Below are 56709 nucleotides of genomic sequence, written 5' to 3'. Positions count from 1 at the left end.
CGTCGCCACGCGTCGCGCGGATACATGAACTGGCCGAGTATCTCCCAGTCGTTCAGCATCACCTCGGTATAGGGCAACGGCAGGTCCACGCGCATGCTGCCCATCAGCACCAGTCTTCCGCCGCGCCGCAAGCTGCGCAACGCCGACAGCGTCAGGTTCGGATCGCTTGCGTTTCCGACCATATCGAACGCGATATCGGCGCGGCCTGCGCAGGCGGAACGGATCGCATCGGTGTCGGCTGCTGCATCGCCTGTTGCGACGACGGGCACAACGCGGCCACCGCCCGCCGCAACGAGTTCGTCCAGCGCGCGGGCATTGCGGCCCACGGCAACGACGCGTGCCGCGCCCAGTGCCAACGCCAGCAACGCAGCAGCCGACCCATAGGCGCCCGTTGCGCCCGACACCACGATCGTCTCGCCCGCTGCAAGCCGGCCGCGCAACAGGCCACCGAACGGCACGACATAGCGCATCGCCACTGCAAGCTGCGCCGCGGGCAGGTCCGCAACGGCATCGGCAGGCGTCAACGTCGCTGCGGGCAGCAGCGCATAGTCGGCGAGCGTGCCGTTGGGCCAGTCCGCCTGCATCGCATAACTGTCGGCCTGGGTGGCCGTGATGCCGACGAGTATTTGCGCGGGATCGGCGACATTCTCGTTCGCAACGAAATGCGATGAAACGACCACGCGCTGTCCCGGCTTCAGGTGCCACACATCGCCGCCGACCGCGTGCACGATGCCCACGCCATTGCCGCCCGGAATGAACGGATGGTCGGGCGCGTGATAGACGGGCAGCTTGCCCGCCACGTAGTCGCGCATGTACGACATCATCGCGGACGCCTGCATCCGTACCACGACGCCGCCGGGCCTCGGTGCGGGCACGGGCGCATCGATCATGCTCAAGGTCCCGCCCAATCGGTCGAGCTGCCATGCTTTCATCGGATCGCTCCTCGTTTCAACGCGCGCCACGCGGCGCAACACGGCCATCATCGCGTGGGAAAGCCGTTCTTCATATAATCAACTGACCGGTTTTTCTTATCGAGCGTACATTTATGGACGCATTGTCCGAAGTGCTGTCGATGCTCAGAGTGCGAAGCGGTGTGTCAGACCGCTTCGAGGGATGCGGCGAATGGGCGTTCAGTTTCCCGGCGTACCAGCATCTGAAGTTTGGCACGGTGCTGCGCGGGCGGCTCTATCTGCGGATGACGGGGCAGGACAGTGTGCACGTCATCGAGCAAGGCGATTTCTATCTGCTGACCAACGGCCAGCCGTTTTGCTCCGCGAGCGTTCCCGATTGCCCGCCGCTGGACGGCCCCGCCACCTACCAGTCGATTCGCGGCGCGGATGGCGTCGTGCGCTTTCGCGGCAAAGGCGCCACCGGTCCGGTCGAGCTTGCGAGCGGCCGGTTCGTGTTCGACAACGACGTGACGGGACTCTTGCTGCAGCACTTGCCGCCCATCGTGCATCTGAAAGCGGCCGATGTGTCGTCCCACGCGTTGTGGCATGTGCTCGCGCTGCTCGGCGCCGAAACAGCCTTTGCAAAGCCGGGGGCGGACGTCGCCAGGACGAGTCTCGCCACGCTCGTGCTGGTGCAGGCGTTGCGCGCCTTCATCGAGCGCGGCGACGTGCCGGACGGATGGCTCAAGGCGCTATCCGACAACAAGGTCGGCGCGGCGCTCACGCTGATGCACGGCTCGCCGCAACAGCGCTGGACCGTCGAGTCGCTCGCTGCAAATGTGGGTATGTCGAGAACGGCGTTCGCATCGCGGTTCCGGCAGCTCGTCGGGAGCGCGCCGCTCGACTATCTGCATCAGTGGCGCATGACGATTGCAATGAGTGCGCTGAAACAGTCGGAAGAACCGTTGTTGCAGATCGCCGAGAAGATCGGCTATCTGTCCGATACCGCGTTCAGCATCGCGTTTAAACGCACGACAGGGGTCAGTCCTGGCCGCTATCGCATCCGGCATCGGCAGGAGGCGGAGGTCCGCTAGCGGCGGCGAGACATCACGCGGACAGATTCCAGTGCCACGCATCCAGCGCCATCTTCGCGCCGAGCGCGAAAAGCATCGCGCCCATCACGCAACGTTGAACGCCGAACCAGTTCGGCCGTGTCGAAAGGAACCTGGCGAGATTGCCCGAGAAAGTCGCCACGGCCGTATTGACGGAAGCGAACGCGAAGATCAGCGAAAAGCCCAGCGTCAGCGACTGCCTGAACACGCCGCCCGCGCGATAGTCGATGAATTGCGGCAGTAACGACAGGAAGATCAGTGCGAGCTTCGGGTTCAGCAGGCTCGTGGTCGCGCCCATCGCGAACAGCCGGCGCGGCCTCTCGATCGACGCCGCCTCGATCTGCAGCGGCGAACGGCCGCCCGGCCTGAGCATTTGCCAGGCCAGATAAAGCAGGTAGAGCGCGCCAAATACGGCCAGAACGCGGCCTGCGCCGGGTATCGCAAGAAACAGCGTGGTGATCCCGAACGCCGCGCCGAACATATACGTCAGATAACCGAGCATCACACCCGCCAGCGAGATCAGCCCCGCTTTCGTCCCCTGCGCGACCGAACGCATCATCACGTAGACCATGTTGGGGCCGGGCGTCACGGCCAGCATGCCGCCCACCGTAATGAATTCGACCATCGTTCTCATGCGCTACCTCGTCACGTCCGTAATGCCCATCGCGATTGCAGTATCGGAGCGCACGACAGCTAAGTAAAACGATTTAAACTGAATGAATTATTCAATTTTTCTGACTGATGAAAAAACTCGATCTCGACGTTCTGGAAATGGTCGTCGCCGTGGCCGACACCGGCTCGTTCGCGCGTGCCGCGACGTCCCTGCATCGCACGCCTTCCGCTGTCAGCATGCAGATAAAGACCATCGAAGAAGCGCTCGGCAAGCCCCTATTCGTGCGCACGACGCGCAACGTCGCGTTGACCGAGGAAGGCAGGACGCTGATCGACTACGGCCGGCGCATGCTGGCGATGCGCGAAGAAGCGTGGTCGTCGGTGGTGCGTCCGGAGATACGCGGCCGCGTCACGATCGGCGTACCCGACGACTACGCGTCGTCGCTGCTGCCGACCGTGTTGCGAAAATTCGCGGTCGCGCATCCGCGCGTGCAGGTTCGCGTGATCGGCATGCCGAGCAGCGCGCTCGTTCCCTTGCTCAAGGACAACACGCTCGATCTCGCGTGCATCACGAAGACGCGGGGCATCACAGGAGAACCGATCCGTTCCGAGCCGATGGTGTGGGCGGCCGCGCGCGGCAACCAGCAGATATGGAAAGAACGCCCACTGCCCATCGCCGTGTTTGCGCCCGGCAGCACGGCGCGCGCGCATGCGATCGGCGCACTGCAGCAGGCCAACATCAAATATCGGATGTCGTATGAAAGCCCTAGTCTTCTGGGACTGATCTGCATGGTCGAGGCAGGCCTCGCAGTCGCACCGCTCGCGCGATGCAGCGTCCCGGCGCATCTTGCGCAACTCGGCGAAGCAGAAGACTTGCCGCCGCTGGCAGCGGTCGAAGTCGTTCTTGTGCGTAGCGCGCGTTCGGCTCGACCGCCGTGCGATTTTCTCGCCGAGCAGATGTTGGCCGATCTGAGATCGTAAGTCTTTCCGTCGCGCTTTAACCGAAAGGCTTCACGCCAATCAGCCAGCCGTGCAGAAAGAACGCGAACGCTACCCAGATGACAACACCGGCAACGACGGGCATCACATCGCGCGACAAGGTCCCCTTCGGATACACCACACCTTCCACGCGATCCCGCCGAAGCGCAGCAGCCAAATCGAAGACCGCCCAAACGAGAAACGCGCCGAACAACACCAGCGCGTTCAACGTCCCGTTCGCCAGCAGATGCGCCAACGCCCATAGCACGACGGCCAGAGTCATCGGATGCCTGAAGATGGCCTTGAAGTGGTTGCCCGGCGCATGCGCAGCGGGAAACAGAATGAAGGCGGCAAGCGTCAACAGGCCCGCTAGATGCGGCGCCCATGCGGGCGGCGACCAAAGCACGACCGGCTCCCGCCGCGCGATGCCGTAGCCCCAGATTATCAGCACGAAGCCGATCAGCGACACCACCGAATACGCCGTTTTCCAGTTCTTCTCGCCCATCCGCGCGATGCGCGCCTTGCGCCAATCTTCCGCGAAGATGCGGACGGAATGCCCGCCCAGGAATAGCAGCAACCCCAAGATCAGTATCGACATGACGGCTCCTCATGACAGACATCGACGGATGGCGACGATTGTCACGCATGATGGCATGCTATGCCAATATCGTGGTGCGGCGAGCGCCTCATAACCGCTCATGCGACAATGACGCGCTTTCTCGCGCTACCGCCTTACTCCTGAAAGAAAGCAACGGCATGCTCAATAGTCCTTCGAGACATGCCGGCGTGTCATCGTAGAATTAACAATCAAAAGCGATGTTGAATCTTTCTGTCATCAGGCGGCTCATCGGCGTCGCCCTATTCGTCGCATCCGGGGTAGCTGCCGCGCATCCGCACGTATGGATACGGTTTTCGGCGCGCGTGCAAATGCAAGGCACCTCCGTGATCTCGATAGCGCAAACGTGGCGCTTTTCAGAAGGCTTTCCGGTTCAACTCGTAGGCATCGATACCTTGCCCGACAACGGGCCGCTCGACGCGAAGCAGACTGCGATCTTCCGCGAACAGGCATTTTCATCGCTCGCGGGCGCTCAATACTTCAGTCATCTTTTCGTCGATGGCGAGGCGCAGCGTCTGGGGGACCCCGCAGGTTTTCGCGTATCGGTCGATCATGGCAAGCTCGTTTACACCTTCACGTTGGCGCTGAAAAAGCCGGTCGACGTGAGTGCCCACAAGGTTTCACTTGGAATCTGGGACGATTCGTTCTTCGTCGATTACGAACCGGACGGCGCAAACGCCGTGACGATAGAGGGACATGCCGTGTCCAGTTGCACGGTGAAGCCGTTTCAGGATCGCGCGCATCCTATCTTCAACGGCATCGTCGTGCCGCAAGCGACGGCGATATCATGCTGACTCTTGAACGCAGGCTACTGCATATCCTGATTGCGGTATGCGTGACAGTCGCGGGTTTCATTCTCGCTGCGCCGTCACACGCTGCGTCACCCGCCGTCGATGTCTTCGGCCAGCCCATTCAATCGGCTTCGTCACCGGCGGAAAGCGCGAGCCCGTCGAGCGCGCCATCTGCCAGCGAGACCCACCACACGTTCGTGCTACCCGAGTTCGCGCGCACGGCGCTGGCGACATCGATCATCTGGCAGGGCAGACTCAACGCGCGCATCGCCGACGCCGCACAACAGTTGCATCGCGCATCGACGCCCTGGACATGGCTCGCGTTGATCGGCCTCGCGTTCGCCTACGGCGTGCTGCATGCGCTCGGGCCGGGCCACGGCAAGCTTGTCGCCGGCACCTGGCTCGGCTCGCGCGACACGCGCATCGCGCAGGCCGTCGCGCTGGCAAGCTGGAGCTCAGCCGTACAGGCGATGAGCGCGATCGTGCTCGTGTTCGGCGCGCTATGGTTCGCGAAGGCGGGCGTCTCAAGCGTGCTGTCGAACGCGGCGTCGCTCGATATCGTCAGCTATGTTCTGCTTTGTGTCGCAGGTGGCTGGACGATCTACAGCACGCTCGCGCGTCGCGACTGCTGCGTCGATCCCCGCGCGCTGAAGCTCGTGCCCGTTGAGCGCAATGCGGCATCGTCGCAGACGTCGGAGCACGAACCCGCTTACCTCGGCACGAAACTGCAACTGCACATGCGGCAATCCGGCAGCACAACGCGCTTCGGGAGATCGAAAATTTCAGTGACGTCGCAGATCCTCGCGACCGGGTTTGCATCGGGTGTGCGGCCATGCGTCGGGTCGATCTTCGTACTGATCGCGTCGGTTGCCGCGCACGCGCCGTGGATAGGCATTGCCGCGACGTTTGCCATCGGCGCGGGCGTGGCAGTGACCGTTACGCTGTTCGGCCTGGGCGCCGTGGGCGCGAACCGTTTCGTCATGGCGCGCAGTTTTCGCCTTCGCTCGCGGATCGAAGCAACGAAACGTGTTGTTGCCGTCACGGGCGCACTCGTTATTGTGCTGTTTGGCGCCGTGCAGACTGCGCTGATTCTGACCGGCTACCTGCAACCTGCATTAACGTAGTAGAAGCGCTCGCCTTCGCTTTACGGGTTCGCGAATTCCACCCGATTCCGCCCGCCGCGCTTGGCGCGATAGAGCGCCGCGTCCGCGAGGCCATACGCGGTGTCGAAACTGGTGCCCGCAGGGTTCGCACTGACGCCAAAGCTCGCCGTGATATGACGGTCCACAGGCGACGCAAAAACGTGCTTGCCGATCGCCTCGCGCATGTTCTCGGCTTGCCGCAATGCATCGTCCACTTCATACCCCGGAAGCAGCACGGTGAATTCTTCGCCGCCCACCCGTCCGATAAAGCCCCGCTCGCCCACAATTCGCCGCAGGCACGCGACGATACCCATGATGACGGCATCGCCTGCCGGATGGCCGAAATCGTCGTTGACCTGCTTGAACTCGTCGATGTCGAGAATGATCATGACCGCGCTGCCATGACGCAAAGCCTTCGACGCCCGCTCGATCACCGCGCTGCGGTTGAATACGCCCGTCAGCGCGTCGTGAGTCGCGCGATGCGCCAATTGCTGCGCAAGCGCCTGCATCTCGCGTTCGGCGCGATCGCTGCGGCCGATCAGGCGCCGCGTCTCGCGCATCAGGCGCTCGAAATGCCCGATGAGTTCGCCGAGCGACTGGCGATAATCGCCCGCATCCGCAGCAGCCGTCGCATGGATCCCGCGCGCCTTCTCGAGCGCCTCGTTCTCATTCTGGAACAGATCCGGCGCATCGCTCGCGAGCGTATCCAACGAAGAAATCCGCGGCACCTTATTGTCCCTGGTGAGCGACGGGGCGATCGGTGAACTCGATCGCGTGAAAATCGGCCTTCAGTTCTTCGCCGAATTCGGCAATCGTTTCGTCCTCTTCGTCGCGATACCAGTTCATCAGCACGCGACTGCCGGACTGCGCGGCTTCGTCCAGTGCGTCGAACACGCTGAACAGCATCTTCGTGCTGGAGCTATTGAAGTAGGTCAGAACGACGTCGACGGTAATCACCGCGCCCACCGATTCCGCGAGGTACTGGCGCAATTGTTCGATGATCGGCGCGTAGAACGCCGCTGCATTCTCGGGGTACGACTCGCCCCTGAGCAGCAGCGAATGCTGGTCGAATCGAAAGTCGACTTCCGGAGAGGTCGCCGTTGCGGCAATGTAGAGATTGTCCATAGCTCGTGCGCCTTTTACTCAGATGATGGCTTTGAGGCAAAACAGCGTGGTTCCGGGTTCGTCGGCACGCGGATGAAAAGCGAATTCAAGGGGCGCGCTTGCGTCGCGCGCCATCGTCAGGAAACCCAGACCCGCGCCCTTGCTTTCCTCGGGTGTGTCGGCTCTCAACGTGACCTTGTAGGCCTGCTTGATTTCTTCAACCGACATGCTGCGCAACGGTTCCAGCTTGTTGCGCAAACCCTCGACATCTTCCGCTGCAATGGGATTGACACACATCATCAGATGGCTTTCGCCGTCGGTGGTGATGCACACCGCGCCTTCGCGAATGGACCCGCCGCCGTCGCTGCCGGGCTGCAGGGAATCGGACGAATAGTGGACGATGTTCTGCGACAACTCGACGAACGATGAGAACAGCTTGCGGCGCGTCGGCCCGCTTACGCCCGCGATTTCCAGTTGCAGCTTCACGACCTCGCCCATGGCGGCCACGATGTTATGAGAGAAATAACCCTTGTGATAGAAGAGGACGTTTCGCCGCTGCGCCAGATCGAAAAAGGCGCTGTCTTGATCGAGTAGTTGAGACATGCTTATTGGTCGGTAATACGGGCACAAAACAGGGTGAGGTCATCGCGGCGTGGTTGCGCGCCTTGCCAATCGGCGAGCGCATGCCGCAGTTTTTCGCAGATTGCCGACGGTGCTTCGGCACGGTTCGAGAGAATCAGGTCCAACGCGCGGCGGCGTCCGAAGGCGATATTTTTCGGGCCGCCAATCTGGTCGATGAGGCCGTCCGTGCAAATGAACAGCAGACTGCCAGACGGCACGGAGATCTTGCGCAGCTTCCATTCATAGTCGGCGAGACTGTCGACATAGCCGACACCCATCCGGTCGCCCGCGATCGTTTCGAAGTGGTCGGCTTCCGGCGTGAGAATATGCAAAGCGATCCTCGCGCCGGCGAAATGCAGTTCGCTTTCCCGTGCATCGAACCAGAAGAAAGCGGCGTCGAGGCCGTCATCCGATTGCGACACTTCGGCCGCGCTGTGCACCTGGCCCAGCAAGCTCTTCACGTTGCGGTTGACTGCCGCGAGCAAGGCAGCAGGGTCGCGCGGTCCGATCTGTTCGAGCGCCTGCGACAGCGAGGCCGATGCGAGCAGCGTCATGAATGCGCCCGGCACGCCGTGCCCGGTGCAGTCGGCGGTGGCACCGAACCAGCCGTGCGGGAACGCGGCGAAATGATAGAAGTCGCCGCCAACGACATCGCGCGGTTCCCATACGAGCGCGGCATCGGGGAGCCTTGCGGCGAGCGTGTCTCTCGACGCGCGTAGCATCGCGCGCTGGATCACGCTCGCGTATTCGATGCTCTGCATGATCTGGCGATTCCTTTCCGCCTGCATTTCGGCCACTGCGCCAAGAAGCTGGAGGCCGCTTCCAAGCCCTGCAAAGTAGCCGTCGCGCGTCACGATGAAACCGTCTACCAGCGCTTTTTCACCGACTTCGACGGTCTTGAACGTGAGCGCTTCGATGCTCATGTCGGCGTCGACGACGAGCGGCTCCTTGTCCATGAACGCGATGCAACTCTTCTTGTCGTAAAGCTCGCGGTGAAAAGGCTTGCTCATTTGCGACAGGAAGATATCGCGATTGATCAGCCCGATGGGCCGATTGCCTTCGATCACGGCGAGACTCTTCATGTCGTGACGCGAAGAGAAGATCTCCATTACCACCGAGTTCGGATCTTCTGCGTCGACGGATGGAACCTGCTGGCACAGGTCGCCAGCAGAGTGAGGTTCTCCCTGTGCGGACGGACGGCGGAACCGTGAAAACGCGGGATGCATGGCGAGGCGAGCCAGTCGATGAAGGAACCCTGCACGCTAATATTTCTCTGTGTACTTTGCGTGACAGTGAGTCGTTTCTTTAGACAATTAATAAAAAACTTGCTCGCCTTCTCTATTCAATTTCCCGATTGAAATTGGGAAAGATCTATTCTTCAGCGATATTCACTGCAATACGTGTCCGTGCAAACGTTTGCCATCTGGAGTAGCGCAAAACCACTTGATTTGACGCACCTTTACGCGGAATTTTCGGAGTTGCCATAGCTCCCGCCACGTTCACCAGAAAATAACTGGCCTGGGAATATCACATCGCCTATTCACCGCTTTTAATCGATCGCAAACGATTGCCTGACGTTAAGTCTACGTAAATCAGTTTATTGAAGGCGAAAGAATAGGGTCCTGACGTAGCGCAAGTCAGAAGCGGTCAATTTCAGCAAATGCCGCTCATCAACAAAGCATCAACCGGGCGATCGTCACAACCCGCTTCTCCCCGCCGCGCCGGAAATCGAAGGGCGGGCAGTTCGGCGGGTGATGCAGCCGTGGTTTGGGTGTCCGCGCGTTTTGAGTTAAAATGTACGAACTAGTTAGTTCTATGCAAATCCGCGCCGTACTTTTCAAGCGCATTTGCCCACGTTGCATCCGTCGCGCCTAGCCATCGCCCGGCGCGCGATGCGGCGACGCCCACGGCTTAGTGCAGACAGGGCTTCGCGCCGTCCGAAGCGCATGCCGAAGCGCGCTGAACTCGCCGGTTCGTCACGGTGCAAGCCCCGACCGAACAACTGCCAGAGCCAACCCATCACGATGGAAGCGATCGCGCGTCGACCTCACGGTCGCTGCACGCGAACGCCTGGCCCCGTGGCACTTCGCATGCCCCAACTTTTGCGTACCCATGAAGACAAGCAATGTCCAAGCAACCTCAAACTAAGCCACTATCGACGACGGCCCGCGTCGGCCTGATGCTCGCCGGCGTGCTCGGCCTGCTGCTCGGCCTGTACTTCGCGATCGGCGGCGCGCTGCTCGTCGCGCGCGGCGGCACCTGGTATTACCTGCTGATGGGCCTCGCCGTCTGCGCGACGGGCATCCAGCTTGCGCGACGCAAATCGAGTGCGTGTGTGATCTTCGCGCTCGTGATCGTTGCGACCGTGCTGTGGGCGATCTGGGAAAGCGGATTCGACTTCTGGCCGCTGCAAGCCCGCGTCTTCATGTTCACGATGATCGGCATGCTGCTCGCGCCCGTGTATCCCGCGCTGCGCCGCTTCCAAGGCAAACAGCCCGCAAAGGGCGCCGCGTGGACGGCGGGCCTCGCGCTCCTAGCGTGCAACGCGCTCTTCGTGTACGGCATGTTCGTGCCGCACGGCACGTTCGGCAGCGAGGCCAACGCGATCAACGCCAAGGGCAATGCCGGCACCGCCGACTGGTCCGCATACGGCCACTCAGCGGGCGGCGACCGCTTTGCGGGCTCCACACAGATCGATCGCAACAACGTGAAGAACCTGCAGGTCGCGTGGACCTATCACACGGGCGACGTGCCCGTCAGCCCCGGTGGCGGCGGCGCGGAAGATCAGGAAACGCCGCTGCAGATCGGCGACACGCTGTTCCTGTGCTCGCCGCACAACACGGTGATCGCGCTCGACGCTGCGAACGGCCGCGAGAAATGGCGCCATGAATTCCCGACCAAGACGACTGTCTGGGTGCGCTGCCGCGGCCTCGCGTATTTCGACGCGACGAAACCCGCGCAGCAGCCGAGCGTCGCGGGTTCGACGCCCGTCACGCCCGTTGCGCTGCCGGACAATCACGCCGCCTGCCGTCGCCGCATCTACATGAACACGATCGACGCGCAACTCGTCGCGCTCGATGCCGACACGGGCAAGCTGTGCGAGGACTTCGGCAATCACGGGGTGATCGATCTCAAGGCCGGCCTCGGCCACGCGGCGAGCCCGCTGTACGAACTGACGTCGCCGCCGACCGTTGCAGGCACGACCATCGTGGTCGGCGGACGTGTCGCGGATAACGTGTCGCTCGACATGCCCGGCGGCGTAGTGCGCGGCTTCGACTTGATCACGGGCGCGATGAAGTGGGCGTTCGATCCGGGCAACCCGCAGGACAAACAGGCGCCCGCGCCCGGCAAGACCTTCGTGCGTTCGACGCCGAACGTGTGGGCGCCGATGTCGTACGACGCCACGTCGAACACGGTGTACATGCCTGTCGGCAGCGCGGCGATCGACCTGTGGGGCGTGAAGCGCACCAAGCTCGACGAATCCTACGGCGCCTCGATTCTCGCGCTCGACGCGACGACGGGCGCCGAGAAGTGGCACTTCCAGACCGTTCATCACGATCTGTGGGACTACGACGTCCCCATGCAGCCGACCCTCGTCGATTTCCCCGTCGACGGCAAGACGGTGCCGGCGCTTATCGTCGGCACGAAGATGGGCCAGTTGTTCGTGCTCGATCGTCTGACGGGCAAGCCGCTGACGAAGGTGATCGAACAGCCGGTCAAGTCCGCGACGATTCCGGGCGAGCCGTATGCGAAGACCCAGCCGTTGTCGGTCGGCATGCCGCAGATCGGCGCCGATGTACTGAAGGGCGCCGACATGTGGGGCATGACGCCCGTCGACCAGATGATGTGCCGCATCATCTTCCACGGCATGCGCTACGACGGCCTGTTCACCGCGCCGGACACGGACACGTCGCTGAGCTTCCCCGGCTCGCTCGGCGGGATGAACTGGGGCGGGCTGTCGTACGACCCGAACGCGGGCATGATCTACGTGAACGACATGCGCCTCGGGCTGTGGGTTCATCTCGTCAAGCAAGAGCGCAAGGGCGGCACGTCGAACGGCAACGAAGCGGTGAACGCGGGCATGGGCGCGGTGCCGCTCGGCGGCACGCCGTACTCAGTGACGAAAGACCGCTTCTTCTCGCCGCTCGGCATTCCGTGCCAGAAACCGCCGTTCGGCAGCCTGACAGCAATCGATCTGAAAACGCGCAGCATCGCGTGGCAAGTGCCGCTCGGCACCGTGCGCAACACGCGCCTGTGGGGCGTGCAGATGCATATGCCCACGCCGATTGGCATGCCGACGATCGGCGGCTCGCTCAGCACGGGCGGTGGCCTCGTGTTCTTCGCGGCGACGCAAGACTACTACCTGCGCGCGTTCGATAGCTCGACGGGCAAGGAAGTCTGGAAGGCGCGGCTCCCCGTGGGCAGCCAGGGCACGCCGATGAGCTACGTGCTCAACGGCAAGCAGTACATCGTGATCTCGGCGGGCGGCGCGCGCCAGTCGCCGGATCGCGGCGACTACGTGATCGCCTACGCGCTGCCGCAATAAGGCGTGCGGAGCGAGCCTGATGCGCGCGCATTCGCTGTGCGCATCGGGCGGTCGTCATCGTGCCAGTTGCGCACAGACTCACCTCTTCCCTCATGAAACGTTCATTACTTGCGTCGCCTGCTGTGCGACGCACGTCCATTGCATTCGCCGTGTTCGCCGCGCACGTCGCAAGCGCTCACGCGCAGGCGTCCGTCACGCTCTACGGCGCGCTCGATACCAGCATCGAAATCACCAACCCGGGCGCGGGCTACGTCGCGCGCATGGATTCCGGCGCATATCGCGGCTCGCGCGTGGGGCTGCGCGGGGCGGAAGATATCGGCAACGGCGTCCAGATTTTGTTCGACCTGGAGAATGGATTTAGCTCAGGTAACGGCTCACTCGCTATCGCGAATACGATCTTCAATCGCCAGGCGTGGATCGGCGCGGCGACGCCGTATGGCACCGTGCGCGTCGGCCGCCAGTATTCGCCGATCTACATCCCGTTCAAGGGACAACTCGACGCGTTCGGCGCAGGCACGATCGCCTCGGGCCTGAACAATCTGTCGAAAATCACGCCGTACGCGAGCAACGCGATCACGTATCTGTCACCCGAATTCCACGGCTTCTCGACGACATTCATGGCGATGGTGCGTGACCCCGCCGACGGCGACGGCAACGGTCTCGCCGGGCATATCGAAACCTTCGCGTGGCGCAACGGCCCGTTACGGGTTTCCTATGCGCACCAACAGACGCATGGCGACGGCGCGCTGCGGGCAAACCTTGGCGGCATGTCGTACGCGTATGGGGCGCTGACGGGTTTCGTCTCGTTCTTCAACGGCGATGGCGGCACGCCGCGTTATCACAACGACGGCGTATCGGTGTCGGCACGCTACGCGGTCAATGCACGCTTTCGTGCGTCACTCGGCTACGCGTATCTGCGCGACCGCTCGGGCGGCGACAATAACGCCGACCAGTTCAGCGCTGCCTGCGAATACGACTTGTCGAAACGCGTGCTGCTCTATGCGAGCGCGGGCTGGTTGAGAAATCGCGGACAGGGCGAATTCACGCTCAAGGGCGTGAACGTCACAGGCCTCGCACCGTCATGGCCTGGTGCGACGGTGCGAGGCGTGCAGTTGGGGATGATCGACCGCTTCTAGGCTGGCTGTTTCATCGCGCTGTAGCTGCCTGCTGAGAAAGGCCACTCGCGACAGCACGCATCGCGAGCAGATAGCCCTCCGGGCCCAGACCGCAGATCACGCCGCGCGCCGCCAGCGAAATCAACGAATGCCGGTATTGCTCGTCACGCTGATGAATATTCGTGATGTGCACTTCGATCACCGGCTGACGGATCAGCTTGACGGCATCCAGCACGGGAATCGACGCGAACGAAAAACCGGCGGGATTGATGACGACGGCCGCGTCCGCTTCGAACGCTTCCTGCAGCCAGTCGACCATCACGCCTTCGTGATTGGTCTGGCGAAACTCGCAGCGCACGCCGAGCTCCTCCGCGAGCGCTTCCGTTCTTTCCTTGATCTGAGCGAGCGTCGTCGTGCCGTACAGATGCGGCTCGCGTTTGCCGAGCATGTTGAGGTTCGAACCGTTCAACACATAAACCGTTGGTTTCATCTTGCTTGCCTGCGTTTCAATGGGAATGGGATTGCATCGAGCCGTGCGTGGAAGCACCCAGCACTTCCGCTTTGGAATCGGCCCGGTTCATATCGATGCCGAGTGTTTCGGGTGCAGTCAGAATCGCGACGAGCGAGATCACGTTGAACGCCACGCACACGGCAACCACGCCCCACGGCGAGCCGTTGCACACCGCGAACAGCCACACGGCGAGCACGGGCATCGGGCCGCCGGCGACGAGATTGGCGCCCGTGTACGCGAGCGCTGAGCCCGAATAGCGCACGTTGGTCGGAAAGGCTTCTGCGAAGGCGACCGGTTGAATGCCGCTTTGGAATTGCGTGAAGCCGAGAAAGAAGCCCATCGCAAGCAGCATCGGCAGGAAGCTCTTCGTGTCGAGAATCTGGAAATAGAAGAAGAGCATTGCCAGCGTCATGCACGATCCGAGCGCGAGCGCCTTGCGTCGTCCGATGCGATCGCTCAGCATGCCGCCCGCAAGCGCGCCGGCGATCGCGCAGACATTCGCGCCCATCAGCAGCAGAAAGCCGGTTTGCTTCGGCACGCCGAGTGTCTTCGTCACATAGCTCAGCGAGAACACCACGATCAGATAGAAGATCGCCGCCGGGCCGCAGAAGAACAACATCCAGCGCAACACCGTGCGCCAGTGCAGACGCAGCGCATCGCGCAACGGACTGCCCACTTCCACGACTTCCGTCTTGCGCAGCGCTTCGAACGCGGGCGTCTCGCTGACCCGCAGACGGATATACACGCCGACGATCACGAGAATGAAGCTCATCACGAACGGAATGCGCCAGCCGTAGCTATCGAATGCATCGGTGGACATCGCCGTCGACAGCCCGAGCAACACGCCATTCGCCATGATCTGACTGAGCGGCGAACATAGCCCGAGCAGGCCCGAGTATTTGCCGCGCCGGTCGGAGCTCGCATGCTCGATCGCCATCAGTTGCGCGCCCGTCGATTCGCCGCCCAGCGCAAAGCCCTGCAAGATGCGCAGCAACACGAGCAGCAACGGCGCCCACACGCCGATGCTCGCGTAGGTCGGCAGCAGGCCCATCAGCATCGACGATAGGCCCATCACCGACACCGTCGCGAGCATCAGATTGCGGCGGCCGAGCTTGTCGCCCAGATGCCCGCAGATGATGGCGCCCAGCGGCCGCGCCGCGAGGCCGACGCCGAACGTTGCCAGCGACGCCAGCAACGCAGAGGTCGAATCCATCGCGGGAAAGAACAGCTTGGGCAGCACGGTCGCGGCCAGCGCGCCGTATAACGTGAAGTCGAACCATTCGAGCGCGGTGCCGACGGCGGCCGCCGTGACGGCACGGGTGCGCATCGCCTGTTGCGCGGGTAGATGCGATGGGTTGTTCATGGTGTCTCCTCTCTCCAAACCTTTGTCGTTTCGTCGGCATATGCCGCGTTGCTCTTTTCTTCGCTCGCGCCGTTGCTGCCGTTGTAGTTACGCATGGCGTCGCGAGTTGTTGCACAGATTAACAGCGCGGCTGGGACGCCATTCCAGGGTGGAATTTCATCCCGCATCGTGCAATCATCGCGAGAAATTCATGCAAACAGGAGACGCGTACGATGCCCGGCGTGACCGAACGGACCATGGCCGTCCTTGAATTTCTGGCTACGCAAATGGAGGGAACGCCACTCGCGCTGATCTCGGACCAGTTGGAGATTCCACGCAGCGCCTGCCACCGGCTGCCACCGGCTGCTGGTCGATCTGAAGCAATGCGGGTATGTGCGGCAGCTTCGCGAGCACGGCGACTACGTGCTGACGACGAAAATGGTCGGATTGGGACTCAGCTACCTGGCGACTTCGGGCATCGTCGACATTGCGCAGACCATGCTGGACCGGCTGGCGGAGGGATCGGGCGAACTGGTGCGGCTCGCCATCGTCGACGGCGACAGGCTGACGTGGGTGGCGAAATCGCAAGGCGCGCTGAAGGGTCTGCGCTATGACCCGGATATGGGCATGGATACGATCCTGTCGTGCAGCGCGACAGGTCACGCGTGGATGATGACGATGACGGACGAGCGCGCGCTCGAACTCGTCACGCGGCAGGGCTTCGGCTCGCCGAAGCAATATGGGCCGAAGGCGCCCACTACGATCGGCGCATTGCTGAAATTCGTGCATGCCGCACGCGACCGCGGCTATGCGACGATCAACGAAGTCTTCGCGCCGGGCATGACGGCGATGGCGGCGCCCGTGCAGCGGCGGGGCTATCCGGCTATCGGGGTGATCAGCATTGCCGGGCCGCTCGTGCGGCTCACGGAAAAGCGCATGGAAACGCTTGGGCCGACGCTGGTTGCTGCAGCCAGCGAATTGGCCGCGGCGAGCCTCGCGTCGCCGCTATTTGCACGCGTGCGATAGCAAGGCGGCCTGCGCGGCGCGGGCGGTTTGGGGTTTTGCCTTTGTGCTCGCGGCTGCGAGGTGGTGGTTTTTGCTGCGCAAGCGGTTTGGGTTTGGTTTTGGTTTGCTGGTGCTTTGCGCTGGCATCCGCGATGCGATGTTTGCTGCGCGGGCCTTTGTGTTGTGCGTTTGCCTTTGCGCCGGCATCCGCGATTTGCCTTCGTGCTTCAAGCGTCGCCCCTGTGCGGGGCGGCACCTACTTTTCTTTGCCGCCGCAAAGAAAAGTAGGCAAAAGAAAGCGGCTAACACCGCCAACATTTCTTCTTGCCTGAGGGCCCCCAAAGGGTCTTACGCTTCACACGGCAACATCCTTGTTTGCGTGTGTTGCCAACGCTATAAATGAGCGCCTCACCCGCTTCAAATACCCGTGCACGGGCTAGCGGCAGCGAATGGTTTGCGCCGCCCAGGTGGCAAACTGTGTGTAGGTTGTCGCGGAATATAGCTTGGCGCTCTTACATGGTGGAACGCGTGCGCTATCGGTCCGAAGTGAGGTGTGTGAGGCGCTACGGCCTACACACAGTTTGCCACCTGGGCGGCCGTGGAATATCTGGCACGGCGTGTTGCGACGCGGACGCGTGAAGCGGGTGAGGCGTCAATTCAGAGCGTTGGCAACGAACATGGGTCACGTGATTGCCGTGTGAAGCGTAAGACCCTTTGGGGGCCCTCAGGCAAATACAAGAACTGGCGGTGTGAGCCGCTTTCTTTTGCCTACTTTTCTTTGCGGCGGCAAAGAAAAGTAGGTGCCGCCCTGCACAGGGGCGACGCTTGAAGCACGAAGGCAACACGCGGATGCCAGCAAAAACACAAGCAAACCAAACCGTCCGCGCCACGAAGGCAATACGCGGATGCCAGCGCAAAGGCAAACCAAAACCAAACCGCTTGCGCAGCAAAAAATCACACCACCTCATCCCACTGCGGCGCAAACGCAGGACTCACGAGCCGCTCACCCTTCGGCAACGCAGCAATGACCGCGCGGTCTTCATCGTCAAGTCGCACATCAAGCGACGCCAAGTTCGACGCCTGATTCGCCGCCCCGCCCGCCTTCGGCACAGCAGCAACATTCGCCTGCTCGAGCAGCCACCCCAACGCGATCTGCGTCGGCAGCACGCAATGCTTGCGCGCAATATCAACGATCGCAGGAATCTCCGACACACGATTGCGCGCAAGCGGACTATACGCCGTCAGCGCCATCTCATGCTGCCGCGCGAAATCCAGCAGCTTCGACTGCCCGAGCGTCACGTGATACTCGACCTGTATCGCCGCGAGCGGCGCACCGATCGTCTCGACCGCCTCACGCAACAGCGGCAACGGGAAGTTAGCGACACCGATCGCCCGCGCAAGCCCGCGCTCCTTCAGCGCGACGAGGGCATCGATCGAGCGGCGCAGGTCCATGTCCTGCGTGGGCCAGTGAATCAGAAACAGATCCACGTACTCGCTGCGCAGATCACGCAACGAACGCTCGCATGACACGCGCAGCGCCTGCGGTTCGAGCTGATCCCACCAGACCTTGCTGGTCACGTGGATCTGCTCGCGCGGCACCGGCGACGCAGCGAGCGCGGCGCCGACGGCATCCTCGTTCTGATAGCCCGCTGCCGTGTCGATATGCCGATAACCGAGTTCGAGAGCCTGAACGACGGCGCGCGTGCAGTCTTCGCCGACCATCGGCCAGGTGCCGAGGCCGAGCTTCGGCATGTCGAGGCCGTGCCGGTTGACGATGTGTTCCAAGCGTTGTTTCTCCTTCATTGATATGGGTGTCAAGATCGTTGAGCGTCGAAACCGAACAGGCGTCGCGGCGTTTCCCACTGAATCTGATGCCGGGTTTCCGCGTCGGGAACGATCTGCTCGAACAGTGTCAGCAGCGGCCCATAGTCGAGCCGCTCCGGCGCGCGCAGGAACGGCCAGTCGGAACCCCACACGCAGCGTTGCGGGCCAAAGGCGCCAAGCAGCGCGTGCGCGTAGGGCCATGCGTCCTCATACGGATACGCGTCGCGCGAGTACTTTTGCCAGCCGGACAGCTTGACGCTCGCGCGCGCGGAATCCGCGAGCCGCAGCAGCGCCTGAAAGCCTGGTTGAGCGACGCCCGCTTCGATGTCGGGCCGACCACCGTGGTCAATCAGGAGTTGCGCTTCCTGCTGCGCGAGCCACGGCGCGAGCGCGACCAGTTGATCGCCGCACACCTGAATCTGCGCAAACATCCCGAGATCGGCCAGCAGTGCAAACAGCGCACCTGCATCGCGTACGAGTTCGACGCCTTCCATCGCCGGATTGAATGCGACGCCAACCACGCCCGCGCGACGCAGCGCGACAAGCTCGCCTCGGCCGATATCGTTATCGACCACTGCGATACCGCGGAAGCGTTCTTCGTAAGTCTCCAATGCGTCGAGCAGGCAACGGTTATCGGTCCGGTAGCCGCTCGTCGGGCCGACCAGCAGCGCATGCCGCACGCCGTATGCGTCCATCACGTGAACGAATTGCGCGGCCGTGCCGATCTCCTGCTGTGCAGGCCGATACGCGGTGTCGTCCCGGTACGGAAAACGAACGGGATCGAAGATATGGCAGTGGCAGTCGATCTTGTCTTCGTCGAATACGCTCATCTCAGGTTCCCCATGCAGGCCGTCATGTTTGCTGCGCGCAGCAGCGCAAAACGCGGCACGGCAATACTAGTGGGTTGCCGTGCCGCTGTCGTATGCCGTGTTTAGGCTACCCTATAACCTTTGGTTAATCCCTGCACGGGACATGGAAGAACGATGCGTTTCAAGCTGCGACAGATGGAAGTGTTCCGCGCGGTGATGCTGACGGGTTCGATCAACGCGGCCGCGAAGATGCTGTATGTCTCGCAGCCCGCCGTCAGCAAACTGGTCGCGCACACCGAGACGACGCTAGGACTTCGGCTCTTCGAGCGCGCAAAGGGCCGGCTCATTCCGACGGCCGAAGCGCAGGCGCTGTATCGCGAGGTCGAGCAGGTCTATCAATCGGCGCTGCGTGTCGATGAGTTCGCGCGGGCGCTCGCGCTTGGCCCGGCCAGCCTGCTGCGCGTCGCGTGCAGTCCTTCGCTTGCGCCCGGCGTGGTCGCGCCCGCCATCGTCGAGCTGAAGCGGCAGTTGCCAGGGCTCAGCGTCGACTGGCATACCACGCTGATGGCCGACTTGCCGCTCGAAGTGCTGAGTAAAACCGTCGACGTCGCGATCACGTCGCTGCCAATCGAGCATGAGCATCTGGAAGCCGTGCCGTTCATGCGCGGTCGAATGGTGTGCGCGTTACCGCCGGGCCACCCGCTCGCCGCCCGCGAACGGATCGCGCTCGCGGACCTGGAGCAAGAGCCGATGATTCTTTTCCGGCGCGACATCCCGTTCGGCACGATCATCGTGCGCGCATGCCAGCAGGCCAATGTCGAACTGACATCCGTGGTCGACGTCACGCGCGCCGATCAGGCGCTCGCACTCGTGCGCGGCGGACTGGGACTGGCGATCGTCGACGAGTTCGCGGCGGGCGATGTCGACTGCATCGTGCGTCCGCTCGTCGAGGATCTTGAGATGGTATCGACGTTCGTCTATTCGAAGTTCTCCCCGCCGTCGCGCAGCGCGACCGTGCTGATGCAGGCCGTCTGCCGGCGCGCCGACGAACTCGGCAGACGAACCCGTTGAGCCTTGAGCTCAATTCCCGAATGGCGTCGTCAGTTCCGTCTCGTTCGTATCCACCACGAAGACGGCGAGTAGCTTCGCCGGCTTCGTCTTGCTCGCATTCGCACTGACGCCGTGACGGTCGCCGGGCAGTTCGGAAAAGTTCTGCCCGGCCTTGTAGACCGTCACGGGTCCGTCATTGACCTGACTGCGGATCGCACCCTCGAGCACGGTCGCATAGATGAACGCGGACTTCGCGTGCGTATGACCGGCCGAATAGCCGCCCGGACCATACTCGACCAGCACGCCCTTGATGCTCTTGCCTGGAACGTTCGGCAGTTCGTGCTGATAGACGAGCGTCACCTTGGCGCTCTTTTCTTTTGGCGTCTGCGCAAGCACGCTGCCGAATGGCAAGCTCGCGATGAGCAGCGAACAAAGGATACGTTTCATGTCACACCTGTTGTTAGTTTGGAGGATGTGCAATCAGGCTTTGCTCTGCGAGCGGCGAAACCATTCGTCGAAACCGATCTTGCCAAGGCGCGCTTCGCCGAGCGGCACGAGCGAAAGATCTCCGACCAGGCCGCCGAAGTAACGGGCCTCCGGGTCCCGCACGACTTCGCGCGGATCGCCGACCGCTTTCAGATAGCGGGCGATGATTTCGTCGAACGGCGCGCGCTCCGGTCCGGCAATATCGATGATGCCGTTGCGCGGCGCGGCAAGAGCAACATCGGCGACGATTGCGGCGACGTCATCGGCCGCGATGGGCTGGAACATGCCTGGCGAGAGCCGGACTGCATTGTCTTGCACGCCTGAATCGGCGATGCCGCCAAGGAATTCGAAGAACTGGGTCGAGCGGACGATCGTGTAGGGAACGCCGGAAGACTCGACCAGCTTCTCCTGCGCGACCTTCGCGCGAAAGTAGCCGTTCTCGGGCGTGCGATCGGTTCCGACGATGGACAGCGCGACATGGTGCCGGACGCCCGCCTCCGCCTCGGCCGTGCGAAGGTTGCGGGCGGAGGTTTCGAAAAATTCCAGCACCGCCTTGTCTTCGAACGAGGGCGAATTGGACAGGTCGATGACCACCTGCGCGCCTGTCAGGCACGCTTTGAGCCCTTCGCCCGTGATGGTGTTGACGCCGCTTCTGGGCGAAGCGGCGACGACATCGTGATCAGCCTGACGCAGGATAGCGGCCGTCTTCGAGCCGATCAGGCCCGTGCCGCCGATGATAACGATCTTCATGAGTCACTCTCCATCGTCGATCGTTGTAGAACGTTCAACCGTTCGAACGCAGCCGCTGGTTCAGTGGCCCGAATTCGGGTTGCACCGGGCCAGATGGCCGCAGCTGGCGGGCGGTGCCCATGCTGAGTGAGCTGGATTGCCCATCGCCATGGTGGTTCCGGATACGCCGCCGTACTCGGTGGTGCTGGACGTGGACGTGGTTGCAGCCGGTTGCGCATTTTTTTGAGCCGGCGTGCCCTGAGCATGCGCCACGCTCGTCAGAGAGAGCGCAACGGCGCACGCTGCCGAAAGGATGATTCGTGTGTTCATGATTTGACTCCTTCAATACGACAGCAGGTTTTGGAACCTGCCGCTGCGTTGGCTTCGCAAAAGCCGGCGCAGCGACAAGCTGTGCTCGACAGGCACTGCTCGCGAGTCCCCTCGCGGCCGGAACGAGCCGTTGCACGGCTGCGCGCCTGGCCTGCTGCCTGGTTTATGGAAAACGGGACGCGGCAAACACCGCGGGTGGCGTTCGAGGTGGCAGATGCACCTGAAGAATCGTCAGGGGGCCGGTAAGCCCCGCGCGCGTAAAGAAAACGCACCATAAAAACATAGACGTTCTTCAGCAAAATAGAAAATCAATTTGTAAGGCGGCGTACTGCGTTTGAATGCATGTCACGCTCGCCGCTTCGCATCGCTATGCCTCGCCATGCCTTGATTCTCGCCCTGTCAGTCGATCGGGTTTGCATCGACAGGCTGATGCATGCCAATAGCCATACGATTCCACGCGTTGATGACGGCCACAGCCCACGTCAATTCGACGATTTCCCCGTCGTTAAAGTGCTCGCGCAATGCCTGATATTCGACTTCACGGTCCGCATGGCCATCAGGAAGGCATGTCAAGGATTCGGCCCACGCCAGCGCGGACTGCTCTTTGGCGGTAAAGAAGTGGGTCTCGCGCCACGCCGACAGCACGTTCAGACGCTGCCACGATTCGCCGCCCTTGCGCAGTTCGCGCGCATGCATGTCGAGACAGTAGGCACAGCCGTTGATTTGCGACACGCGCGTCTGCACGAGTTCGATCAGCTTGCTGCCAAGCGACGACTCGGCCAGCGACTGGCTGACGGCATACAGCGACTTGAATTGGACGGGTGCGAGCGTGGTCCACGCGAGACGAGGTGCATTCATGAAGAGCTCCGGAAAGTAATGGTTAAGCAATGGAAGACGTGTTGGATTCGGATGACGCGTGGCGCTGCGGGTTGTCGCGCAGCCACTGCTCGGCCTTTGCCTCGACGAGCGCAAGCGGCTCGTCCGTCGATACGAGGCCAGCCGCATGCATGAACGTGACGTCCTTGAGTCCGATCACGCCCAGCACGGCGGACAGATACGGTCGAAAGAAGTCCGGCTGATAGGCAGGCTCGCGGAACATCGCGCCGCCGGCGGTCACGGCAACGAAGGTCGGACGGTCGCGCAACAAGCCGACCTTGCCGTTCGGGCCCGCGGCAAACGTCACGTCGATACGCACCACGTGATCGATCCAGTTCTTGAGCACGGCAGGCACCGTGAAGTTGTGCACGGGCGTCGAGATCCAGAGCATGTCCGCCTGATCCAGTTCACGAATCAGTTCGTCCGATACAGCGAGTGCCTCGCCGAACCGCTCTTTCGCAACGTCACCGGGCAGCACGAGCGATTCCGCGTGCGCTTCCGTGATGGGCGGCAGCGGCTGCGCGCCAAGATCGCGCCGCGTGATCTGAATGTCCCGCCCCAGACGCTCGGCCATGGCAGGCAGCAAATGACGGGTGAAGTGCCGGCTCGTCGAGTTGTCGCGCCGGGGGCTGCAATCAAGCAGCAACACCTTGAGGCTGTTCATGCCAGCTCCATGCTGAAGTGAAGGCCGCGGGCAAGCAGGCCGCAGCGGAAATAGAAGCGTTGCGCAAGCGCGTTGGCGAGCGCCGTATCGAGCACGAGACGCTGGCAGTCTTCCGCGCGGCCCAGCGTGCCCAGTTCGGCGAGCAGGCGTTCGCCATGACCATGCCCGCGTCCCGCCTCGTCCGTGATCAGATCGTCGACGTAGATGAAGCGGCCGTGAATCAGGTTGTCGATGCGGCGGTAGCCGGCCAGCGCGACGGCTTTGCCGTTTTCCCAAACGCCTAGCAGGCGATAACCCTGGGCGCGTTGCAGCGCGACGCGAGCGAGGAAGTCCTCGGGCGAATTCAATTGGGGACGCAGTTGGTGCATGACGTCGAAACAGGCCATCACATCGGCATCTGTTTCGGCATGTCGGAGGGTCAGTGTGTCAGTCATGATGCCGATCGAGAGGGGTTGGTGTAGGCTTCAGTGTCGTCGTTCGATGACCTAGCCAACAGGGCCATTTTTCCTGCTTCAGACCAGGCCATGACACAGCCAACGGCCCGGGCGAAACCCGGCGCTCCACCCATCCATGAGCAGATCTATGCGCGGTTTCGCGCGATGATCGAACAGGGACAACTCAACCCCGGCCAGAAGGTGTCGTCCTTGCGGGCGTTGGCGACTGAACTGGGCGTGGCTCGCGGCACCGTGCAGGTCGCCTACGACCGCCTGCTCGGAGAGGGCTACCTCGTTGCCCGTGGTCCGGCAGGGACATTCGTTTCGGAACACACGGCCCCGGCGCAACCCGCTCGCGCGAAGCAAGCGGCTGCCGTCGCCCCCCCGCTGCCGGCAGAGGGCGCACCCGACAACATCATCGAAGTGGATGGCGGCAGTCCCGCACCGTTTCAGATGGGGCTGCCCGCGCTCGACGAATTCCCGAGGAAGCTCTGGGCGGGACTGATGGCGCGGCAGATTCGCAAGGCGGGATCGCTCACCAAACCCGCACCCGCCGGCTATACGCCATTGCGCGAGGCGCTGGCGGCCTATCTGCACCGCTCGCGCGGCATCGACGCGGATGCGGGCCAGGTCTTCATCGTGCCCGCCTATACCGCGAGCCTCGCGTTGACCGTCGACGCACTCGGCCTTGCACGCGAAAGCGCCTGGGTCGAGCATCCGGGCTATCCGCCCACCGCGCAAACGCTGAAACGGCTCGGCCTGCCGGTCTGCGATGTATCCGTGGATCAACACGGCATCGACGTCGCCTTTGGACGCGCGCATTTCCCGAACGCGCGGCTTGCCGTCGTCACGCCGTCGCATCAGAGTCCGACGGGCGTCGCGTTGCCGTTACAGCGTCGCGTCGAACTTCTCGATTGGGCGGGCGAGCGTGACGCGTGGATCGTCGAGGATGACTACGACGGCGAGTACCGGTATCGCGGGCATCCATTGCCCGCGCTGAAAAGCATGGACTCGGGCGGCCGGGTGATCTATTGCGGCACGCTGAGCAAGGTGTTGTTTCCGGGGCTGCGGCTTTCATATGTGGTCGTCGCGCAAAGCCTCGTTCCGCAGTTCGAACTGGCGTGCAGGCGTACCGCGCATGGTGGTTGCCCCGAACTGCTGCAAGCGGCTGTCGCCGAGTTCATCAGCGAAGGCCACTTCTCCCGGCATATCAAGCGAATGCGAACGCTCTACGCCCGACGGCGCGCGCTGCTGGCCGAAGCGCTCGCGCCTTACGCTGCCGAAGGTTTCGTCGTTCATTTGCAGGACGGCGGCATGCATCTTCTCGTCGACGTACGCGACGATCTCGACGATGTCGTGCTGGCCAGTCGCGCCCGCAACGCGGGTTTCGCCGTGCATGCACTCACGACATGGCGCAACGGCGCGCCCGGACGGCGCGGCCTGTTGATGGGATTCACGAACGTTCGCGATCGCGACGAAGCTGAACGGCTGGTTGCGGAACTGATTCGCTCGTTCGAATTGCAGGCGGGTTAGCGGCGTAGTTCTCCTTGTTGAGGCATTTCTCCGACATGCCCGATTCACTCTAAATAGTTCGCTTTCCGAATTACCTAAGTAATCAATTTTTTCACGAAGCGACACTCTGTACGGGTGAATGCCCGAGTTAGCGGGTTCAACTCATCACGGCCCCAAATTCGAGACCGTCTGGATTGATGTTCCGGATGCAACACCATGCTCCCCTCCGCGAGTCTTCTGCGCGCCGTTGCTTCCCCCTACGATTCACCCTGCGCAGAAAGAACACGCGTCGAATCGCGCTCCGATGCAACGAAAAAAGCCGCCACTACTCACCGAAACGAATGACAACGCTACGCCCACCGCCATTGACGCTACTCGACAAGTACTCCGGACATGAGCCTCAGATCCTGTATTCGACCACGGTCACCGTCACGGGCGGCGGCGCGAGTCATGGACGCGCGTCGGGTATCGCGCGCTCGGACGACGGGCAACTCGCCGTCGAACTACGCATGCCCAAAGCGCTCGGCGGACCCGGTGGAGGAACCAATCCGGAGCAGCTGTTCGCCGCGGGGTATGCAGCCTGTTTTCACGGCGCACTCAGTCTGTTGGCGGCCCGCTCTGCGGTTCGCATTCACGACGCGTCAGTCGATGTCACCGTCGACTTCGGCCGGGACCCGATCGATGGTCTGTTCGTGCTGAGCGCGCATACGCGCGTCCATTTGCCGGGCGTCGATCGCGCCGTCGCCGAAGAGCTGGTTCGCAAAACCGAGCGGTTTTGCCCGTACACGAAGATGGCAAGGCAAGGCATCGTGAATGTCGTCGCGCTCGTCGTGGCTGGCGAGACGAGCGAGTCGTGACGCAGTTCGCCACATCGTAGAGAGGTTGGAAATGAACAGAATCGATCCATGGTTCCAGATTGTCAGCGGGTTGCACGGTCGCGGCCGGTTCGCCGCGCAGCAAAATCCCGCGTCCGCAGGGCGCGCGCCGCGCGAACGCTGCAGTCCGATGATCACCGCGATGGCCAATGCTTCGTCGATCCGCCGCATCGAGTGGCAGACCACCTGCACGATTCTGGTTACGTGGAGCGATTCGACGCTGGGCAGGTTCGAAGATCAGACATGGCGCGCAGGCTTTGCGCGCACTTCAGGCATTTGCGGTCTGACGGGTGTCCCCGTCCGTCGCGGCGACCCGGTGTTCCGGCCGTTACAGCGAGCCGGCGTGCTGCCGAGAAACGCGTTCGACATGATTCGGGCTGACACGCTAGGGGCACCGACGAGCTATAGGTCGAATGGGTAGTGCATTTAGAGCAAGGCATTAAAACAAGGGCAATGACTATGTCGAAAAACAGTAACCAGAAGCAGAATCCCGCGCGCAGAAACATTCTGATCGGCAGTGCCGCAGCCGCTGGCGGCATCGCGGCATCGCTGATTCCGGGCACGCTGCAGGCAGCGCAGCCGGGTGCGTCGTCGGGCGCGTCGAAGCCTCACGGTCAACATTCGGCGAGCTACATCACAACGAAAGACGGCACGCAGCTGTACTACAAGGATTGGGGCGCCGGCCGCCCCGTCGTGTTCTGTCATGGCTGGCCGCTCAGCTCCGATAGCTGGGAGTCGCAAATGATGTTCGTGGCGTCGCACGGTTATCGCGCCGTCGCGCACGATCGTCGCGGACATGGCCGTTCGAGCCAGCCCTGGAACGGCAACGACATGGACACCTATGCGGACGACCTCGCCACCGTGTTCGAGACGCTCGGTCTGCAGGATGCCATTCTGGTGGGCTTTTCTACGGGCGGCGGAGAAGTGGCACGCTATCTCGGCCGGCATGGCACGAAGCGTGTGTCCAAAGTCGTGCTCGTTTCCGCTGTGCCGCCGTTGATGCTGAAAACGCCTGCGAATCCTGGTGGATTGCCAATCGACGTATTCGATGGTCTGCGCGCAGCCCAACTGGCGAACCGCTCGCAGTTCTACAAGGACGTGCCGGCGGGTCCGTTCTACGGCTTCAATCGTCCGGGCGCCAAGCCGTCGCAGGGTCTGATCGATTCGTGGTGGATGCAGGGCATGCAAGGCGGCCACAAGAATACCTACGATTCGATCGCCGCGTTTGCGCAAACGGACTTTACCGAAGACCTGAAGAAGATCGACGTTCCCACGCTGATCGTCCATGGCGACGACGACCAGATCGTACCCATCGATGCAGCAGGGCGTGCGTCCGCGAAGCTGATCCGGAACTCGAAGCTGATTGTCTATCCTGGCGCGCCGCACGGTTTGACGGACACGCACAGGGACAAATTCAACGGGGATCTTCTGGCGTTCATCCAGAGCTAAACCCGGCCGAAAGGCGACCAGTAAGGGCAAGCACTGCCGTGCTTGCCCTTTTTATCTGCAGTCACACTTCGTGCCTGATGGCAGAGGCGAACGACCCTCGATTGTTGTCCTCCCGGCAACATGGAAACCGCCGTTGCCGGTCTTCTGCAAGGCGGCGGATATCCCTACGATAGAGACCAGTTTCTAGCCCGCTCGAACGCTTAAGCCGCTATCGAACCAGAACAAAAGAAATGAACACGATTGCTATCGCTAGCAAGGATGCAGTTGAAGACATGACGCGTGACAAACGCACACTCACACGGCAGATGTTCCGCCCGCCAGAGCACGTGTCCGTCGAACCCGAGGCAAATCACGGCAAATCGAACGCACGGCCCGACGTCATTGCAGGCTTCGCGTGGACGAAAAACTGCTCGTTATGCCCTGTCGCGTTGGGCAATTTCATGCGGACATCGAACGCGTATCTTCTTTCATCCGCGTCCGAGGAATGACACAGATCGAGTGCACGCCGCAGCTTCTCGCCTCTGTCGTTGGGCACGGCAAGGTCGATTACAGGAGAGCAAGATGTTGTCACATGAACTGCTTTCGCGGTATGGCGCGTTGGTCGTCTTCTTCAATGTACTCGCGTCGTCGCTCGGCCTGCCCTTTCCGTCCATCACGACGTTGATGACGATTGCGGCGAGCATCGCGCTCGCCCAGCACGACCTTTCGCATACCCTGCTGCACTTTGGCGCGCTGCTCGGCGCCGCCGTCGCCGGCGGCATCATTGGTGACCTGGCCTGGTTTCTTGTCGGCCGACGCTATGGAAAACGCACTTTCCGACGGGTGATCGAACTGTCGCCGTCGACGCAAGGCAGTATCACGACGGTCGAGCGATACTTTGCTCGCTGGGGTGCGCGCGTGCTAGTCATCACCCGCTTCGTGCCGGGTTTGTCGCTCGTTGCCGTGCCTCTTTGCGGGGCCATGGCGATAAGAACACGCTCGTTTCTGCTTCACGATTGCATCAGCATTAGCATATGGGCTTGCGTGGGTCTTCTCCTCGGCGCGCAGCTTGCGACACATATCGACGTGCTATTCAGCAGGGTTCTCGACTTTGGATGGCAAGTTGCGTTCGTTGCCTTCACGCCAGCACTCTTCGTCTCATGCCGGTGGTTCGCGCGCCGGCTCCCTTCAGTGGCCAGCAAGCAAGTGCGTCGAAACGAACGCCGCTTATCGTCAGCTCACACATCATATGAACCGCATTGCCTGATTTGCGACTCGTAGACGGTCGCACCTTGCTTCCTCGCCAAAAGAAACGCACGGCGCAAGCAAGCAGTGCTTGCGTCGTGATCTTCTTCAAGACAAAGAGCATGAGCCTTGGTCATGAGCAGCCGCGGAAGGTACAACTCGTCGCCGTTCAGCTCGATTGCCTTGATCGCTTCCTCGCAGACCAGAATCGCGCGCGTGGTATCGGTGCTTGCGCATAGCGCCATTGCCAGCGAATTCCTGAACATCGACGCCGACATCGTGTACTGGCACTTCGTCATACCATCGAGGCAGCTCTCCAGCAGCGAAATACTTTCCTCTATTCGGCCCTCGGCATACGAGAGCTGACCACGAAGCCCTAGCACCACGTAACGGAATGGCGTGAATCCATTCACCTTGACGATGGTATCGAGTTCATCCGTTATTTCGTTCAGTCTCGACCAGTTCGCTGCCCACGCGAAAACTTCTCCGGCCCATAGCAGCGTCACACACTGAGTGGCCGGATGGGACAGCAAGCGTGCGCTTTCAATGGCGTCATTGGCGACGCGCTCTGCCTCCGAAGCCTGACCCGTCAGCCAAAGATTTCTCGCGTTTCCGCTCAATGCACGCAGGTAGGGATTGATGCCGAATTCCGCCGGCTGCATTGCATCCACCCCGTTCATCTTGGCCGACAGAATCACAGGCTCCCAGAGACCGGACGACGACGCGATCTCCCCCTTCATATGCAACGCGACGCCAAGCATCGAATGAACCGTCGAAGCGTCGCGTCCACACGCAATGATCCATTGCGCGGCTTCGCTCGCGAACATATAGGCGCCCTCGAAATTGCTGGTTCGATAGAGGTGCATGATGAGTCCGCACAGCAGTCTGTCATGTCGAACCGAGTCGCCTAGCGACAATGCAATGGAAAGAGCGCGCTCGTACGTCCGCCCAACCTCTTTGCTTTCGCTGCCCGTGAACAGCAATGCATTGCCATAGGCCGCAATGAGATCGAGTTCCGTCAGGCTCCCTCGTTCGCCGTCGTCCAGTTTCGACAATGCGATTTCGGTCCATTTTCTGGTCTCGCTGAGCATCGACTTTCGCAGCAGCAGTTTCGCGTATGAATCGACCAGCCTGCAACCTTGAACGACGTCCTGCTCACGTACGAGCGTCCACTCCAGCACCGCGCGCAGATTGCCCAGATCGGCGAGCCAGTTGTCCCCTTCATGTTCCGTCAAGCCGTCGGCGGGCCACGCCGCCGCATAATATGACGCATGGCGCGCGCAGAGCTGATCCAGCTCGCCTGCCTCTTCCAGTTTCACACGTGCATATGAGCGGGTCGTATCGAGCAGAAAGTAGCGAACTGCGCTCTCGTCTGGCCTCACATCCAGAAGCGACTTGTTCGACAGTTGGTTGATGGTTCTCAGCACATCAGCGCGATCGATGTCCTCCGCGCCGATCACGGCCACAGCCGCATCGAGCGCGAAGCAGCCGACAAAAACCGCCAGCCTTCGCAGACATACCTGCTCCAGCCCGGTCAGCAGCCCGTAGCTCCAGTCGAGCGTCGCGCCGAGCGTCTGATGCCTCGACACGGCTGTGCGACGTCCATGCCACATGAGCCGGCTCTTCTTGTCCACCAGTTCCAGAATCCCGACAAGACCGAAAGTCGGCATTTGTCGCGCGGCGAGTTCAATCGCCAATGGAATGCCATCGAGCGCCCGGCAGAGCCGGCCCACCGACTGCGCGTTATCGTCGGTCAGTTCGAAACGGCAGCCGGCCTGCACGACGCGCTCGACGAACAATCGGATTGCCGAATAGCGCTGCGCATCGTGTGCTTTGAGCAGCTCGCCCGGCGGCGGCGCGTCGAGCGGCGGAAGGCGGAACACGAATTCACCATCGACATTCACGATTTCCCGCGACGTCACGAGAATATAAATGCCGCTCGCGTTTCGATAGAGAACTTCCGCGGCCTGAGCGACACCGTCTATCAGATGCTCGCAACAGTCGAGAAAGACGAGCATTCGGGTATGGCCAATCGACGCACATACTTCGCTGATGGACGCGGCTGCTTCCTGCCCTTCACGCAAGGCGGCCACCAGCGTCGACGAAACCAGCTCCGAATCCTGAATCACTGAGAGATCGACGGAGACGATCTTGCCGTCGAAACAGTCGCTCAACCTGTCGATCACCGCATTCGCGACTGTCGTCTTACCCATTCCGCCCGCGCCGACAATACTGACGAACCTGTGTTCCTCGAGTTGCTGGGCGATATGCTCTATTTCGCGTTCCCGGCCAACTATGGCGGCGCCCGAATGCACGAACCGCAATTGACCGCGGGCCGCCGGCCGCGTGGTCTTGAGTTCGACGCCGGACTGAATCCCGTCACACGGCGTCACGGTCGCGACAAACGTATAACCCCTTCCGGGCACATTCATCACATATGTGACACCCGGATCGCCATCGGCAAACGCTTTACGCAGTGCGACGAGATGAAAGCGAAGGCTCCCTTCTTCGACGACCGTATCGCGCCATACTTCTGCGAGAAGATCGCGCGCGCTGATGACGCTTCCGGCACGACGCACGAGCGCAATCAGAATGTCGAGCGCGCGACTACCCAGCTTGACCTGCTTGCCATGACAAACAAGCAATCGTTTATCCGGAAACAGGAAAAACGGCCCGAACGAAAAGTTCGTCGTAACTGAATGCGATGCCGTCGTTCCAAATTTCGATAAGCTGGCAAACAAGTATCGTCTCGCTCGAAGTCGTGGTTTCCACCGATTCTATCTGAGCGATACGCTAAACCGAATCTTTCAAATCACTAAACACGAGAAACTGAAACTTTGACATTCAGGCACTCGTAACGGGACTGATTCGGTACGCGCGCTATATTGCTTTGAGGGTACGACACCGCACGTCGGGGAATGTATCGACCTGACGGTTGAGCAGCATGAAGAGCCGCGCAATTTGTCCGTTGAATAGTGAAAAATGAAGATTGACGATGAGTGGATTTGGCAATCCTCTTGAATCGAATGTACCTGTTACGGCGCCAACCACCGTCGTCACCCGATAGTGCTGAGACATCTGCAGAACTTCGATTCTCAGGTTATCGGCAATGACTTCTCTGGCGATCCAGGCTTCGATTGCGGGGCGTCCCCAAAAATCACGAAGCTGATCATTGACGAGCGCATCGTCTCTGAAGAGCGCCGCCATAGCACCGGCATCGGCGTTATTGAGCGCCAGCAGAAATGAAGCGATCACTCGCGCGTCTTGTTGTGCGGTCTTCCTTATTCGGTTTGCCCGATCACGCATCCCGTTTTCCTTAGGGGATCAACGAGCGCAAATGTTCGTCGATCCTGCCGCTTTTTGTTTGCTATTTGTTGTTAGCGGCTGTTAGCGCTTGCGATAAGTCCATAGTGTTTTGCCTATAACGCTGCTTAATCAACTATAAACCAGCGTCGAATCGACTTCGCGAGGAAAACGTCTTCATGGAATCGACCATGCGCAATCACTCAGGCTTCCCGTCGGAAGAGGTTATGGACACGCTGTCAGCAGGATTCACGACAAGCTACGCCGCCGTCATGACCTTCATCGCCGTTGCGAAGGAAGAAAGTTTCGCCAAGGCAGGAGATCGTCTCGGCATTGGACGATCATCCGTTAGCCGGAACATACAGAAGCTGGAACAGCAGCTCGGAACCAAGCTCTTTTCACGTACCACTCGCAGCGTCGGACTGACGGCTGAAGGGGAGATCTTTTACGAATCGTGCAAGCCGGGTATCGACGGCATCCTGAACGCGATCGAGCGAATGCGCGATCTGCGCGGCGGGCCGCCGCGTGGACTATTGCGGATCAGTTCGACCGTAGGATTCGGAAGAAAAGTCGTCGCGCCGCTGTTGAGCCGGTTTCGGGGCTTGTACCCTGAGGTCTCGATCGACCTGATGCTGTGCGATAGCCCAGCCAACTTTACGAGCGACGGTATCGACATCGCATTCAGGAATGGCCGGGTGGACGACAGCCAGATCATTGCCCGCCGCATCATTCCCATGCACATGCTTCTCTGCGCTTCTCCGGAGTACGTACTGGAGAACGGATTGCCGATGAAAATCGAGGATCTGCCACGGCATCGTGCGATCAATTTCCGTTTCTCGTCCGGCAGAATCTACGAATGGGAATTCAAGGTGGCAGGCGAACTGATCAAACACGCCCCATCCGCCCATCTGACCTTCAACGACGCGGATCTCGTACTCAATGCAGTCCTCGATGGTCAGGGCATCGCGCAAGTGGCCGGCTACCAGGCCTGCGATCACATTGCGAGGGGCAGACTGATTTCCTGCATGGATCAATATGCACCGGACGATCGAAGCCATTTTCTGTGCTATCTCAGCAAACAGCACATGCCGTCTCGCATGCGGCTCTTTATCGACTTCATGCTCGAGCAGATAAGAATGCTCAACCTTCAGTGCGCGGTGGACGACACTGCGACGAGCACGTCGCACAGGAGCGCACAATGAGACCTTATATCGCCGCGTTCACTGCGATCATTCTCTGGTCGGCATTTGCAACGCTGAGCATGCCACTGCGACATCTTCCTCCGTTGCTGATCACGGGGCTCGCACTGCTAGCCGGAAGTCTCGTCACGCTCCGGCATATCAGCGCATGGAGAGTCAGATGGTCCACGTTCATCTTCGGGTCCGGTTGCCTTTTCCTCTATCACTTTTGTTTGCTGAAATCTTTCACGTATGGGTCGGTTCCCGTTGCCAACCTGATCAACTACACGTGGCCTTTCCTGCTCGTCCTCATGTCGAGTGTCTGCAACGGACGCAAGAGAGGATGCTTTGCCGAACTGACTTGCTGCGCAATCGGCTTCATCGGTTGTGCGGTGCTCGTGCTGCAACCCATGACGAATGGCACGTTCGAAGCGCGCAATTCGATCGGATATGGTTTCGCCGCTGCGGCCGCTGTAGTCTGGGCGGGCTATACGTTCCTCACACCAAGGTTCGAAGCGCATAGTGCGTGGGCTGTCGGCGGGTTCTGCGCTGCAAGCGGCCTTGCTGCGCTTGCCGTGCACGCCCTGGCCGGTCCGTCTGTCGAACTGTCCGCTCGCGATGTTGCGTGGATCGCGGCAATCGGCGTGGGACCGCTGGGGATAGCGTTTGTCGCATGGAATCACGCCTCCAGATTCTGCGATCCGGGGCTTCTCGGTTCGATATCGTATCTGTGCCCGCCGCTCTCTCTGGTGATACTGCGGATCGCCGATCCGACAGCCGTGATCGACTGGATGACTTTGGGCATTTCGATGCTGATGAGCGTATGCGGGATATTCATGTCACAACATTGGCGACGTGGGGCATTGAGTAGTTAGCCGATCTATCGTGGCCGTCAATCGTTTCCACGATAGGGACCCTCGAAAGTTGCTCCCTCACGACGGCCATCAATGCTTCGTCCATGCCACCTTCGAAGAGTGCGTGGAGCATTCCGATCAGAATGGAAGCCAGTGCGTGGCTGATCGTTTCCTGCCGTGCCGCGCGTATCTCATCGATGCTTGAGATCATGTCGAGCGTTGCCTGATGCAGGCGTGCAGAACCCTCATAGAGCAACGCAGCCTTCCCGATCTGTGCCCAGACGGCATGAATCGCGTGAACTTCACGCGTGCGTACGGCATTCGCGGCAAGGAAGGCATTCGCCAGTGCGTCAATCATTGCTTCAGGATGTCCCCCGTGCGTATCGCGACATGCGATCTCCAGAAAATACACGACATGATCGACGTGACGACGCACCATCGCGCCCATCAGTTCGTCCTTATTCGCGAAGTACTGGTAAATCGTCCCCACTGCAAAGCCGGATCGCTTTGCGACTCGGGTCGTCGTCAGCGCTCGCGGTCCGTCCGCCGTGACGATCTGCACGGCGGCCTCGAGCACGGCTTCGATTGTGTTTGCAGCGCGTGACTGGCGCGGCAATTTGCGAGGCCGCGGAGCGACGATGCCACTAAAGTCCGCATCGTTTGGGGCCTGGCGTCGAGCGTTCATCATCCCATCAGTGTGTAAAGCGGTGGAGCGATTCGCCGGTCGCGATTGTTCTAACCGGAACCGGCCCATTGATGTCGCGACAGTACGATGAAAGTGCATACATGTAATGTGCCAGTTTGCGATTCGCAAACTGGTCCACTTTCTCTATCACGTTCTCCGATGTCACAAAGTCCGCGCATGAAACGTCTTGGCTATGAGGGAATGGATTTCCTATTTGCGTATTGCCGCACTTATTAGCGTCAATAACACGCAATCTCACTACTGCCACACGCTCCAGCTATAGACTCTGCAAATGTTATGAACGATCGGTGTGACGCCCTGGCGGGTACGAATAGACGCGAAAGGTCGACCATCGTTTGGTCCCTGCCTTTGGGCACACCCGATCCCAAAGAAGGCTTGCAGCGTTGGCTCTACGAAGCGTTGAGGCTGGCGATCGTCAGTGGCCGCCTGCCCGGCGACAGCGTGCTGCCGGGCACCCGTACATTGGCGCAGCAATACAACCTCGCGAGAGGCACGGTTGCGGCCGCGTACGAGCAATTGTTGTCCGAGGGCTATCTGGTAACGCGTACGGGAAGCGGCACACGGGTCAGCGCGGTATTGCCGGACCAACGGCATCCTGCCAAACCGATACCTGCATCATCAACTGCTGCAAATGCAGGCTTTGCGCGCGAATCGCACGCGCCCTGGATTAAACGGCTCAAGGAAAACGATCCACCATTTCCGCTCTCAGGCGCGAACGCGTTGCCGCAGCCTTTCTTCCCGCACCGCGGCGATATACGCCTCTTTCCCATCGATCTGTGGCGACAGTTGCATGTGCGGCAATTGCGGCCCTCGCGTCTGCTCACACTCAATGACACGAGTCCTGCCGGATTGCCGGCGCTGCGAGCGGCGATAGCCGACCACCTCGCCATTGCGCGTGGCGTGCGAGTGCCACTGGAACAGATCGTCGTCATCGGTAGCGTGCAACACGCATTGGACCTTTGCATGCGGTTGCTGACGGGGCCGGGCGACACCGTGTGGATGGAAGACCCCGGCTACGTGGGCGCGCGTCAGATCATGCACGCGAGCGGCGCGCACGTGGTCGATGTTCCCGTCGATCAAGACGGTCTGCGCGTGCACGACGGCATACGCGACGCGCCTTCGGCCGCACTCGTCTATGTGACGCCGACGCGTCATGCGCCGCTCGGCGTGCCATTGTCGAACGAACGGCGTGCCGCGCTGCTCCGCTGGGCCGCCGCGAACGGCACGATCATTTTCGAAGATGACTACGACAGCGAGTATTGCTTTCGCTCGCATCCGCTGCCGGCGTTGCGGAGTCTTCCCGGTGCCGATCAGCACGTCGTATTGGCGGGAACATTCAGCAAGCTGATGTTTCCGTCGCTACGGCTCGCCTATGCGGTACTGCCGCCGCGTCTGGTCGAACCTTTCGTTCGCGCGGCGTCCCTCACAGTCCGGAGCGCGAGCGGTTTGACGCAAGCCGTTCTTGCGGACTTTCTTGGCGAAGGCCATTTCGACCGGCACGTGCGCCGCACGCGGAAAATCTATGCGCGCCGCGCCCATGTGTTCGAGCGCGCGGCACAGAAGCACTGGCAAGATCTGATCGAAGTTCAGCCGGCCATTGCCGGCCTCGACGTCGTTGGCCGGCTGCTTTCGGTCGACGAGCATACAGCCGTGCAAAAGCTGAGAGCAGCGGGCATCGACGCGGCGCCGTTGGGCAGATACACGCAGCGCCATCGCCATCAACCTGGCCTCGTGATGGGTTTCGCGCCTTTCAACGAGGAAGAGATCGACCGGGCGGCACAACAGGTGGCCGCTGTCTTGCGCGCGGCGGCATGACATGAGCGACCCGCCCGCGATGCCAGACGGAATGAGCGAACGCGCCGACGACGTATCAGTCGCATTCCTGATGCTGCTCGAACGCCTGTCGCCCGAAGCACGCGCGGCATTCCTGCTGCACGAGATCTTTGGCGCGGACTATCGAGAGGTCGCAGCGGTAATCGGCAAGTCGGAAGCCGAATGCCGGCGACTGGTCATTCATGCCAGAGCACAGCTGCGTGATGAGCGGCTGCGTTAAGCTCGAATCGACGCAGTCGCTCGGTCTGCTTACTGCAGCGTATATCCGTTATCGACGATCAGATCCTGGCCATAGATACCGCGTGACGCGGGCGAGAGCAGGAACATGATCGCGTCCGCAATGGCGGCGGGTTCAAGGAAGCGACCGGGAAGCAAACGCTGATTGACGCGCTCCGCAACCGCGGAAAGCTGCGCTTGCGGCAATCCCAGGCTGGACCAGATCGCCGTCGCGGTTGGACCGGGCGACACGATATTGATTCTGGTGCCGTCAGTTGCGAGTTCGACTGCGAGCGTCCTTGCGTGTGCCTTGAGCGCGGTCTTCGAGGCGATATATGCGGCGAGTCCCGGAAACGTGACCTGTGACAGAAACGTCCCGATGAAAACGACCGATGCGGACTTTCCCAACTGCTCTCTCATGATCGACAACGTGTTCAGCGCACCAGCGCCGTTCACGGCCCATTGCCGCTCGAAGGCGGATACTTCCAGGCCATTGGCCAGCTCAGCAATACCCGCATTGGGGACCAGAAAGTCGACCGAGCCCATCTGACGGGCATGTTCAGAAAGCGCCGCGAGATCGCCGCTTTGCGTGACATCCCCTTTTACCCATTTGAGCGTGTCACCATATCTGGACTGCAACGAATCCAGTTCACCCATCGTGCGACTCATCGCCAGCACGCGAGCCCCGCTCGCCAGCAGACGATCAACCGTCGCAAGACCAATACCGGCACTTGCACCCGTCACGACAGCAAGGCGATTCTCAAATCCTTCAAACATGGTTCTTTCCTTTTCGTTCGTCGATTAAGTTCTCTTGTCGTTGGGCCCGTAGCGCAGGCTGTCACGACCCACTTCATATAACAAGGATCGGGCCAGCATAAGAACGCTTTGTTTTCAGCGAGTTGACAACACGCGATGTCGAATTGACCCGAAACGATTCGACTACTTCGGTAGTCTTATCGACAACGAAAGGAAATGAATTGCGCTAAGCGGAGAGGGCGAGCTGTTCCGCAATGAAGTCGATAAATATCCTCGCGCGATTAGGCACGCTTCGGCCGAAAGCATGAAGAGCCTGCACAGGCACTGAACTCAATAGCACATCAGGCAACACGACATGCAAGCGGCCTGCGTCAAGATCGCGCTGCACCGTCGTTCGCAGAATCTGCGCGATACCCAGCCCGTTCACGGCGGCTATTCGCAGTGCGTCGCCGCTGTCGGCGTCGAATGATCCGTCAATTGCGAGCGTAGTTCCGTCGGCAAAGGTGATGGGAATTACGCGTCCATTGAGCCGGTAGCGCACATGGCGACGCACGGCGAGATCGTCAATGGTTCGCGGTGTCCCAGCCGCCCGCAGATAGGCTGGAGAAGCCACCAGCACGAGCGGCAGACTGACCATCGGAAGCACATACAATCCGCTGTCCACCACATGTCCAACCCTGATGGCGATATCGAAGCCCTCGCGGATAACATCGACATGGCGATCGCTTACGCTCACCTCCAGCGCCAGTTCCGGATTACGCGCCATCAACTGCCGCGTAACCGGATCGAGCAGCGCCCGACCGAGATCGCCTGGCAAACTCACGCGCAATGTGCCGACGGCTGTCGCGGGCGTTGCCAGAACTTCATCCGCTTCGTCGAGACCGCGCATGAGCGGTGCGATGCGCTCATAGTACGTTTGTCCTTCGCTCGTGAGAACAAACGCTCGCGTGGAACGCTGAAACAGCGTGACACCGAGCCGCTTTTCCAGACGCGCGACGCTCTTCGACACCGCGGACGGTGTCGTTCCGAGCGAACGCGCGGCGGCCGTAAATGAGCCTGCTTCGACGGACCGCACGAACGCGGGCAGACCACTAAATCTTTCAACTGACATTGATGACTGGTTGGCAAAACTGATAGTGCCGCTGTTGGACTGGAGCGCACTCACGCGTCACGCTAGATTGGCGAGGTACGCCAGACTGGCGGAAACAACGGAGATTGAATTGAACCGGCTCGAAAATAAAGTCGCTGTCGTGACGGGCGGCAACAGTGGAATTGGTTTAGCCACGGCAAAGCTGTTCGTGGCGAAAGGTGCCAGCGTCGTGATAGTTGGGCGTCGATCCGATGCCGTCGATGCGGCAGCGGCAGAACTCGGCGGTCGCGCAATCGGACTGACGGGCGACATGGCCGACCCGAAGACGCATGATCGTGTGGCATCCCTGGTTGCCGAACGGTTTGGCGGAGCCGACATTTATGTCGCGAACGCGGGTATCAACACGATCGCTTCGTCCGATAACGTCAGCAATGAATCGTACGACGCGCATTTCGCCACCAATACGAAAGCCGTGTTCTTCGGCGTACAGAAAATCGCACCACAGATGCGCGATGGTGGTGCCATTCTTTTGACGAGTTCGATTGCAGGTTCCAAAGTATTCGACGGACACGCGGTCTATGCGGGCACGAAAGCCGCCATCGAAGCATTCGCACGCAGTTGGACGCTCGAATTCAAGTCGCGCGGCATTCGGGTCAACGTGATGAGTCCCGGTCCTGTCGACACGCCGATCCTGTCCAAGCTCGGCATTGAATCCGCCGACCGGCCCGCATTCGAGGCAACCGTTGCGAACAGTATTCCGCTCGGTCGTCTCGGCCGGCCAGAAGAACTCGCTCGCGCAGCGCTTTTTCTCGTCAGCGCAGAAGGCAGCTTCGTGAACGGCATCAATCTGAATGTGGATGGCGGAATGTCGTTGACGTGACCATCCGCCATTTCATGGCCTCATGCTCATTGCGCCGTCCGGTGATATTTCGCAACATAGCGCGCCTGTGCGATTACTTTTCCGTGCATCTGATAAGCGACGAGCGCCGGGCTTGACGCCGCTTTCACTTCGATACTCGGCACGCTCAACGCCGACGCTGTGACGATGTATCGATGTGATGTACCTTGAGGCGGGCAAGGTCCGCCGTATTTCGACTCGCCGAAATCCGTCAATGTTTCCATTGCACCTGTCGGCAACAATTTCGAATCGCCTGAAGCGCCCTTTTCGATCGATGATTCCGACGCCGGTATATTGACGACTTCCCAATGCGTCCAGCCCAGTCCGCCCGTTGGCGCATCGGGATCATGAATCGTCACGACAATGCTCTTCGCTGCGGGCGGAACGTGGGACCACGAGATATGCGGCGAAATGTTATCGCCGTGACATCCAAATCCGCCGTACACCTGCTCGTTCACGAACTGTCCACGCGTCAGGCCATCCACCTTGACCGTGAACGGCTCGGCGACAGCCATCGCCGGCATGATCGCCAATAGCACCGGTAAGCAGAACGTTGCCAGCAACAAAACGTTGGATCTCATGGTGCGCTCCAATGAAAAGACAGAAAGTGCAACATGCGTTCGCCGCCCTCGCCACTACGGCTCGGGCGGCACTAACGGCTTAGCCGAAAGACGCTTGCGGATTACCCGCTGCCAATGCGTCTGCGCGATTCGGCGCCGGCGGATAGATCCACTGCGTGTTGATCATCTGCTTGCGCGCCTTCCCTTCGGCGTGCGTCAGCTTGATCTGTCGGTCCCAGCCTTCCGAATAGACGGCACCCCATTCGCCGAGATCGACGCACGTGGCGTAGAACGGCTGGCGATACGTCAGCGTCGGGACGCCGATCAGATCCGCAGCGACGTTGTGTCCGCCGAATTGGCCCATCACGATGGCGTGCTGACAGGACATCAGCGCGTAGCGGCCGCTGTCGTCGGTCAACGCTTTCGCGACGTCACCCGCGACGAATACATTGGGCGCTTCGGGCACGCGCAAATCCGGCGCCACTTCGACGCGTCCGAGCGGGTCGAGATTCGACGACACCTGCGCGGCCAGCGGGCTCGCGCGCATGCCGCCCGCCCAGATCACCGTGCTCGCTTCGATGCGTTGGCCCGACGCCGTGCGAACGCCACCAGCATCGACGGACACCACGCCCGATCCCAGCACAGCCTCGACGCCGAGCGATTCAAAGGCTTCGGCGACGAACGGGCGGGGATTCGGTCCGAGATCCGGACCGATTGCATCTTGCGTGCCGATCACCACGACGCGAATCGCCGCGTCTGCGCCAAACTTCTCGCGCAGCCGCTTCGGCAGTTCCGTTGCGACTTCGATGCCCGTGAAGCCGCAGCCAACCACAGCCACCGTATTACGGGCCGGTGAAGCCGGCAGCTTCGCCAGCTTGTCGAGATGGTTATCGAGTTCCACTGCGTCCTCGATACGATCCACCGAGAACGCGTGCTCCAGACCCGGAACAGGCGGCCTGCTAAGTTTGCTGCCGCTCGTCAGCAGCAGGCGGTCGTACGCGAGCGAGCGCTTTTGCCCGTTGGCCGACACGACGCTCACGGTCCTGTCCTGAACCGAAATGCCGTCGACGCTGCCTTCGACATATTTCACACCAATGGCATCGAGCAGCGGCAGCAGCGGCGCAGCCATCGTCTGCGGCTCCGCTTCGTACATCCGCGGGCGGATCTGCAGTTCGGGCTTCGGCGAAATCAACGTGATTTCAACGTCGCTGCTTCTGACACCTGCGCCATCGAGCACGCGAGCGGCGCCTAGCGCGCCCCACACGCCGGCAAAGCCAGCACCCACAATCAGGATCTTCTGCGACATGATATTGCCTTCGTTTAGAGAGTTGCGAAGTCGACGACAGGCGCAGAAACGCTTGCGGAAAGCGTTGGCGAATGCGCCTGATCGACGTTGGAGACATTGCTCGTGCGACCATCGTCGAGACGGATTGTAGGTTTGGAGATCGAACGCCAGAAGCACCGCGGACGCGTTCACCATGTTGCCTGCACGACAACAATAGACAGTGAAGCGAGAAGGGATTTTGCAGAGAGCTAAAGCAGGGGCGGGGGCAGGGACCCCAGGAAGGCTAGCGCGCGAACTCCGTCGTCTTCGCCGCCTCAGCCAGATAATCGACGAACGAAGCGATGCGCGCCGATATCGCCGTGTTGCGATAGTAGACGGCATTGATCGGTTGCCGCACATCCTGCGTCTGCCGCGCAAAAAGCTGGACGAGCCGGCCTTCGCGACGGTCGCGGCCCGTCATGAAGTCGGACAGGCAAACGATGCCCGCGCTCTCCAGCGCCAGTTGCCGCAGCGTTTCGCCGCTCGACGACGAGATGGCCGGCTCGATCCGATACAGCTCATTGTCCGGCCCGACCAGCGGCCAGACGTTGAGCGACTCGGGCTGCGTAAATCCCAGCAGCGAGTGCTTCGCGAGGTCGTCCACGCGTTTCGGATGACCATACGCCTTCAGGTATTCGGGCGTGGCCAGCACCCGTATGCGACTGCTGCCCACCGGCCGGCTATGCAGCGTCGAATCTTTGAGCCGTCCAATCCGGATCGCGACGTCGGTGCGGCGTTCGAGAAGATCGATGATGCCTTCGTTGCTGTTCAGTTCCAGTTCGACCTGCGGATAGCGCGCGCGATAACCCGCGACGAGCGGCACGATCACATGCAGCATGAACGGCGTGGCCGCATCGACGCGCAACCGTCCGGAAGGCCGCTCGCGGCGCGCGGCGAGTTGCTCTTCGGCGTTCTCGACTGCATCGATGATCTCGCGCGCGTTTTGCAGAAAGGCCTTGCCCTCTTCCGTCAGTTCGAGGCGCCGTGTGGTCCGGCGCAGCAGCGTGGTTTGCAGCTTTTCCTCGAGTCGTCCCAAGGTCCGGCTCGCACCCGACACGGTCTGCTCCAGTTGCTCGGCAGCGGCCGTGATCGAGCCCGTGTCGACTACGGCCGCGAAGGTTTGCAGTTCATCGAGAGTAACTTTCATACTTGATCTGAAATCAAAAGTGTTTCCTTTATAGACCAGTTTTTCTGCAAAAGTAAAGCCGGCACACTTCGTCCATCCGTTAAAGCCTTTCAATCATGCTTCCTGGTAGACGACCATGCCACTTGCCCTCTTCGCGCTGACGCTCAGCGCCTTTGCAATCGGGACGACCGAGTTCGTCATCGTTGGACTCATCCCGACGATCGCCGCCGATCTCGGTGTCACGCTCCCCTCCGCGGGTCTGCTCGTCAGTCTTTATGCGTTGAGCGTCGCCATCGGCGCGCCGCTGTTGACCGCGCTGACAGGGCGCGTGCCGCGCAAGACCTTGCTGATCGCGCTAATGGCGCTCTTCACGATCGGCAATCTGGTCGCGTGGCGCGCGCCTTCGTATGAATCGCTTGTCGTGGCGCGCATTCTGACGGGGCTCGCGCACGGCGTGTTCTTCTCGGTCGGCTCGATCATTGCGACAACGCTCGTGCCGAAAGAGAAATCCGCCAGCGCCATCGCCACGATGTTCAGCGGCATGACCGTCGCGTTCGTCGCGGGCATTCCGCTTGGCACGTTCATCGGCCAGCATTTCGGCTGGCGCGCGACGTTTCTCGTCGTCGCGCTGTTCGGCTTCGTCGCGATGCTCGGCGCGTTGTTCTTCATGCCGAACAACCTGCCGCACAAGCGGCCCGCTCCGCTCAGCCAGCAGGCTCGCGTGATCGTCCATCCGCGCCTCTTGCTCGTGTATGCGATGACGGCCGTCGGTTATGGTGGCTCGCTGATCGCGTTCACGTTCATGGCGCCGATTCTCGAACAGATCACGGGATTCACGCCGTCGCAGGTCAGCATGGTGCTCGTCGCGTATGGCGTTTCCGTCGCGGCAGGCAACGTGTGGGGCGGCAAGCTCGCCGACGCGCAAGGACCTGTGAAGGCGCTGAAGCGGATATTCCTGCTGCTCGCTGCCGTGCTGCTGGTGTTCACGTTCACATCGCACAACGCGTGGCTCGCCGTGCTGACCATGCTCGCGTGGGGTGCTGTCGCGTTCGGCAACGTGCCCGGCCTTCAGGTCTATGTCGTCAAGCAGGCGCAGCAGTTCGCGCCGCAAGCAACGGATGTCGCGTCGGGCTTCAACATCGCCGCGTTCAACCTTGGCGTGGCGGGCGGCTCGTCGCTGGGCGGCGTGATCGTCGCGCATCTGGGGCTGGGCCACACGCCGTGGATCGCCGCTGCCGTAACCGTGCTGGCGTTCGGGTTGACGGCGTGGAGCGGCCGCCTCGACCGCCGCGCAGGACTCGCCGGGCGCACGGCCGAAGCCGTCGCGGTGACTCATTGAATTCGAATCGAATCCGCACGGGGTACGTCAGGTCTGACTCTTGACTAGAAATCAAGTTTCTTTCCCGTTTCAAGCAGTTTTTCGAACGAATCGAACGGGGCAGAATGAACCTTGTTCATCGCCAGGCAAATCTATCAATCTGGGGGTATCACCATGAATCACATTCCGGCATTCGGTCTCGGCACGTTTCGGCTGCAAGGGCAGGTTGTCATCGATTCGGTGCGCAACGGCCTCGAACTGGGCTATCGCACCATCGACACCGCGCAGATCTACGGCAATGAAGCGGAAGTCGGCGAAGTGATCGCCGCATCGGGCGTCGCGCGCGACGAACTGTTTCTGACGACGAAGATCTGGGTCGACAACTACTCGCGCAACAAACTCGTTCCGAGCCTGAAAGACAGCCTGACGAAGCTGCGTACCGATCAGGTCGACCTGACGCTGATTCACTGGCCCGCGCCGGACAACGGCGTGCCGCTCGAAGAATTCATGAGCGCACTCGCGGATGCGAAGGCGCAAGGACTCACGCGCCAGATCGGTATTTCGAACTTCAACATCGAGCTGACGAAGCAGGCCATTGCGCTGGTCGGCAAAGACAACATTGCGACCAATCAGATCGAGCTGAGCCCGTATCTGCAGAACCGCAAGCTCGTCGAATTCCTCGGCGAACAAGACATTCATGTCACGTCGTACATGACGCTCGCCTACGGCAAGGTGCTGAAGGACCCCGTTATCGGCGCGATCGCCAAACGGCACGAAGCCACGCCGGCGCAAGTCGCGCTCGCCTGGGCGCTGCAACTGGGCTATTCGGTGATTCCGTCATCGACGAAGCGCGAGAACCTCGCCAGCAACCTGCTCGCGCAACAGCTCCCGCTGTCGGCCGACGACATGGCGCAGATCGCCGCGCTCGAACGCAATGGCCGCGAAGTCAGCCCCGCCGGTCTCGCGCCGGTCTGGGACTAACGAGAAACCACGATCGCGGCGAACATGCCGCGAGCGACGCAAGGAATCGCATCATGAAGAACGACCCGCTTTTCGAACCCCTCACGCTCGGCGCCCTCACCCTTCCTAACCGGATCGTGATGCCGCCGATGACGCGCTCGCGCGCCAGCCAGCCCAGCGACGAAGCCAACGATCTGATGGCCGCCTACTACGCGCAACGCGCAAGCGCCGGCCTGATCGTCAGCGAAGGCACCTACATTTCGCCGCTCGCGAAGGGCTATGCGTGGACGCCCGGCATTCACACGCAGGCGCAGATCGACGGCTGGCGCAAGGTCACGACGGCTGTCCACGAAGCGAGCGGACGCATCTTCGCGCAGCTGTGGCATGTCGGCCGGTTGAGCCATACGAGCCTGCTTGGCGGCGAACAGCCGGTGTCGTCATCCGCGCTTCAGGCGAAGGGCGTCAACGTGTTCATCGCAAGCGCCGACGGCAGCAACGTGCCGGGCTTCGTGCAGGCATCGGCCCCACGCGCGCTGAGCACGGCGGAAATCGCCGAAGTGGTCGGGCAGTATCGGGACGCGGCCCGCAACGCGATGCTCGCAGGCTTCGATGGCGTCGAGCTGCATGCGGCCAACGGCTATCTGGTCAATCAGTTCATCGACTCCGGAGCGAACAATCGCACGGATGAATACGGCGGCTCGCTGGAGAATCGCCTGCGGTTTCTGGACGAAGTCACGCGCGCGCTGATCGACGGCACGGGCGACGCGCAGCGCGTCGGCATCCGGCTCGCGCCGCTCACCACGCTGAACGGATGCGTCGATGCAGACCCCGAAACGACCTACATCGCAGCCGCGAAGCTGCTCGGTGAAATCGGCGTTGCGTATATCCATATCGCGGAAGCCGATTGGGACGATGCGCCGCATATGCCCGTCGAATTCAAGCAGCGCATCCGGCAAGCCTATTCGGGCACGCTGATCTATGCGGGCAAATACACGGCGGATCGCGCTCGCGAAGCCATCGCCGCAGGTTGGGCCGATCTCATTGCATTCGGCCGCCCTTTCGTTGCGAATCCCGATCTGCCGCAGCGCCTGCACAGCGGGGCCGAGCTTGCCACGCATCATCGCGAAACACTGTTTGGCGGCGGCGCTCAGGGGCTCACGGATTACCCGGCTCTCACGGGCACGAGCGACTGACGAACGGTCCGCGATTGGCGACAACGCACCGACGCCGCGCGTCGAGTGCTCACAGGAAAGAATATGGCAAGCGTTAGCGTATCGATAGACATTGCAGTATCAGCGGAAAACGTGTGGCCCGTGGTCGGCGACTTCGACGGATTGCCGGGCTGGCTCGAACTCATTCGCGCGTCGCGGCTGTCGGACGGCGGACGGGTTCGCCATCTCGAGGCGGTGAATGGTTCGTCGATCGTCGAAAGGCTGCTCGATCACAGCGATCTGAACCTGCAATACCTTTACACGATCCTCGAAGGCCCGGACCCCGTGACGGATTACACCGCGTCGATGTCGTTGCGCAGGATCGACGCGCATCACACCACGGTGACATGGGCGAGCCGCTTCGAGCCAAACGACCCGAACGAGGCCGAGTCGCTCACCGCCCATTATCGGAGTCTGTACCTGGTGGGCCTGACACGCCTCAAGGCGGTTCTGGAAACTCAGGGCCACTGACCCGCGCTGAACCTGTACGTGCCATTTCGCACAGCGCGTGCGTTTTTCGAAACGCGGCATCCGTCGTACCAGTACGTTGCGTAGCTACTACGGCGCCCAGCTTTCATGGGCTCCGCAGTAACCGCAACATTCGCCACTACTGGTCAACGGAGATTTACATGTCAGCAAACACCATTGCAGCTTACCTGGCTCAAACGCTCGCGGCAGCGGGCGTCGAACGCATCTGGGGCGTGACGGGCGACAGCCTGAATGGCCTGGCCTACGCGCTCGACAAGGTCGGCGGCATCCGCTGGATGCATACGCGCCACGAAGAGTCCGCGGCGTTCGCGGCGGGCGCCGATGCCGCATCCACCGGCCAGCTCGCCGTGTGCGCGGGCAGTTGCGGCCCGGGCAACCTGCATCTGATCAATGGTCTGTTCGACTGTCATCGCAATCACCAGCCCGTGCTCGCGATCGCCGCGCATATTCCGTCGACGGAGATCGGCCTCGGCTACTTCCAGGAAACGCATCCCCAAGAGTTGTTCAAGGAGTGCAGCCATTACGTGGAGCTCGTGTCGTCCGCCGGGCAGTTTCCGCGCGTCCTCGCGCGCGCGATGCGAACGGCCATCGAGGAGCGCGGCGTCGCTGTGATCGTGTTGCCTGGCGACGTCGCATTGGGCGACGGCCCCGACGAAGCGCCGACGTGGACAGAAAGCGCGCCGCCGCGCATCGTGCCTGCGGAGGCCGATCTGGAGCGTCTCGCGACGCTGCTGAATGGGTCGGATGCCGTCACGATCATGTGCGGCAGCGGCACGCAGGGCGCGCACGATGAAGTCGTGGCGCTTGCCGATACGCTCGGCGCGCCTGTCGTGCATGCGTTGCGCGGCAAGCAGTCCGTCGAATACGACAATCCTTTCGACGTCGGCATGACGGGGCTGATCGGCTTCAGCTCGGGCTATCACGCGATGATGTCGTGCGACACGCTACTGCTGCTCGGTTGCGATTTTCCGTATCGCTCGTTCTACCCGTCGCACGCGAAGATCGTCCAGATCGACTGGAAGGGTTCGCAACTCGGTCATCGCGCGCCACTGACGCTGGGTCTCGTAGGCACGATCAAGGAGACGATCTCGGCGACGCTGCCCAGGCTTCAGCGCAAGCAGGACCGCAGTTTCATCGACACAGCGCGCAAGCATTACGCCGCCGCACGCAAGAGCCTCGACGACCTCGCGACGCCTTCGCCCGCAGGCAAACCGGTGCATCCTCAGTACCTCACGCGCATGATCGACGAGATCGCAAGCGAGGATGCCATCTTCACCGCCGACGTCGGCACCCCGACCGTGTGGTCGGCACGCTATCTGACGATGAACGGCAAACGTCAGTTGCACGGTTCGTTCAATCATGGATCGATGGCCAATGCGATGCCGCAGGCGCTCGGCGCGCAGGGCGCGCATCCGGGCCGCCAGGTCGTGTCGCTTTCGGGTGATGGCGGCCTGTCGATGCTGCTCGGCGATCTGCTGACCGCGCGTCAGCTCGGGCTGCCTATTAAGGTCGTGGTGTTCAACAATAGCGTGCTGGGTTTTGTTTCGATGGAGCTGAAGGCGAGTGGCTATCTCGACACGAATGTCGATCTGAGCAAGACTGACTTTGCAGCGATTGCGAAAGGCGCAGGCATCTTTAGCATTCGCGTCGAAGATTCGGAACAGGTTGCCGGGGCGTTGAAGGCAGCCTTCGCGCATGATGGTCCTGCCGTCGTCGATGTCGTGACGGCGAAACAGGAACTCGCGATGCCGCCGAAGATCGAGCTTGAACAGGCCAAGGGTTTTAGTCTGTACATGATGCGCGCCATACTGAATGGCCGAGGCGACGAAATCGTGGATCTCGTGCAGACGAATTTCCGTTGATGCATGGGTCTTCGGTGCGCCGCCATTCGTACTTTGAGGATGGCGGCCGCCGAAGTCCGGTATGACGCCCGCCCGATACATTCGCTGTGTGGTTGCACTGGGCGACGCTGACAGGGTTGTTTCGGACTGTACGTTCGTGCTCCATCATTCGACTCCCGCTCCTGTCGTTTTCCGCCGGTTTCCGGACGCATGAGCGACGGCCCCGTCGTGGGCATATCAGCACACTCTACTTGATGATGTTGCCTGGCGTGTTCAACGCGAAGGCATTCCACAGCCCATTGGCGCCCCATTTCGCGATCGGCTTCATGTTCGATCGAATACCTGCTGCATCCGCCGGGTTCGCCATGCAATTCATGGAGTGTGTCAATTGAGTCATTCGCAAGCGCGCATCGCGAGCCGCGATTCTTCAAGTCCGTCGCTCACGCTTGACGACATCACGATCGTCGACAATTCCCTTCTCAAACGTGCCGTCGGCGCCATGGCGCTCGGCAACGCAATGGAATGGTTCGACTTCGGCGTGTACAGCTATATCGCTGTCACGCTTGGCAAAGTGTTCTTTCCGTCGAGCAGTCCGTCGGCGCAGTTGATCGCGACCTTCGGCACGTTCGCCGCCGCATTCCTCGTGCGCCCGATCGGCGGCATGGTGTTCGGGCCGCTTGGCGACCGGATCGGCCGACAACGCGTGCTCGCGATGACGATGATCATGATGGCCGTCGGCACCTTCGCGATCGGTCTGATTCCGAGCTATGGTTCGATCGGCATTCTCGCGCCCGCGCTGCTGCTCGTCGCGCGTCTCGTGCAGGGCTTCTCGACGGGCGGCGAGTATGGTGGCGCCGCTACCTTTATCGCCGAGTTTGCGACGGATCGCCGCCGTGGCTTCGCGGGCAGCTTCCTCGAGTTCGGCACGCTGGTCGGCTATATCCTCGGCGCAGGCACGGTTGCCGTGCTGACGGCAACGCTGTCGCAGGAGGCGCTGCTGTCGTGGGGCTGGCGTGTGCCGTTCTTTATCGCGGGTCCGCTGGGTCTTGTGGGCCTGTATATCCGGATGAAGCTCGAAGAAACGCCTGCGTTCAAGAAGGAAGCGGAAGCGCGTGAAGCGGACGAAATGTCGCGTCCGAAGCAGAAGTTCGTGGAACTGCTCGCGCAGCAGTGGAAGCCGTTGCTGCTGTGCGTTGGCCTCGTGCTGATCTTCAATGTGACCGACTACATGGCGCTCTCGTATCTGCCGAGCTACCTGTCGGCGACACTGCACTTCAACGAATCGCACGGTCTGTTCCTCGTGCTGCTGGTGATGGTGCTGATGATGCCGATGACGCTCTACGCTGGCCACCTGTCGGACAAGATCGGCCGCAAGCCCGTCATGCTGTTCGGTTGCGTGGGTCTGTTCGTGCTGTCGATTCCGGCGCTGCTGCTGATCCGCATGGGCACGGTGCTGCCCGTGTTCAGCGGCCTGCTGATTCTCGGCGCGTTGCTGTCGACGTTCACGGGCGTGATGCCGTCGTCGCTGCCCGCGCTGTTCCCGACGAAGATCCGTTACGGCGCGCTGGCGATCGGTTTCAACGTGTCGGTGTCACTGTTCGGCGGTACGACGCCGCTGGTTGCTGCATGGCTCGTAGACAGAACCGGTGACGCGATGATGCCCGCGTACTACCTGATGGGCGCATCGATCATCGGTATCGTCTCGGTGCTCGCGCTGCGCGAGACTTCATGCAAGCCGTTGCTCGGCTCGGGTCCGTGCGTGGCGACACATGCGGAAGCGATGAGCCTGATTCGCGGGGCCAAACGCGCTCACGCTGAGAAGAAACGCCTGGAGCTGGTGCGGGAACGTGCGTAACGTCAGCGCCCCGCGAGCATCCTTCCACCGAGGCCAATCAACAGCACACCCGCCGTCGTATCGATCACGGCTTTGCGCCGAACCATGAAGCCGCGAATGGCGGGGTGAGAGGCAAGCATCGCCATCGCGCAGTACCACGCGCACGATATGCCGATCGAGAGCGCCACGACCGCGATATCGAACGATATTGCGGCATGCGCGGGCACCATCACGGCAAATATGCTTCCGTAAAACGCGACCGATTTGGGATTCGTCATGCTCACGAAATAGCCGCGTTTCGCGGCGGCCCAACCGGACCCGGCGGTCCGTGCCGGTGTGGACAAAGGTTGGCGCGCAGTCACGATCATCTTCGCGCCGAGCCAGATCAGATAGGCCGCGCCCGCAATCCGCAACGCCGTCTCGATCCAGGCGACGTGCGTGACGATCAGACTCAGGCCCGCAATCGCTATCAACGCCCATGTGCCCGACGCAGCCGCCAGCCCAAGTCCAGTCGATACGCCCGCGCGTCGCGACGCAACCGCCGTCGATGTGACGATCACGAAGTTAGGCCCCGGGCTGGCAACGCTAAGCAGCAACACGCCGCACAGCGCGAGCAAACTGTTGATGGGATCGAGCATGTTGTCTTCCGCGGACGTTGGACGAAAGTTGGATTTCCATCATACCCGAGGCTATTCGAAACCCCGCTGCACCATTCCATTTCGTCACTGCTGCATCGTGAACACAATCCGCACCCGCCCCGCATCGTTCTGCCAATGCATCGCCAGTTCAGCGAGCGGAACCGCCTGCGTCGCGATCGCCAGACGAGCCGGCAACGCGGCGTGCAGTACTTCGCTTACCGCATGCATCAAACGTTCGAAAGGAACGCTGCCGATGCCGCTGCCAAGCAAGCTGATCGCCGACGCGCGCAGCACAGCGCCCGGCAATTCGAGGCTCGCGCCGCCAATCGAGCCAATCTGCACGAAACGCATCGGGTAGCCGTCGGGCAGCGAGCGAGCCGCGCACGTCAGCAGCGTTTGCGCACTCGGCCCCCACAGGTAGTCGAGCACCACATCGACGCCTTCGCGAAAATGCGGCTCGACCGCGCGATGCAGCGCCGCGTCGTCCTGATCGAGCGAAACGACATGGTCGGCACCAAGCGTCTTCAACTCGCTGAGCGTCTGTGGATGACGCCCCGTCGCGATCACGTTCGCCGCGCCCAGGTGCTTCGCAATCTGCACTGCGAGTCGTCCCGACGCGCCCGTCGCTCCATTGATGAGCACCGTCTCGCCCGCCACGAACTTCGCGCGTTCGGTGAGTGCCGCCCAAGACGACATGCCCGGAATCGCCATCGCTGCGGCGGTAACGGGATCGAGTGTCTCGGGGATGGCGAAGCATTGCGCTTCCGGCACGAGGGTTCGCTGCGCGAGCCCGCCCGATGGTTCTTTCGGCCCGAAGAAATAGACACGCGTGCCGTCTTCACGGCGTCCAACGCCGTCGATGCCCGCGACAAACGGAAAACGTCCCGTCGACGAATAATGCGCGCCAGACGCCTTCGCACGCGTGACGTGGCTCAACGCCGAGGCTTCAACATCGATCAGCACGTGACCCACTTCCGTCACTGGCGCATCGAACTCGGCATAGACAGGCATCTGTCCCGCTTGCGTGACGACGGCTGCTTTCATGACTGCACCTCAACGGAAGGCACATGCGCCATCTGCGTATCGATCCACGCGCGCAGTTCGCAGTCGCGAATGGCGAGCACCTCAAAAAGCCCGGTTGCGCGCAACGCGGGCAAAGCATCGACGATATCGGCGGCGGCCTGCGCGCGCGCCGTCTCGCTCGCCTGGGCATCGCTCCACACGCGCGCATTCGCAAGAAACGCCGCGACGGTGCCCTTGCGGATCGTCGTGCCTTCAACGTCGATATGATCGGCGTGGTCGGAAAGAAGCTGTTCGGCTCGCATCGACTGAACTCCTCGTAGTGGTGATGCGGCCAGTCTAGGTCTGCAGGATCGGCCCGTCTCAGGTATAAAGGCCATTCGATACGGTTTTCCGGCCATGACTACTCCGCTGATTCGTCCTGAACTCGTCCTGTCGTCGGACGGGCCTTTTCTGGCTGCCGCCGAACTCACACAACGCGAGTCACGCGCAACGTCATCGCACAGCCATCCGCGCGGGCAGCTAATGGGCGCGCTGAGCGGCCTCGTCTCCGTCGGCGTGAATCGTCAGCAATGGGTCGTGCCCGCGATTCACGCGATCTGGATTCCACCGCACTGCGAGCATTCGGTGCGCTCGCATGGGCCGTTCTCGGGGTGGAGTGTGTTCATCGCGGAGCAACGCTGCGCGGCGCTGCCGCCCGAGCCTCGCGCGATCCGCACGACGCCGCTGCTGCGCGCCGCCGTCAGCCGCGCGGCAGGCTGGGACGGCACGCAACTCGACGCACAGCAGAGCCGCATCGCGGACGTGATACTCGATGAGCTGGCGGCATCGAAAGCCGAATCGCTCGGACTGCCCGCGCCTGAAGACGCGCGGCTCGCGCGCATCACAGATGCGCTGGCCCGCGATCTGTCCGATTCCCGCCGTCTTGAAGAATGGGCCGAATGGGCCGGGCTTTCGCCGCGCACGTTGAGCCGAAGGTTCACCGCCGAGACGGGGATGAGTTTCGCGCAGTGGCGCGCGCAGGCGCGATTGCTGCGCGCGCTGGAACTCGTCGCCGAAGGCGTCAGCGTGACGACCATCGCGCTCGAACTGGGTTACGACAACGTGAGCGCGTTCATCGACATGTTCAAACGGGCGACGGGCACCACGCCGGGACGCTATGTGGCAGCGAAGCCGGCACTCACCGACGACGAAGCCAGGCCGTAACTAGAACGGATACACCATCGGCTTATCCATGGCACTCACCCATTGCGTCTGCGTGAACTCATGCAGGTTCGCCGGCCCGCCGAACCTTCCGCCATTCCCCGACGCGCCCATTCCGCCGAACGGCACCTGAAACTCGTTGTTGACCGTCTGATCGTTGATATGCACCATGCCCGCGCGTATCCGCGACGACAGCGCGAGACCTCGCGACATCGAGCGCGTATGCACGGCAGCCGCGAGTCCATATTCCGATGCATTGACGAGGGCGACGGCTTCGTCGTCGGTATCGAACACGGTGACCGGCGCGACGGGACCGAAGATTTCCTCAGTGAATGCGGGCATGCCGGGCGTCACGCCTGACAACACGGTCGGCTCATAGAACAGACGCTGATACTGCCCGCCCGCCAGCAGCGTCGCGCCCAATTCAACGCTCTTCTTGACGATTCCATCGATGCGGTCGCGTTGCTTCTGATTGATGAGCGGCCCCAGATGCACCTGCTCGCGGTACGGGTTGCCCACCTGCAGCTTCTTCGCGCGCTCGGCGAGTTTCGCGGCGTACGCTTGCGCCAATGAGCGATGCACGAGATGCCGCCCCGTCTGCATGCAGATCTGGCCTTGATGAAGGAACGAACCCCATGCGCCATTCGATGCAGCGGCATCGACGTCGGCATCGTCGAGCACGACGATCGCATTGTTGCCGCCCAGTTCCAGCGCGACCTTCTTCAGCATCTGCCCGCACACCTGGCCAATCGACCGGCCCACGGCCGTTGATCCGGTGAACGAGATCATGCCCACTTTCGGATGCCGCACCAGCGCATCGCCTGTCGCCGGGCCGCCTGGAATCACGTGGAAGACGCCCGTGGGCAAGCCCGCGTCCTCGAATACCTCCGCCAGCAGCAGACCGCCTGCAACGGCACTTTGCGGATCGGGCTTCAAGACGACCGCGTTGCCGACAGCGAGCGCGGGCGCAACCGATCGCATCGAGAGAAGAATCGGAAAATTCCACGGCGCGATCACGCCGACGACGCCAATCGGCACATGCCGGCAGAAGTTCAATCGGCCCGGCATCGCCGAAGGGTAAAGCTCGCCGTCGGGTTGCATCGTCATCGCGGCGGCCATTAGCAGCTGTTCGTACGTCGCGTGCAATTCCCACTCGGCTTTGGCACGCGTGGAGCCGCACTCGCGTATGTTCCAGTCGTTGATCTGTGGCGCTCGCTCTTTCAGCAGTCGCGCCGCTTCCCGCAAAATCGCGGCGCGCTGATCGAACGGCGTCGATGCCCACGCATGCTGGGCCACGTGTGCCGCATTGGCCGCGCTGTCGATATCTTCCGGAAGGCCCACGCCGATCCGCGCGAGCGTTTCGCCCGTCGATGGTTCGATCACGTCGGCGGTACCGCCTGCGGCGCTCGCCCACCCGTTCGAAAAAATACGTCCTTCCCACTTGCGCGTCTGATTGACGTTAGTCATGCATCGTCTCCGAAAATAGTTGAATCTCTTTATTCAGCGGGCGCGGCCAGCGTTTGCGCATCGCCGGCGAGCGCCTTGCCGCTCCGGGAAATGAGCAGGACCGCAACCGCTGCCACCACACCGGGAATCGCAAAGACCATGAAGCTGAAACTGATTGCAAAGCGCTCGTTCAACAGGTAGCCGCCCAACGCAGGCCCAGCAACGGCGCCCAGCCTGCCTGCCGCAGCTGCCCAGCCCACACCTGTCGACCGTATCGCGGACGGATAGTGCTGCGCGGCGAATGCGTGCACGATGCACAGCGTGCCGATCGTCGTCGCACCCGCACACATGAGCAGCACGTTGAGAACGAGCGGGCTCTGTTTGTATCCCAGCAGATCGATCGACAAGGCCGCGACAACGAAGAACAGAAACAAGGTCGGCTTGCCGCCGTAGCGATCCGCGAGCCAGCCGCTGAACAGGCCACCCAGAATCGCGCCGACGTTGAGCGTGATGAGGAACGTCAGACTCGAACCGATCGAGTAGCCGTTCGCCGACATCAGCTTCGGCAGCCACGTATTGAGGCCGTAGACCATCAGCATGCACATGCCGAACGCGATCCATAGAAGCAGCGTGTCAGCGGCCCGGCCTTGCGTGAACAGTTCGACAGTGCGAGAGCGTCGCGGCCGATGGGCATGCTCGCCGGCCAGTGCCGCGAGACCCGATGCCGTACCGCGATATTCCGGCGCAAACCGCTTCAGGATCGGTTCCGCCTGCGCATGGCGGCCATTCGCCAGCAGATAGCTGAGCGACTCGGGCAGCCAGCGGTAAAGCAGAGGAAACGTCAGCAGCGGCAGCCCTGCGATCAGAAAGTTTGCCCGCCATCCAAACGACGGCGTGACGATCTTGCCCGACACTGCTGCAATCACGCCGCCGACCGAAAAGAAACTCAGCATGAGCGTGACCATGATGTTGCGCTTGCTGCGCGGCGACATCTCCGTCATCAGCGCGACGATATTCGGCACCATGCCGCCCAGGCCGACGCCCGTCAAAAAGCGGCATACCGTGAACTGGCTGGCGTTCTCGCAGAAACCATTGCCTAGCGCGGCAACACCGAACACGATCAGACACGTGAGAATGACGCGCCTGCGCCCGAAGCGGTCGGATGAACTGCCGAGCGTCAATGCGCCGATCATCATGCCGAACAACGCGCTGCTGCCGATGATCCCCGCCGTGACGGGCGAAAGCTGCCATTCGCTCATCAACTGGGACAGCACGGAACCGTATATGACGAGGTCGTATCCATCGAACAGCATCAACATCGAACACCAGAACAGGATCATCAGGTGAAACCAGTTCAGGCGTATGTCCTCCAGCGCATCATCGACGATGTTCCGGCTCATGTTTGTCTCCAGGTTTGGAAGATTGAAATGGCGCTCTATCTGGCGCATTGATATGGATAACGAACTACTTCATTGTCATTCGCACCATTCGGTGCGGCAGAGCTTCGATCAAACGAGAAAGCGCTTCACCTCATCTTCTTTCCAGACGATTCCTGCGCCCGGCACATCGCCGAAATGCGCCATGCCGTCCTTGAAGCTGAGAACCGGCTCAAGAATGGGCGCAGCTACATCCATGCGCTCCAGCCAGTGACACGTCGGGCTGACGGCCAGCAGATGCGCGCTGAACTCCTGAAAGATGTGGCTGGACATCGGCAGGCCGTGTTGCTCCGCGAGCGCGCTGGCTCGCAGCCAACCCGTCACGCCGCCGATCTTCATGATGTCCGGCATGCACAGATCGCACGCGCCGGCGGCAATCGCCTTGGTCATGTCTTCCGGGCCGAACCAGTTTTCGCCCATTTGCACCGGCGCGTGTAACGCATCGCGTATCGCCGCGTGGCCGGTGTAATCGTGCTGAAGCGTAGGCTCTTCGATCCAGGCTACGCCTTCCTGTTCGATCACGCGGCCACGGCGCATCGCTTCCGGCACAGTGAGCCCCTGGTTGTAATCGACCATGATCTGAACGTTATCGCCGACGACTTCACGAATCGCGCGCACGACCTTCACGTCATGATCGAGCGTCGGATAGCCGATCTTTGTCTTGATGGCTTTGAAGCCGGCCTCGACGGCATCGTGAGCGCGCTTCTGCGCGAGTTCGACGTCGTCCATGCCGTGGCTGTCGTAGGTTGCAACAGGACGGGCCGTGCCGCCGAGCAGCGTCACGAGCGGCACGTCATGCAATTTCGCTTTAGCGTCCCACGC

General features: G+C 61.5%; 54 protein-coding genes and 2 pseudogenes (2 of these 56 running past the window's edge). 25 read left to right on the top strand and 31 right to left on the bottom strand.

What is annotated here, in order from left to right:
• Positions 1–932, bottom strand: the 5' portion of a protein-coding gene (locus tag SB822_RS22825; protein ID WP_410855729.1) for a zinc-binding dehydrogenase. It extends 145 nt beyond the left edge of the window; only the first 932 of its 1077 coding nucleotides appear in the window; the start codon lies at positions 930–932; its stop codon lies off the left edge, out of view.
• Between the two features lie 113 nt (positions 933–1045).
• Between SB822_RS22825 and SB822_RS22820 the strand changes: the two genes are divergently transcribed.
• On the top strand, positions 1046–1984 hold the full coding sequence (locus SB822_RS22820; RefSeq protein ID WP_410855728.1) for an AraC family transcriptional regulator: 939 nt from the start codon (positions 1046–1048) through the stop codon (positions 1982–1984).
• A 13-nt stretch (positions 1985–1997) separates the two neighbouring features.
• Here the strand turns inward: SB822_RS22820 and SB822_RS22815 are convergent, their stop codons facing one another.
• Positions 1998–2636 carry a LysE family translocator gene (locus tag SB822_RS22815; protein WP_410855727.1) on the bottom strand — a complete coding sequence of 213 codons (639 nt, stop codon included), beginning with the start codon at positions 2634–2636 and terminating at the stop codon, positions 1998–2000.
• Positions 2637–2743: 107 nt separating this feature from the next.
• On the opposite strand from SB822_RS22815, the gene SB822_RS22810 reads away from it, so the two are divergent.
• Positions 2744–3595, top strand: coding sequence for a LysR substrate-binding domain-containing protein (locus SB822_RS22810; protein WP_007736292.1), 852 nt, complete (start codon positions 2744–2746; stop codon positions 3593–3595).
• Positions 3596–3611: 16 nt separating this feature from the next.
• On the opposite strand, the gene SB822_RS22805 is transcribed toward SB822_RS22810, so the two are convergent.
• Entirely contained in the window at positions 3612–4190 is a 579-nt protein-coding gene (locus SB822_RS22805; RefSeq protein ID WP_410855726.1) for an NnrU family protein, read from the bottom strand.
• A gap of 218 nt (positions 4191–4408) precedes the next feature.
• Here SB822_RS22805 and SB822_RS22800 point away from each other — a divergent pair, with 218 nt between their 5' ends.
• Positions 4409–5002 (top strand): DUF1007 family protein, encoded by a 594-nt coding sequence (locus SB822_RS22800; RefSeq protein ID WP_007578563.1) that lies wholly within the window; start codon positions 4409–4411, stop codon positions 5000–5002.
• Positions 4996–6123: a nickel/cobalt transporter gene (locus SB822_RS22795; RefSeq protein ID WP_007578564.1), complete on the top strand. Its 1128-nt coding sequence runs from the start codon at positions 4996–4998 to the stop codon at positions 6121–6123. Before SB822_RS22800 ends, SB822_RS22795 begins: the two co-directional genes overlap by 7 nt.
• A gap of 20 nt (positions 6124–6143) precedes the next feature.
• Here the strand turns inward: SB822_RS22795 and SB822_RS22790 are convergent, their stop codons facing one another.
• From SB822_RS22790 to SB822_RS22775, 4 genes are read right to left on the bottom strand one after another with little or no spacing between them, the layout of a single operon-like run.
• Positions 6144–6851, bottom strand: coding sequence for a GGDEF domain-containing protein (locus tag SB822_RS22790; protein ID WP_007578565.1), 708 nt, complete (start codon positions 6849–6851; stop codon positions 6144–6146).
• A gap of 19 nt (positions 6852–6870) precedes the next feature.
• Complete coding sequence (locus tag SB822_RS22785; RefSeq protein ID WP_007578566.1) at positions 6871–7266, bottom strand: DUF1987 domain-containing protein; 396 nt, start codon at positions 7264–7266, stop codon at positions 6871–6873.
• Between the two features lie 18 nt (positions 7267–7284).
• Positions 7285–7848, bottom strand: coding sequence for a SiaB family protein kinase (locus SB822_RS22780; protein ID WP_410855725.1), 564 nt, complete (start codon positions 7846–7848; stop codon positions 7285–7287).
• 2 nt (positions 7849–7850) lie between these two features.
• On the bottom strand, positions 7851–9092 hold the full coding sequence (locus SB822_RS22775; RefSeq protein WP_410855724.1) for a SpoIIE family protein phosphatase: 1242 nt from the start codon (positions 9090–9092) through the stop codon (positions 7851–7853).
• An 899-nt stretch (positions 9093–9991) separates the two neighbouring features.
• Between SB822_RS22775 and SB822_RS22770 the strand changes: the two genes are divergently transcribed.
• A complete protein-coding gene (locus SB822_RS22770) occupies positions 9992–12412 on the top strand; it encodes a membrane-bound PQQ-dependent dehydrogenase, glucose/quinate/shikimate family (RefSeq protein ID WP_410855723.1) in 2421 nt (806 codons plus the stop codon).
• Positions 12413–12504: 92 nt separating this feature from the next.
• On the top strand, positions 12505–13548 hold the full coding sequence (locus tag SB822_RS22765) for a porin (protein WP_410855722.1): 1044 nt from the start codon (positions 12505–12507) through the stop codon (positions 13546–13548).
• Between the two features lie 10 nt (positions 13549–13558).
• Here SB822_RS22765 and SB822_RS22760 read toward each other — a convergent pair whose 3' ends face one another.
• Both SB822_RS22760 and SB822_RS22755 read right to left on the bottom strand, forming a co-directional pair.
• Positions 13559–14017, bottom strand: coding sequence for a type II 3-dehydroquinate dehydratase (locus SB822_RS22760; RefSeq protein ID WP_007578571.1), 459 nt, complete (start codon positions 14015–14017; stop codon positions 13559–13561).
• Between the two features lie 16 nt (positions 14018–14033).
• The gene (locus tag SB822_RS22755) at positions 14034–15401 is read right to left on the bottom strand and encodes an MFS transporter (protein ID WP_410855721.1); all 1368 of its coding nucleotides are present in this window, start codon (positions 15399–15401) and stop codon (positions 14034–14036) included.
• 212 nt (positions 15402–15613) lie between these two features.
• On the opposite strand from SB822_RS22755, the pseudogene SB822_RS22750 reads away from it, so the two are divergent.
• Positions 15614–16406 (top strand): annotated as a pseudogene (locus tag SB822_RS22750) (IclR family transcriptional regulator).
• A gap of 933 nt (positions 16407–17339) precedes the next feature.
• Here SB822_RS22750 and SB822_RS22745 read toward each other — a convergent pair.
• Positions 17340–18170, bottom strand: coding sequence for an aldo/keto reductase (locus SB822_RS22745; RefSeq protein ID WP_410855720.1), 831 nt, complete (start codon positions 18168–18170; stop codon positions 17340–17342).
• A 29-nt stretch (positions 18171–18199) separates the two neighbouring features.
• The gene (locus SB822_RS22740) at positions 18200–19039 is read right to left on the bottom strand and encodes an amidohydrolase family protein (protein ID WP_009771517.1); all 840 of its coding nucleotides are present in this window, start codon (positions 19037–19039) and stop codon (positions 18200–18202) included.
• A gap of 153 nt (positions 19040–19192) precedes the next feature.
• On the opposite strand from SB822_RS22740, the gene SB822_RS22735 reads away from it, so the two are divergent.
• Entirely contained in the window at positions 19193–20089 is an 897-nt protein-coding gene (locus SB822_RS22735; RefSeq protein ID WP_079490472.1) for a LysR family transcriptional regulator, read from the top strand.
• A 9-nt stretch (positions 20090–20098) separates the two neighbouring features.
• On the opposite strand, the gene SB822_RS22730 is transcribed toward SB822_RS22735, so the two are convergent.
• From SB822_RS22730 to SB822_RS22705, 6 genes are all read right to left on the bottom strand, one after another.
• Entirely contained in the window at positions 20099–20515 is a 417-nt protein-coding gene (locus SB822_RS22730) for a cupin domain-containing protein (protein WP_007748540.1), read from the bottom strand.
• Between the two features lie 33 nt (positions 20516–20548).
• On the bottom strand, positions 20549–21304 hold the full coding sequence (locus tag SB822_RS22725; RefSeq protein WP_410855719.1) for an SDR family oxidoreductase: 756 nt from the start codon (positions 21302–21304) through the stop codon (positions 20549–20551).
• Positions 21305–21364: 60 nt separating this feature from the next.
• The gene (locus SB822_RS22720) at positions 21365–21613 is read right to left on the bottom strand and encodes a hypothetical protein (protein ID WP_007748536.1); all 249 of its coding nucleotides are present in this window, start codon (positions 21611–21613) and stop codon (positions 21365–21367) included.
• Positions 21614–22012: 399 nt separating this feature from the next.
• Positions 22013–22471 carry a carboxymuconolactone decarboxylase family protein gene (locus SB822_RS22715; protein ID WP_007748525.1) on the bottom strand — a complete coding sequence of 153 codons (459 nt, stop codon included), beginning with the start codon at positions 22469–22471 and terminating at the stop codon, positions 22013–22015.
• A 22-nt stretch (positions 22472–22493) separates the two neighbouring features.
• On the bottom strand, positions 22494–23153 hold the full coding sequence (locus tag SB822_RS22710) for an FMN-dependent NADH-azoreductase (RefSeq protein ID WP_410855718.1): 660 nt from the start codon (positions 23151–23153) through the stop codon (positions 22494–22496).
• A complete protein-coding gene (locus tag SB822_RS22705; RefSeq protein WP_114223714.1) occupies positions 23150–23587 on the bottom strand; it encodes a GNAT family N-acetyltransferase in 438 nt (145 codons plus the stop codon). Before SB822_RS22705 ends, SB822_RS22710 begins: the two co-directional genes overlap by 4 nt.
• A gap of 90 nt (positions 23588–23677) precedes the next feature.
• On the opposite strand from SB822_RS22705, the gene SB822_RS22700 reads away from it, so the two are divergent.
• The 5 genes from SB822_RS22700 (at position 23678) to SB822_RS22680 (ending at position 28683) form a co-directional block, all read left to right on the top strand.
• Positions 23678–25120 (top strand): PLP-dependent aminotransferase family protein, encoded by a 1443-nt coding sequence (locus SB822_RS22700; RefSeq protein WP_410855717.1) that lies wholly within the window; start codon positions 23678–23680, stop codon positions 25118–25120.
• A 320-nt stretch (positions 25121–25440) separates the two neighbouring features.
• Positions 25441–25956: an Ohr family peroxiredoxin gene (locus SB822_RS22695; protein WP_007748517.1), complete on the top strand. Its 516-nt coding sequence runs from the start codon at positions 25441–25443 to the stop codon at positions 25954–25956.
• Positions 25957–25987: 31 nt separating this feature from the next.
• Complete coding sequence (locus SB822_RS22690; protein WP_410855716.1) at positions 25988–26395, top strand: DUF3331 domain-containing protein; 408 nt, start codon at positions 25988–25990, stop codon at positions 26393–26395.
• 38 nt (positions 26396–26433) lie between these two features.
• Complete coding sequence (locus tag SB822_RS22685; protein WP_410855715.1) at positions 26434–27423, top strand: alpha/beta fold hydrolase; 990 nt, start codon at positions 26434–26436, stop codon at positions 27421–27423.
• Between the two features lie 561 nt (positions 27424–27984).
• Entirely contained in the window at positions 27985–28683 is a 699-nt protein-coding gene (locus SB822_RS22680; protein ID WP_086918666.1) for a DedA family protein, read from the top strand.
• On the opposite strand, the gene SB822_RS22675 is transcribed toward SB822_RS22680, so the two are convergent.
• Both SB822_RS22675 and SB822_RS22670 read right to left on the bottom strand, forming a co-directional pair.
• Complete coding sequence (locus SB822_RS22675; RefSeq protein WP_410855714.1) at positions 28641–31388, bottom strand: ATP-binding protein; 2748 nt, start codon at positions 31386–31388, stop codon at positions 28641–28643. The two genes, SB822_RS22680 and SB822_RS22675, sit on opposite strands and share 43 nt — an antisense overlap.
• A gap of 139 nt (positions 31389–31527) precedes the next feature.
• Positions 31528–31953, bottom strand: coding sequence for a hypothetical protein (locus tag SB822_RS22670; protein ID WP_410855713.1), 426 nt, complete (start codon positions 31951–31953; stop codon positions 31528–31530).
• A 176-nt stretch (positions 31954–32129) separates the two neighbouring features.
• On the opposite strand from SB822_RS22670, the gene SB822_RS22665 reads away from it, so the two are divergent.
• Both SB822_RS22665 and SB822_RS22660 read left to right on the top strand, forming a co-directional pair.
• On the top strand, positions 32130–33152 hold the full coding sequence (locus SB822_RS22665) for a LysR family transcriptional regulator (protein WP_410855712.1): 1023 nt from the start codon (positions 32130–32132) through the stop codon (positions 33150–33152).
• Positions 33149–34003, top strand: coding sequence for a DMT family transporter (locus SB822_RS22660; RefSeq protein WP_009771505.1), 855 nt, complete (start codon positions 33149–33151; stop codon positions 34001–34003). The genes SB822_RS22665 and SB822_RS22660 overlap by 4 nt, the downstream gene beginning before the upstream one ends.
• Here SB822_RS22660 and SB822_RS22655 read toward each other — a convergent pair.
• The gene (locus SB822_RS22655; protein WP_158660561.1) at positions 33963–34736 is read right to left on the bottom strand and encodes a TetR/AcrR family transcriptional regulator; all 774 of its coding nucleotides are present in this window, start codon (positions 34734–34736) and stop codon (positions 33963–33965) included. The genes SB822_RS22660 and SB822_RS22655 overlap by 41 nt on opposite strands.
• Positions 34737–35036: 300 nt before the next feature.
• Here SB822_RS22655 and SB822_RS22650 point away from each other — a divergent pair, with 300 nt between their 5' ends.
• Positions 35037–36503, top strand: coding sequence for a PLP-dependent aminotransferase family protein (locus tag SB822_RS22650; protein WP_410855711.1), 1467 nt, complete (start codon positions 35037–35039; stop codon positions 36501–36503).
• A gap of 1 nt (position 36504) precedes the next feature.
• Positions 36505–36738 (top strand): annotated as a pseudogene (locus SB822_RS22645) (sigma factor-like helix-turn-helix DNA-binding protein); the annotation flags it as partial.
• Positions 36739–36770: 32 nt separating this feature from the next.
• Here the strand turns inward: SB822_RS22645 and SB822_RS22640 are convergent.
• Both SB822_RS22640 and SB822_RS22635 read right to left on the bottom strand, forming a co-directional pair.
• Positions 36771–37514 carry an SDR family NAD(P)-dependent oxidoreductase gene (locus SB822_RS22640; RefSeq protein WP_007748485.1) on the bottom strand — a complete coding sequence of 248 codons (744 nt, stop codon included), beginning with the start codon at positions 37512–37514 and terminating at the stop codon, positions 36771–36773.
• Positions 37515–37719: 205 nt separating this feature from the next.
• The gene (locus tag SB822_RS22635) at positions 37720–38604 is read right to left on the bottom strand and encodes a LysR family transcriptional regulator (protein WP_410855710.1); all 885 of its coding nucleotides are present in this window, start codon (positions 38602–38604) and stop codon (positions 37720–37722) included.
• 109 nt (positions 38605–38713) lie between these two features.
• Between SB822_RS22635 and SB822_RS22630 the strand changes: the two genes are divergently transcribed.
• Entirely contained in the window at positions 38714–39463 is a 750-nt protein-coding gene (locus SB822_RS22630) for an SDR family NAD(P)-dependent oxidoreductase (protein ID WP_410855709.1), read from the top strand.
• Positions 39464–39489: 26 nt separating this feature from the next.
• On the opposite strand, the gene SB822_RS22625 is transcribed toward SB822_RS22630, so the two are convergent.
• From SB822_RS22625 to SB822_RS22615, 3 genes are all read right to left on the bottom strand, one after another.
• Positions 39490–40062, bottom strand: a complete 573-nt coding sequence (locus tag SB822_RS22625; RefSeq protein ID WP_410855708.1) for a YbhB/YbcL family Raf kinase inhibitor-like protein — start codon at positions 40060–40062, stop codon at positions 39490–39492.
• A gap of 79 nt (positions 40063–40141) precedes the next feature.
• Positions 40142–41347: an NAD(P)/FAD-dependent oxidoreductase gene (locus tag SB822_RS22620; protein WP_410855707.1), complete on the bottom strand. Its 1206-nt coding sequence runs from the start codon at positions 41345–41347 to the stop codon at positions 40142–40144.
• A gap of 262 nt (positions 41348–41609) precedes the next feature.
• Positions 41610–42512 (bottom strand): LysR family transcriptional regulator, encoded by a 903-nt coding sequence (locus tag SB822_RS22615; RefSeq protein ID WP_007748469.1) that lies wholly within the window; start codon positions 42510–42512, stop codon positions 41610–41612.
• Between the two features lie 115 nt (positions 42513–42627).
• Here SB822_RS22615 and SB822_RS22610 point away from each other — a divergent pair, with 115 nt between their 5' ends.
• The 6 genes from SB822_RS22610 to proP all read left to right on the top strand — a co-directional run bounded on the left by SB822_RS22610 (position 42628) and on the right by proP (position 50165).
• Complete coding sequence (locus SB822_RS22610) at positions 42628–43830, top strand: MFS transporter (RefSeq protein ID WP_009771496.1); 1203 nt, start codon at positions 42628–42630, stop codon at positions 43828–43830.
• Positions 43831–43983: 153 nt separating this feature from the next.
• Positions 43984–44790: a 2,5-didehydrogluconate reductase DkgB gene (dkgB, locus tag SB822_RS22605; RefSeq protein ID WP_009771495.1), complete on the top strand. Its 807-nt coding sequence runs from the start codon at positions 43984–43986 to the stop codon at positions 44788–44790.
• A gap of 53 nt (positions 44791–44843) precedes the next feature.
• Positions 44844–45962, top strand: coding sequence for an alkene reductase (locus SB822_RS22600; protein ID WP_410855706.1), 1119 nt, complete (start codon positions 44844–44846; stop codon positions 45960–45962).
• A gap of 63 nt (positions 45963–46025) precedes the next feature.
• Entirely contained in the window at positions 46026–46451 is a 426-nt protein-coding gene (locus tag SB822_RS22595; protein WP_410855705.1) for an SRPBCC family protein, read from the top strand.
• A gap of 158 nt (positions 46452–46609) precedes the next feature.
• Positions 46610–48331 carry a ubiquinone-dependent pyruvate dehydrogenase gene (gene poxB, locus SB822_RS22590; protein WP_410855704.1) on the top strand — a complete coding sequence of 574 codons (1722 nt, stop codon included), beginning with the start codon at positions 46610–46612 and terminating at the stop codon, positions 48329–48331.
• A gap of 367 nt (positions 48332–48698) precedes the next feature.
• Positions 48699–50165, top strand: a complete 1467-nt coding sequence (gene proP / locus SB822_RS22585; protein ID WP_410855703.1) for a glycine betaine/L-proline transporter ProP — start codon at positions 48699–48701, stop codon at positions 50163–50165.
• Positions 50166–50167: 2 nt separating this feature from the next.
• On the opposite strand, the gene SB822_RS22580 is transcribed toward proP, so the two are convergent.
• The 3 genes from SB822_RS22580 to SB822_RS22570 form a co-directional block, all read right to left on the bottom strand.
• Positions 50168–50782, bottom strand: coding sequence for a LysE family translocator (locus tag SB822_RS22580; RefSeq protein ID WP_410855702.1), 615 nt, complete (start codon positions 50780–50782; stop codon positions 50168–50170).
• 84 nt (positions 50783–50866) lie between these two features.
• Positions 50867–51826, bottom strand: a complete 960-nt coding sequence (locus tag SB822_RS22575) for a quinone oxidoreductase family protein (protein WP_410855701.1) — start codon at positions 51824–51826, stop codon at positions 50867–50869.
• Positions 51823–52107, bottom strand: a complete 285-nt coding sequence (locus tag SB822_RS22570; protein ID WP_410855700.1) for a hypothetical protein — start codon at positions 52105–52107, stop codon at positions 51823–51825. Before SB822_RS22570 ends, SB822_RS22575 begins: the two co-directional genes overlap by 4 nt.
• A gap of 94 nt (positions 52108–52201) precedes the next feature.
• Here SB822_RS22570 and SB822_RS22565 point away from each other — a divergent pair, with 94 nt between their 5' ends.
• Entirely contained in the window at positions 52202–53008 is an 807-nt protein-coding gene (locus tag SB822_RS22565) for an AraC family transcriptional regulator (protein ID WP_086918615.1), read from the top strand.
• On the opposite strand, the gene SB822_RS22560 is transcribed toward SB822_RS22565, so the two are convergent.
• The 3 genes from SB822_RS22560 to SB822_RS22550 all read right to left on the bottom strand — a co-directional run.
• Entirely contained in the window at positions 53009–54472 is a 1464-nt protein-coding gene (locus SB822_RS22560; RefSeq protein ID WP_410855699.1) for a benzaldehyde dehydrogenase, read from the bottom strand.
• 29 nt (positions 54473–54501) lie between these two features.
• A complete protein-coding gene (locus tag SB822_RS22555; protein ID WP_410855698.1) occupies positions 54502–55851 on the bottom strand; it encodes an MFS transporter in 1350 nt (449 codons plus the stop codon).
• 108 nt (positions 55852–55959) lie between these two features.
• Positions 55960–56709: the 3' portion of an enolase C-terminal domain-like protein gene (locus SB822_RS22550; protein WP_410855697.1), read on the bottom strand. Its footprint extends 330 nt past the window's final position; 750 of the gene's 1080 nt are visible here — the last part of the coding sequence; its start codon lies off the right edge, out of view; it ends in the stop codon at positions 55960–55962.

It is taken from the genome of Paraburkholderia sp. SIMBA_054 (assembly GCF_046534875.1).
Lineage (GTDB): Bacteria > Pseudomonadota > Gammaproteobacteria > Burkholderiales > Burkholderiaceae > Paraburkholderia > Paraburkholderia hospita.
This window is presented reverse-complemented; position numbering and strand designations above follow the sequence as displayed.

Excerpts from the sequence above, each read along its gene's own strand:
- SB822_RS22660 (WP_009771505.1), top strand. The coding sequence starts at position 33,149 with ATGAGACCTTATATCGCCGCGTTCACTGCGATCATTCTCTGGTCGGCA.
- SB822_RS22720 (WP_007748536.1), bottom strand. The coding sequence starts at position 21,613 with ATGAACACACGAATCATCCTTTCGGCAGCGTGCGCCGTTGCGCTCTCT.
- SB822_RS22610 (WP_009771496.1), top strand. The coding sequence starts at position 42,628 with ATGCCACTTGCCCTCTTCGCGCTGACGCTCAGCGCCTTTGCAATCGGG.
- SB822_RS22570 (WP_410855700.1), bottom strand. The coding sequence starts at position 52,107 with ATGCGAGCCGAACAGCTTCTTTCCGACCACGCCGATCATATCGACGTT.
- SB822_RS22760 (WP_007578571.1), bottom strand. The coding sequence starts at position 14,017 with ATGAAACCAACGGTTTATGTGTTGAACGGTTCGAACCTCAACATGCTC.
- SB822_RS22795 (WP_007578564.1), top strand. The coding sequence starts at position 4,996 with ATGCTGACTCTTGAACGCAGGCTACTGCATATCCTGATTGCGGTATGC.
- SB822_RS22810 (WP_007736292.1), top strand. The coding sequence starts at position 2,744 with ATGAAAAAACTCGATCTCGACGTTCTGGAAATGGTCGTCGCCGTGGCC.
- SB822_RS22690 (WP_410855716.1), top strand. The coding sequence starts at position 25,988 with ATGAACAGAATCGATCCATGGTTCCAGATTGTCAGCGGGTTGCACGGT.
- SB822_RS22785 (WP_007578566.1), bottom strand. The coding sequence starts at position 7,266 with ATGGACAATCTCTACATTGCCGCAACGGCGACCTCTCCGGAAGTCGAC.
- SB822_RS22710 (WP_410855718.1), bottom strand. The coding sequence starts at position 23,153 with ATGAACAGCCTCAAGGTGTTGCTGCTTGATTGCAGCCCCCGGCGCGAC.
- SB822_RS22555 (WP_410855698.1), bottom strand. The coding sequence starts at position 55,851 with ATGAGCCGGAACATCGTCGATGATGCGCTGGAGGACATACGCCTGAAC.
- SB822_RS22600 (WP_410855706.1), top strand. The coding sequence starts at position 44,844 with ATGAAGAACGACCCGCTTTTCGAACCCCTCACGCTCGGCGCCCTCACC.
- SB822_RS22680 (WP_086918666.1), top strand. The coding sequence starts at position 27,985 with ATGTTGTCACATGAACTGCTTTCGCGGTATGGCGCGTTGGTCGTCTTC.
- SB822_RS22670 (WP_410855713.1), bottom strand. The coding sequence starts at position 31,953 with ATGCGTGATCGGGCAAACCGAATAAGGAAGACCGCACAACAAGACGCG.
- SB822_RS22735 (WP_079490472.1), top strand. The coding sequence starts at position 19,193 with ATGCGTTTCAAGCTGCGACAGATGGAAGTGTTCCGCGCGGTGATGCTG.
- SB822_RS22575 (WP_410855701.1), bottom strand. The coding sequence starts at position 51,826 with ATGAAAGCAGCCGTCGTCACGCAAGCGGGACAGATGCCTGTCTATGCC.
- SB822_RS22715 (WP_007748525.1), bottom strand. The coding sequence starts at position 22,471 with ATGAATGCACCTCGTCTCGCGTGGACCACGCTCGCACCCGTCCAATTC.
- SB822_RS22775 (WP_410855724.1), bottom strand. The coding sequence starts at position 9,092 with ATGCATCCCGCGTTTTCACGGTTCCGCCGTCCGTCCGCACAGGGAGAA.
- SB822_RS22615 (WP_007748469.1), bottom strand. The coding sequence starts at position 42,512 with ATGAAAGTTACTCTCGATGAACTGCAAACCTTCGCGGCCGTAGTCGAC.
- SB822_RS22595 (WP_410855705.1), top strand. The coding sequence starts at position 46,026 with ATGGCAAGCGTTAGCGTATCGATAGACATTGCAGTATCAGCGGAAAAC.
- SB822_RS22820 (WP_410855728.1), top strand. The coding sequence starts at position 1,046 with ATGGACGCATTGTCCGAAGTGCTGTCGATGCTCAGAGTGCGAAGCGGT.
- SB822_RS22805 (WP_410855726.1), bottom strand. The coding sequence starts at position 4,190 with ATGTCGATACTGATCTTGGGGTTGCTGCTATTCCTGGGCGGGCATTCC.
- SB822_RS22620 (WP_410855707.1), bottom strand. The coding sequence starts at position 41,347 with ATGTCGCAGAAGATCCTGATTGTGGGTGCTGGCTTTGCCGGCGTGTGG.
- SB822_RS22695 (WP_007748517.1), top strand. The coding sequence starts at position 25,441 with ATGACAACGCTACGCCCACCGCCATTGACGCTACTCGACAAGTACTCC.
- SB822_RS22740 (WP_009771517.1), bottom strand. The coding sequence starts at position 19,039 with ATGAGCGTATTCGACGAAGACAAGATCGACTGCCACTGCCATATCTTC.
- SB822_RS22770 (WP_410855723.1), top strand. The coding sequence starts at position 9,992 with ATGTCCAAGCAACCTCAAACTAAGCCACTATCGACGACGGCCCGCGTC.
- SB822_RS22815 (WP_410855727.1), bottom strand. The coding sequence starts at position 2,636 with ATGAGAACGATGGTCGAATTCATTACGGTGGGCGGCATGCTGGCCGTG.
- SB822_RS22700 (WP_410855717.1), top strand. The coding sequence starts at position 23,678 with ATGACACAGCCAACGGCCCGGGCGAAACCCGGCGCTCCACCCATCCAT.
- poxB (WP_410855704.1), top strand. The coding sequence starts at position 46,610 with ATGTCAGCAAACACCATTGCAGCTTACCTGGCTCAAACGCTCGCGGCA.
- SB822_RS22635 (WP_410855710.1), bottom strand. The coding sequence starts at position 38,604 with ATGTCAGTTGAAAGATTTAGTGGTCTGCCCGCGTTCGTGCGGTCCGTC.
- SB822_RS22625 (WP_410855708.1), bottom strand. The coding sequence starts at position 40,062 with ATGAGATCCAACGTTTTGTTGCTGGCAACGTTCTGCTTACCGGTGCTA.
- SB822_RS22565 (WP_086918615.1), top strand. The coding sequence starts at position 52,202 with ATGACTACTCCGCTGATTCGTCCTGAACTCGTCCTGTCGTCGGACGGG.
- SB822_RS22765 (WP_410855722.1), top strand. The coding sequence starts at position 12,505 with ATGAAACGTTCATTACTTGCGTCGCCTGCTGTGCGACGCACGTCCATT.
- dkgB (WP_009771495.1), top strand. The coding sequence starts at position 43,984 with ATGAATCACATTCCGGCATTCGGTCTCGGCACGTTTCGGCTGCAAGGG.
- SB822_RS22665 (WP_410855712.1), top strand. The coding sequence starts at position 32,130 with ATGGAATCGACCATGCGCAATCACTCAGGCTTCCCGTCGGAAGAGGTT.
- SB822_RS22580 (WP_410855702.1), bottom strand. The coding sequence starts at position 50,782 with ATGCTCGATCCCATCAACAGTTTGCTCGCGCTGTGCGGCGTGTTGCTG.
- SB822_RS22730 (WP_007748540.1), bottom strand. The coding sequence starts at position 20,515 with ATGAAACGTATCCTTTGTTCGCTGCTCATCGCGAGCTTGCCATTCGGC.
- SB822_RS22685 (WP_410855715.1), top strand. The coding sequence starts at position 26,434 with ATGTCGAAAAACAGTAACCAGAAGCAGAATCCCGCGCGCAGAAACATT.
- SB822_RS22655 (WP_158660561.1), bottom strand. The coding sequence starts at position 34,736 with ATGGGCCGGTTCCGGTTAGAACAATCGCGACCGGCGAATCGCTCCACC.
- SB822_RS22560 (WP_410855699.1), bottom strand. The coding sequence starts at position 54,472 with ATGACTAACGTCAATCAGACGCGCAAGTGGGAAGGACGTATTTTTTCG.
- SB822_RS22780 (WP_410855725.1), bottom strand. The coding sequence starts at position 7,848 with ATGTCTCAACTACTCGATCAAGACAGCGCCTTTTTCGATCTGGCGCAG.
- SB822_RS22800 (WP_007578563.1), top strand. The coding sequence starts at position 4,409 with ATGTTGAATCTTTCTGTCATCAGGCGGCTCATCGGCGTCGCCCTATTC.
- SB822_RS22725 (WP_410855719.1), bottom strand. The coding sequence starts at position 21,304 with ATGAAGATCGTTATCATCGGCGGCACGGGCCTGATCGGCTCGAAGACG.
- SB822_RS22705 (WP_114223714.1), bottom strand. The coding sequence starts at position 23,587 with ATGACTGACACACTGACCCTCCGACATGCCGAAACAGATGCCGATGTG.
- SB822_RS22755 (WP_410855721.1), bottom strand. The coding sequence starts at position 15,401 with ATGAACAACCCATCGCATCTACCCGCGCAACAGGCGATGCGCACCCGT.
- SB822_RS22640 (WP_007748485.1), bottom strand. The coding sequence starts at position 37,514 with ATGTTTGAAGGATTTGAGAATCGCCTTGCTGTCGTGACGGGTGCAAGT.